The following is a 55,452-nucleotide window of genomic DNA, read 5'->3' on the forward strand; positions in this document are numbered from 1 at the left end:
AGCTGAACGCCGCCGAGAACTTCACCTCGCCCGCCGTGCTGGCCGCCCTCGGCTCCGCCCTCGCCAACAAGTACGCGGAGGGGTATCCGGGCGCCCGGTACCACGGGGGCTGCGAGATCGTCGACGTCGCCGAGCGGCTCGCCGTGGAGCGTGCGAAGGCGCTGTTCGGGGCCGAACACGCCAATGTGCAGGCGCACTCGGGGTCGTCGGCGGTGCTGGCCGCGTACGCGGCACTGTTGCGCCCCGGCGACACCGTCCTCGCCCTGGGCCTGCCCTACGGCGGCCATCTCACCCACGGCTCGCCCGCCAACTTCTCCGGCCGCTGGTTCGACTTCGTGCCGTACGGCGTGGATGCGGAGACCGGGCTCATCGACTACGAGCAGATGCGCCTGCTGGCCCGCACCCATCGGCCCAAGGCGATCGTGTGCGGGTCCATCGCCTACCCACGGCACATCGACTACGCCGCCTTCCGTGAGGCGGCCGACGAGGTGGGCGCGTACCTCATCGCCGACGCCGCGCACCCCATCGGGCTCGTCGCCGGAAAAGCCGCGCCGAATCCGGTGCCGTACGCGGACGTCGTGTGCGCCACCACCCACAAGGTGCTGCGCGGTCCGCGCGGCGGCATGGTGCTGTGCGGGGCGGAGCTCGCCGGGCAGGTGGACCGGGCCGTCTTCCCGTTCACTCAGGGCGGCGCGCAGATGCACACCATCGCCGCCAAGGCCGTCGCGTTCGGCGAGGCGGCGGCTCCGGAGTTCGGCGGGTACGTCCGCCAGGTGGTCGCCAACGCCAGGGTCCTCGCGGCCGCGCTGGCCGCCGAGGGGCTGGCCGTCACCACCGGCGGCACCGACACGCATCTGCTGACCGCCGATCCCGCCCCGCTCGGCGTCGACGGACGCACCGCCCGCGCGCGGCTCGCGGCCGCCGGGATGGTCCTGGACTGCTGCGCGCTGCCGCACGCGGACGCTCGCGGACTGCGCCTGGGCACGGCCGCGGTGACCACACAGGGCATGGGGGAGGAGGAGATGCCGCGTATCGCGTCTCTGATGGCCGGTGTGCTGCGCGACCAGGTCGAGGGCAAGCAGGTCCGCGAGAAGGTGCGGGAACTGGTCACGGCCTTTCCGCCGTATCCGGGGTGAGGGGTGAGGGGTGAGGGGTGAGGGGTGACGGGGTGACGGGGTGACGGGGTAGCGGGGTCAGGGGTTACGGGGTGACGGGGTGTTCCGTGGCAACTCCCCCGGGCCATAAGGGCGTTATTGCTCCGTAAGATCATCGGTCCGAGGTCTTGATCAGCAGCCTGGACGGCCTCATGATCACCGGATGAAGAAGAGACACCTTGCGGCGCCGGTAGCGGCCGCACTCGCCATCATCGGCCTCTCCACCCCGCCCGCCCAGGCGGCGACGTACCAGTGCACCGATGCTTCCCAGGAGAGGCGGGTGTCCCTGCCCAACAAGTCCGACCTCGACCTCTCCGTCAGCCTCTGCGTCTTCCGCACCCAGTACAACGAGGTCTACGCCCAGGTGGTGACCAACTGGTCCGCGACCACCCCCGCCGCGGCGTTCGGAAAGAAGTTCGACGGTTTCAAGGTGAACGCCCGCCTGGAGTACCGCTTCTCCACGGGCGGCGTCGACTACATCAACAAGTCCCACACCTGCGACTTCACGGCGTCGGCCAATGACATGTGGGCGGCCACCGCGCGGTGCAACTCCGGCGACACCCCGTGGGACGCCGACCTGTACTGGTCGGCCGACGGCCAGGTCCAGTGGGACATCGACGGGGACGGCAAGGGCTGGCAGGAGCCGTGGCAGCTGACCGGTTCCCCGCTGCTCAGCTGAGTTCTGCGCCTCAGTTTCGGGCGGGTCCGGTTGCTCCGGGCCCGGCCGGTCCTTTGGCGCCGTATCCGGCGTGAAAGGGGGTAGGCGATCCCTCGTGACAGGGGTAGGCGCTCAGGGGAACGCGCCAGCGTGCACCCACTCTCACCCACGCTCACAGCCACACGTGCAACTATCGTCGCTACCCGGCAGTCCTCACTGGTATGCGTCCGTCGCTAGGGTGTGGGACTGAGATGGCCAGCGAGACCTGTGGGGAAGCCTGTGCGTGAATACCTGCTGACGCTCTGCATCACGGCCGCGGTGACGTATCTGCTGACAGGGCCGGTACGGAAGTTCGCGATCGTGGCCGGAGCGATGCCGGAGATCCGGGCACGCGATGTGCACCGGGAACCCACTCCGCGGCTCGGCGGGATCGCGATGTTCTTCGGCCTGTGCGCGGGCCTGCTGGTCGCCGACCATCTCACCAACCTCAGTACGGTCTTCGCCAACTCCAATGAGCCACGGGCACTGCTCTCCGGAGCGGCGCTCATCTGGCTGATCGGCGTCCTGGACGACAAGTTCGAGATCGACGCCCTGATCAAGCTGGGCGGCCAGATGATCGCCGCCGGCGTCATGGTCATGCAGGGTCTGACGATCCTCTGGCTGCCCGTCCCGAAGGCCGGCACGGTGGCGCTGACTCAGTGGCAGGGCACCCTGCTGACGGTGGCGCTGGTCGTGATCACGATCAACGCGGTGAACTTCGTGGACGGCCTCGACGGCCTCGCGGCCGGCATGGTGTGCATCGCGGCGGCCGCGTTCTTCATGTACGCCTATCGCATGTGGTACTCGTACGGCATCGAGGCCGCTGCCCCCGCGACGCTGTTCGCGGCCATCCTGATGGGCATGTGCCTGGGCTTTCTGCCGCACAACATGCACCCCGCGCGGATCTTCATGGGCGACTCGGGCTCGATGCTGATCGGGCTGGTACTGGCCGCGGGCGCGATCTCCATCACGGGGCAGGTCGACCCGGACAGCTTGTTCGGCGGGTCCGAGCGCGAGGCCGTGCACCAGATGGTGCCGCTCTACATCCCGCTCCTGCTGCCGCTGACGATCATCGCGATCCCGGCCGCCGACCTGGTGCTGGCCATCGTGCGCCGCACCTGGCGCGGGCAGTCGCCGTTCGCCGCCGACCGCGGGCATCTGCATCACCGGCTGCTGGAGATCGGCCACTCGCACAGCCGGGCGGTGCTGATCATGTACTTCTGGTCGGCGCTGATCGCGTTCGGCTCGCTCGCCTACTCCGTGAACTCGGCGTCGATGTGGATCGTGCTCGGTGTCGTGTTCCTCAGCGCGATCGGGCTGGTCCTGCTCCTGCTGCCGCGCTTCACCCCGCGCGCCCCACGCTGGGCCGAGGCCTTCGTCCCGCCGCGCTACCGCCGCGGCCGTCCCGCCGCCCAGCACCCGGCCGAGCCGCTGCGGCCCGCTCCGACCGGGGAGACGCAGGAGGAGGGGCAGAAGGGGCAGGAGGAACCCCGTACACCGGTTGCGGCCGGTGTGGCAGGAGTCAACGGAGCAACCGCGATCGGCCCCCGTTCGCGCTTCCTGGATCGGCGCAATGCGGGATCGTCACGCTGACGACCAAGGTAAGAATCTGACGAGAGCATTGCCCATTCATGGGGGAGCGAAGCAGCCCAATACCAGACAAACTGGCCATGTTGCTGCACAGACGGGCGGCTTCACTCTCATGTGTGACAGCGAGCACACCAACTTGGTAAAGACCGCATCAAATAGTTTGTGATACGGTTCACGAGAACCGGGGATGGAACCAAAGGACCGCAGTGCGACGGTCCATTGGCATGAGGTCTCGACACTCGATCCCGGGACTACGCTCGTCCATGACGACACCCTGCCCACTGTGAAAGCGGAGTTGCCGCCATGCCGTCCAATGACGTTCGGATCCTGCTCCAGGCTGCCGTGCCCACGGCTGCCGTCGGCGCTGTTGCCGCCGTCGTCAGCGCGGTGGTCGCCGGCGGCAAGGGAGCGATCGGGGCGGTCGTCGCGACGCTGGTCGTCATCGTCTTCATGGGGCTCGGCCTCTACGTTCTGCAGCGCACTGCCAAATCGCTTCCGCACCTCTTCCAGGCGATGGGCCTGATGCTCTACGCGGCACAGATCCTGCTGCTGTTCGTCTTCGTCGCGGCCTTCAAGGACACGACGCTGTTCCATCCCAAGTCCTTCGCGCTCACGCTCGTCGCCGCCACCCTCGTGTGGATCGCCGCGCAGACGCGTGCGCACATGAAGTCCAAGATCCTCTACGTCGAACCCGACTCGACGCCCACTTCGACAGCCTCTTCGACGGGTGACAAGCCCGACAAGTCGGGGCACTCGTCGTGAGGGGTAGGGCCGGGATAAGGGCGCTCGACGGATCCTGCTATCGTCCGGTGCCAACTGCGGCATCGCGGGCGCGGGCATCTGAGCTGACGCCTGCTCATTCGCGAGGCGAGATGCCCCACAGCCGCCCCCACATCCGAAACACCAGTCCAGTGCCGAACCGCGGCTGTTCGCCGCGCCGACACAACGAGGTTGCCGTACCTATGCGTCACGCTGAAGGAGCCCGCGGTGAGTGCTGACCCGACGCAGGTGCTCGCCTTCGAGACCGATTGCCACCTGTTCGACGGTTGTGGCTTCGACACTGTCTCCCCGGGCCTGCATTCGTTCCTCTACGAGCCGCTCTGGGGCGACGCAGACGGCAACGGCTTCTACTTCAACAAGCCGATGCTCCTCGCTCTGCTCGGCTCCATCATCGTGGTGGGCTTCTTCTGGGCCGCGTTCCGCAGGCCGAAGGTCGTTCCGGGCAAGCTGCAGATGGTCGCCGAGACCGGCTACGACTTCGTGCGCCGCGGCATCGTCTACGAAACGATCGGCAAGAAGGAGGGTGAGAAGTACGTTCCGCTCATCGTCTCGCTGTTCTTCTTCGTCTGGATGATGAACATCTGGTCGATCATCCCGGTCGCCCAGTTCCCGGTCACCTCGATCATCGCCTACCCGATGGTCCTGGCCCTGATCGTCTACATCCTGTGGGTCTCGCTCACCTTCAAGCGGCACGGTTTCGTCGGCGCCTTCAAGAACTTCACGGGCTACGACAAGTCGCTCGGCGCCGTCCTGCCGCTGGCCATGACGATCGAGTTCTTCTCGAACCTGCTGGTCCGCCCGTTCACGCACGCGGTGCGACTCTTCGCGAACATGTTCGCCGGTCACACGCTGCTGGTGCTCTTCACGGTCGCCACCTGGTACATGCTGAACGGCATCGGCATCGCCTACTCAGGTGTCTCGTTCCTCATGACGATCGTCATGACCGCCTTCGAGCTCTTCATCCAGGCCGTCCAGGCGTATGTCTTCGTCCTGCTGACCTGCTCCTACATCCAGGGCGCGCTCGCCGAGCACCACTGAGCACCCCCGCTTCGATACCCCCATGGTCGTCCGGTGGCCAACCCCCACCGGTCCGTAAAGAGAAGGAAGAACTGGCATGTCCCAGACCCTTGCTGCCGTCGAAGGTTCCCTGAGCTCCGTCGGTTACGGTCTTGCCGCCATTGGCCCCGGCGTCGGCGTCGGCATCATCTTCGGTAACGGCACGCAGGCCCTGGCCCGTCAGCCCGAGGCGGCCGGCCTCATCCGCGCCAACCAGATCCTCGGCTTCGCGTTCTGTGAGGCGCTCGCCCTGATCGGTCTCGTCATGCCGTTCGTCTACTAAGACGAACGCCTCGACGACCGACCCTTTCGACGAAAGGCACTGACGTGAACCTCGCCATGATCCTGGCGCAAGAGGGCGAGAAGGAGAATCCCCTCATTCCGCCGTGGCCCGAGCTCGTCATCGGCCTCATCGCCTTCGTCATCGTCTTCGGCTTCCTCGCCAAGAAGCTCCTCCCGACCATCAACAAGGTTCTGGAAGAGCGTCGCGAGGCCATCGAGGGCGGTATCGAGAAGGCCGAGGCCGCACAGACCGAGGCCCACAGCGTCCTTGAGCAGTACAAGGCCCAGCTCGCCGAGGCCCGCCACGAGGCCGCGCGTCTGCGCCAGGAGGCGCAGGAGCAGGGCGCCACGCTCATCGCCGAGATGCGCGCGGAAGGCCAGCGGCAGCGCGAGGAGATCGTCGCCGCCGGTCACGCCCAGATCGAGGCCGACCGCAAGGCCGCCGCGTCCGCGCTGCGCCAGGACGTCGGCAAGCTCGCCACCGAGCTGGCCGGCAAGCTCGTCGGCGAGTCCCTCGAGGACCACGCCCGGCAGAGCCGTGTCATCGACCGCTTCCTCGACGAGCTCGAGGAGAAGGCCGAGGCCGGCCGATGAACGGAGCGAGCCGCGAGGCACTGGCAGCCGCACGCGAGCGTCTCGACGCGCTGACGGACAACACGTCCGTGGACGCGACGAAGCTCGCCGGCGAGCTGGCCGCCGTCACCGCGCTGCTCGACCGCGAGGTGTCGCTGCGTCGGGTCCTCACCGACCCGGCGCAGGCCGGTGAGGCCAAGGCCGAGCTGGCTCAGCGCCTCCTCGGTTCCCAGGTCGGCGGCGAGGCCGCGGACCTGGTGGCCGGCATGGTGCGCACCCGCTGGTCGCAGTCGCGTGACCTGGTGGACGCGCTGGAGGAGCTGGCGAATGTCGCCGACCTCACCGCGGCGCAGACGTCGGGCCGGCTCGACGACGTCGAGGACGAACTGTTCCGCTTCGGCCGGATCGTCTCCTCGAACACCGAGCTGCGGGCCGCGCTGACCGACCGCAAGGCCTCCACCGCCGCCAAGGTCGAGCTGCTGCACCAGCTGCTCGGCGGCCGTGCCAAGCCGGACACCGAGCGTCTGGTCACGCGCCTTGTGACCGCGCCGCGGGGACGTAGCCTGGAGTCGGGACTGGAGTCCCTGTCCAAGCTCGCCGCCGAGCGCCGGGACCGCATGGTGGCCGTGGTCACCACGGCGGTACCGCTGAGCGACACGCAGAAGCGGCGCCTGGGTGCCGCCCTCGCGAAGCTCTACGGCCACCAGATGCACCTCAACATCGACGTGGACCCCGAGGTTCTCGGCGGGATCCGGGTGCAGGTCGGCGACGAGGTCATCAACGGCTCCCTCGCGGACCGCATCGAGGACGCCGGCCGCCGTCTGGCGGGCTAGCAGCAACTTCATAAGTAAGACGTACCTACGGCCCGGTTGGGCCGTGCAGAGGATTCACCTCGTTCAGGGGGGAGTCCCCATCCCCCCAAGTGAAACTTCGGGCCCAACAAGGAGAGCAGGGAACCCAGATGGCGGAGCTCACGATCCGGCCGGAGGAGATCCGGGACGCGCTGGAGAACTTCGTCCAGTCGTACAAGCCGGACGCGGCCTCGCGCGAGGAGGTCGGTACGGTCACCCTTGCCGGCGACGGCATCGCGAAGGTCGAGGGTCTGCCCTCGGCCATGGCCAACGAACTGCTGAAGTTCGAGGACGGCACCCTCGGCCTCGCCCTCAACCTCGAGGAGCGCGAGATCGGTGCCATCGTCCTCGGTGAGTTCAGCGGCATCGAGGAGGGTCAGCCGGTCACCCGTACCGGTGAGGTGCTCTCCGTGGCTGTCGGCGAGGGCTACCTCGGCCGCGTCGTCGACCCGCTCGGCAACCCGATCGACGGCCTCGGCGAGATCGAGACCAGCGGTCGTCGTGCCCTTGAGCTGCAGGCCCCCACGGTCATGCAGCGCAAGTCGGTGCACGAGCCGATGGAGACCGGCTACAAGGCCGTCGACGCGATGACCCCGATCGGCCGTGGTCAGCGTCAGCTGATCATCGGTGACCGCCAGACCGGCAAGACCGCCCTGGCCGTCGACACGATCATCAACCAGCGTGACAACTGGCGCACCGGCGACCCGAACAAGCAGGTCCGCTGCATCTACGTCGCCATCGGCCAGAAGGGCTCGACCATCGCGTCGGTCCGCCGCGCGCTGGAGGAGAACGGCGCGCTGGAGTACACGACGATCGTCGCCGCCCCGGCGTCCGACCCGGCCGGCTTCAAGTACCTGGCGCCGTACACCGGCTCGGCCATCGGCCAGCAGTGGATGTACGAGGGCAAGCACGTCCTGATCATCTTCGACGACCTGTCGAAGCAGGCCGACGCCTACCGCGCCGTGTCCCTGCTGCTGCGCCGCCCGCCGGGCCGCGAGGCCTACCCCGGTGACGTCTTCTACCTGCACTCCCGTCTGCTGGAGCGCTGCGCGAAGCTCTCCGACGACATGGGCGCCGGCTCGATGACCGGTCTGCCGATCGTCGAGACCAAGGCCAACGACGTCTCGGCGTTCATCCCGACCAACGTCATCTCCATCACCGACGGCCAGTGCTTCCTGGAGTCGGACCTGTTCAACGCCGGTCAGCGCCCCGCGCTGAACGTCGGTATCTCCGTCTCCCGAGTCGGTGGTTCCGCGCAGCACAAGGCGATGCGCCAGGTCTCCGGCCGTCTGCGCGTCGACCTCGCCCAGTTCCGTGAGCTGGAGGCGTTCGCCGCCTTCGGTTCCGACCTGGACGCCGCGTCGAAGGCGCAGCTGGAGCGCGGTCAGCGCATGGTCGAGCTGCTGAAGCAGGCCCAGTACCAGCCGATGGCCACCGAGGACCAGGTCGTCTCCATCTGGGCCGGCACCAACGGCCGTATGGACGAGGTTCCGGTGGGCGACATCCGTCGCTTCGAGAAGGAGCTGCTGGAGTACCTGCACCGCAAGGAGCAGGGCCTCATGACCTCCATCAAGGAGGGCGCGAAGATGTCGGACGACACCATCCAGGCGATCGACGACGCCGTCGCGGAGTTCAAGAAGCAGTTCGAGACCTCGGACGGCAAGCTGCTCGGCGAGGACACGGCCGTCAGCGTCTCCAAGTGACGTAAAGGAAGGGACCTGACTCATGGGAGCCCAGCTCCGGGTCTACAAGCGTCGCATCCGATCCGTCACCGCGACCAAGAAGATCACGAAGGCGATGGAGATGATCGCCGCCTCGCGCGTCGTCAAGGCGCAGCGCAAGGTGGCGGCCTCCACGCCGTACGCGACCGAGCTCACCCGCGCGGTCACGGCGGTCGGTACCGGCTCGAACACCAAGCACCCGCTGACCACGCAGGCCGAGACGGTCACGCGGTCCGCGGTGCTGCTCCTGACGAGCGACCGCGGTCTGGCCGGTGCCTTCAACTCCAACGCCATCAAGGCGGCGGAGCAGCTGACCGAGCGCCTGGAGCGCGAGGGCAAGCAGGTCGACACGTACATCGTCGGCCGGCGCGGTGTCGCCCACTACAACTTCCGTGAGCGCACCATCGCGGAGTCGTGGACCGGCTTCACCGACGAGCCCTCGTACGCGGACGCCAAGAACGTCGCGGCTCCGCTGATCGAGGCCATCGAGACGGCGACGGCCGAGGGCGGCGTGGACGAGCTCCACATCGTCTACACCGAGTTCATCTCGATGATGACGCAGACGGCGGTCGACTCCCGCCTGCTGCCGCTCAGCCTCGAAGAGGTTGCGGAGGAGAAGGCCCCCACGGGCGAGATCCTTCCGCTGTACGACTTCGAGCCGTCGGCGGAGGACGTCCTCGACGCCCTGCTGCCGCGCTACGTGGAGAGCCGGATCTACAACGCGCTGCTCCAGTCGGCCGCTTCGAAGCACGCCGCCACGCGGCGCGCGATGAAGTCGGCGACCGACAACGCCGGAGAGCTCATCGAGACGCTCTCCCGGCTTGCCAACGCGGCCCGCCAGGCCGAAATCACCCAGGAAATCAGCGAGATCGTCGGTGGCGCGAGCGCCCTGGCCGACGCGACCGCGGGGAGTGACAACTAATGACCACCACTGTTGAGACGGCCACGGCGACGGGCCGCGTCGCGCGGGTCATCGGCCCGGTCGTCGACGTGGAGTTCCCCGTCGACGCGATGCCGGACATCTACAACGCCCTCCACGTCGAGGTCTCCGACCCGGCCAACGCGGGCGAGAAGAAGACGCTGACCCTGGAGGTCGCCCAGCACCTCGGCGACGGCCTGGTCCGCACCATCTCCATGCAGCCCACCGACGGTCTGGTCCGCCAGGCCCAGGTCACCGACACCGGCACGGGCATCACCGTCCCGGTCGGCGACTTCACCAAGGGCAAGGTGTTCAACACCCTCGGTGAGGTGCTGAACGTCGACGAGTCCTACGACGGCGAGCGCTGGACCATCCACCGCAAGGCGCCGAACTTCGACGAGCTCGAGTCGAAGACCGAGATGTTCGAGACCGGCGTCAAGGTCATCGACCTCCTCACCCCGTACGTCAAGGGTGGAAAGATCGGCCTGTTCGGTGGCGCCGGCGTCGGCAAGACGGTGCTCATCCAGGAGATGATCTACCGCGTGGCCAACAACCACGACGGTGTCTCCGTGTTCGCCGGTGTCGGCGAGCGCACCCGTGAGGGCAACGACCTGATCGAGGAAATGAGCGACTCGGGCGTCATCGACAAGACCGCCCTGGTCTTCGGTCAGATGGACGAGCCCCCGGGCACCCGTCTGCGCGTCGCGCTGGCCGGCCTGACCATGGCCGAGTACTTCCGTGACGTCCAGAAGCAGGACGTGCTGTTCTTCATCGACAACATCTTCCGCTTCACGCAGGCCGGTTCCGAGGTGTCGACCCTGCTCGGCCGTATGCCCTCCGCGGTGGGCTACCAGCCGAACCTGGCCGACGAGATGGGTCTCCTCCAGGAGCGCATCACCTCGACCCGCGGTCACTCGATCACCTCGATGCAGGCGATCTACGTCCCCGCCGACGACCTGACCGACCCGGCCCCGGCCACCACGTTCGCCCACCTCGACGCGACGACGGTTCTCTCCCGTCCGATCTCCGAGAAGGGCATCTACCCGGCCGTGGACCCGCTGGACTCCACGTCCCGCATCCTGGACCCGCGCTACATCGCGCAGGACCACTACGACGCCGCCATGCGCGTCAAGACGATCCTGCAGAAGTACAAGGACCTCCAGGACATCATCGCGATCCTCGGTATCGACGAGCTCGGCGAGGAGGACAAGCTCGTCGTCCACCGTGCCCGTCGCGTGGAGCGCTTCCTGTCCCAGAACACCCACGTCGCCAAGCAGTTCACCGGCGTGGACGGTTCGGACGTGCCGCTGGACGAGTCGATCACCGCGTTCAACGCGATCTGCGACGGCGAGTTCGACCACTTCCCGGAGCAGGCGTTCTTCATGTGCGGTGGTCTTGAGGACCTCAAGAACAACGCCAAGGAGCTGGGCGTCTCCTGAGCCTCGCGCTCATCTGAGGGGGCGGGCACGTCCCGCCCCCTCTTCCACGCCCATTAGACTTGTACGCAACACCCGGCGCGAGAAGCCGGGTGGTGACCCGAGGAGCCACCCTTGGCTGCTGAGCTGCACGTCGCGCTGGTCGCGGCCGACCGAGAGGTCTGGTCCGGCGAGGCCACCCTGGTCGTTGCGCGCACCACGTCCGGCGACATCGGCGTCATGCCCGGTCACCAGCCGCTGCTCGGTGTGCTGGAGTCGGGCCCGGTGACCATCCGCACGCGTGACGGTGGAACCGTCATCGCCGCGGTGCACGGCGGTTTCATCTCGTTCGCGGACAACAAGCTGTCGCTGCTGGCCGAGATCGCCGAGCTGTCGGACGAGATCGATGTCCAGCGTGCGGAGCGGGCGCTGGAGCGCGCGAAGTCCGATGCGGACGCGCTGGCCGAGCGCCGGGCGGACGTGCGACTGCGTGCTGCGGCGGGGCGCTGAAAGCAGCGCTCCACGCGATGACGTCACTCAGCCGCGGCTGGGACCGGATTCCTCCGGTCCCAGCCGCGGCTGAGGCAAATACGGGTGTTTTTTCCATTCCGTTACCTAGGAGACGAGGAGGTCGGTGTCGATGGTCCTCGCTCTGACTGTGTGCGGTGTGGTCGTGGCCCTCGTGGTGGTGGGGCTGTTCGTGTTCGGTCTGCGCCGCCGGCTCATCCAGCGCTCCGGCGGCACCTTCGACTGCAGTCTGCGCTGGGGTGTCCCGGAGAAATCCGACACCAGCGGCAAGGGCTGGAGCTACGGCGTCGCCCGCTACAACGGCGACCGTATCGAGTGGTACCGCGTCTTCTCCTACGCCTACCGCCCGCGCCGCGTCCTGGAGCGCTCCGCGATCGAGGTGGCCGGCCGCCGCGTCCCCGAGGGCGAGGAGGAGCTGGCGCTGCTGTCCGACGCGGTGATCCTGACCTGTGTGCACCGGGGCACGCGTCTTGAACTCGCGATGAGCGAAGACGCGCTGACCGGTTTCCTCGCGTGGCTCGAGGCAGCCCCGCCCGGTCAGCGCGTCAACGTCGCCTAGCTCTTGCGGTTCTTACGGTTTTCTTGCGGCAATTCCCTTGCTACAGCCCGCTGTTGATGGCGCTCACCAGCTCACCGTTGCCGGTGTCGCCGCTGAACTCCCAGAAGAACGCGCCGCCGAGGCCCTGGGACTTGGCCCAGCTCATCTTTCCGGCGATCGTCGACGGGGTGTCGTACGACCACCAGTTGCTGCCGCAGTGCGCGTACGCCGTCCCCGCGATGGTGCCGGTGGCCGGACAGGACGTCTTGAGGACCTTGTAGTCCTCGATGCCCGCCTCGTAGGTGCCGGTCGCCGGACCCGTGGCGGTGCCGCCGGGGGCGGACTGGGTGACGCCGGTCCAGCCGCGGCCGTAGAAGCCGATGCCGAGCAGCAGCTTGCTCGCCGGGACGCCCTTGGCCTTGAGCTTGGCGATCGCGTCCGCCGAGTTGAAGCCCTCCTTCGGGATGCCGGTGTACGACGTGAGCGGCGAGTGCGGGGCGGTCGGGCCGGTCTTGTCCCAGGCGCCGAAGTAGTCGTACGTCATCACGTTGTACCAGTCGAGGTATTGCGCGGCGCCGCCGTAGTCGGCAGCGTCGATCTTGCCGCCGGACGAGGCGTCGGCGGTGATCGCGGCGGTGATCAGGTAGTTCGAGCCGAACTCGGCACGCAGTGCCTGCGAGAGGTTCTTGAAGGCCGCCGCGCCGGAGGTGTCGCAGGTCAGGCCGCAGGCGTTCGGGTACTCCCAGTCGATGTCGATGCCGTCGAAGACGTCGGCCCAGCGCGGGTCCTCCACGACGGCCTTGCAGGACTTGGCGAACGCGGCGGCGTTGGCCGCGGCCTGGCCGAAGCCGCCGGAGTAGGTCCAGCCGCCGAAGGAGTACAGCACCTTGATGTGCGGGTACTTCGCCTTCAGCTGCCTCAGCTGGTTGAAGTTGCCGCGCAGCGGCTGGTCCCAGGTGTCGGCGGTGCCGCTGACGGACTGGTCGGCGGTGTAGGCCTTGTCGTAGGCGGCGTAGGTGTCGTCGACGGTGCACTGACCGTTCTTGACGTTGCCGAACGCGTAGTTGATGTGGGTGATCTTCGACGCGGAGCCGGACGTCACCAGGTTCTTGACGTGGTAGTTGCGGCCGTAGACGCCCCACTCGGTGAAGTAGCCGAGCTTGACCTTGTCGCCGGTCGGGGGCGGTTCCGTGGCGCCGCCGGTGGTGCGCACCGCGCGGGCGCCGCTGACCGGGCCGGTCTGGTCGGCGGTGTCGCGGGCCTGGACGGCGTAGGAGTAGTCGGTGCCGGCGGTCAGGCCGGTGTCGGTGTACGACGTGGTCGTCACCGTGGCGACCTTGGCGCCGTCGCGCAGGACGTCGTAGTTCTTGACGCCGTTGTCGTCGGTGGCGGCCGACCAGGTCAGCTTCACCGAGGTGTTGGTGATGTCGGAGGCGCTGGGCGTGCCGGGGGCGGACGGTGGGTTGTCGCCGGGGACGCTGCCGCCGTCGCAGCTGCCGCCGTTGAGCTTGCAGTTCGCGGGGGAGCCGGAGCCGGTGCCGTTGAAGCCGAAGGAGACGGAGGCGCCGGGGGCGAGGGTGCCGTTCCAGGACTTGTTCTTGGCGGTCCAGTGGGTGCCGGAGGAGGTGACGTCGGCGTCCCAGGCGGAGGTGACGGAGGTACCGGAGGGGAAGTCCCACTCGACGGTCCAGGAGCCGATGGTCGTCGTGCCGGTGTTCTTCACCGTCCACTTGCCCTCGAAGCCGGAGCCCCAGTCCTGGGTCTTGGTGTAGGTCGCGGTGGCGGACGTCGCGGCCTCGGCGGGGCTCGCCAGGCCGACGAGACCGGCCAGCGGGAGCAACAGGGTCGCGAACCCTGCCGCGGCTCTGTGTCTGAAGCGCATGCTGCGCCTCCTTGTCGGGGAGTCAGGGGCAGGCATGACTGAGCCTCATGCCGCACTCATGGTGCGGTGAGAATAGAGAGGTCTGGACCACGGGTCAATAGGTCTGGACCATTAGTCCCTTGGGGGCGTGTTACGCCCCCGGGATCCCCAGTTCCTGCGCCAGCACCGCCGCTTGGACCCGGCTGCGCAGCTCCAGCTTCCCCAGCAGCCGGCTGACGTGCGTCTTCACGGTGGCCTCCGCCATGTCGAGACGGCCGGCGATACCGGCGTTGGACAGGCCCTCGCCGAGGCACGACAGCACCTCGCGCTCACGACGGGTGAGGGTGTCGAGGACCGCCGGATCGGCCGTCGGCCGCCGTACCGGCTTCGCCGCGAACTCGGCGATCAGACGACGGGTGACGGCGGGCGCGATCAGTCCCTCCCCGCGCGCCACGGTCCGTACGGCGTCGAGCAGATCGCCCGCCTCCGTGTTCTTCAGCAGAAAGCCGGCGGCACCGGCCCGCAGCGCCCCGAACACATACTCGTCGAGGTCGAAGGTGGTGAGCACGAGCACGTCCGCCAGCCCCTCCCCGACCACCTTCCGGGTCGCCGACACCCCGTCCAGACGCGGCATCTGAATGTCCATCAGTACGAGATCGGGCCGCAGCTCACGGGCCAGCGCCACCGCCTGCTCGCCGTCCGCCGCCTCACCCACCACCTCGATGTCGCCCGCACTGCGCAGGATCAGTACCAGCCCGGCCCGGACGGCGGACTGGTCCTCGGCGACGAGGACACGGACGGGGCGGCTCATGCGGAGTCTCCTTCGGTGACGGGGAGGGCGGCGCGTACGGCCCAGTGGTCGCCGTCCGGTCCGGCGTCGAACGTGCCGCCGAGCAGCGCGGCCCGCTCCCGCATCCCGACGAGTCCGGCACCGGAGCCCGGCGCACGCGGGCCGTCCCGGTGGCCGTACGGGCTGTCCACGCGCACGTCGAGCACACCGTCGCGCCGGGCGAGCGTGACGGTGACCCGGCCCGGGCGCGCGTGCTTGAGGGCGTTGGTCAGCGACTCCTGGACGATCCGGTACGCGGCGAGCTCGACCGGGGCCGGCACCTGGCCGTGGTCGGTGTCGAGGGTGACGTCCAGGCCGTTGGCGCGGGCACCGTCGACCAGCGCGCCGAGGCCGTCCAGGGTGGGGGCGGCGGCGGGTTCGGCGTCGCCGCCCGAGTCCCGCAGGATCCCGATCAGCCGCCGCATCTCCGCGAGCCCCTCGACGCTGTTCTCACGGATGACGGACAGGGCGTCCCGCGAGGTCTCCGGCTCGTCGAGGGACAGGGCCGCCGTGGAGTGGATGGCGATCGCGGACAGATGGTTGGCGACCATGTCGTGCAGCTCCCGGGCCATGCGCGCCCGCTCGGCCGTGACCGCCTGGGCGCGGTCCATCTCGGCCAGCAGCGCGGTCTGCTCGGCGCGCAGCCGGGCCGCCTCGGCCGCGTCGCGGTGGTTGCGGACGACCCAGCCCGTGGCCGCGGGCGCGAGGGCCACCACGCCGACGCCGACGCCGATCAGCAGTCCCTGCGGGTCGCGCCAGAGCGCCGCGGGCACCACTGCGCCGATCACCGTCAGCAGTCCCGTGAGCCAGGGGAGGCGGCGGGCCAGGGCGGGGGAGCCGTACAGGACGGCCGCGTACATCAGATCGGTGAACAGCACGACCGTGACCACGCTGCCCCGGGTCACGGTGTCGGCGACCAGCGCGGCCGTACCGATCACCAGGCCCAGCCGGGGCCGGGTGCGGCGCAGCAGTTCGCAGCCGGCCATCACCACCAGCGGCACCAGGACGGCCCAGTACGCCGGCCACAGCACCAGGTCGTCCGAGGCGTCCCGCGGGCTGAGCCCCAGGCCCCACATCAGCAGCCCGCCGAGCAGCCCGCCCACCGCGATGTGCACGTCGTGCGGGTGCGGTCGGGGCAGTCGTACGGCCATGTCCTCCATCCAACCAACCCCGCGCCCCGCCCGCGTGCTCCCCGGGAACGGTCCCCGACTGCATCGTTCGATGTACGGCGACCTCGTCACCGCCGACGACGTATCCGGCCGGGCCCGCCGGGAGGCTTGGGAAGGTGACCGGAAGGAGCGAGTCGTGGTCGTCGCGTTGATCATCGCCTGTGAGGTCGGCTTCTGGGTGCTGCTGGCACTGGGCCTGGCCGTCCGCTACCTGCTGAACTGGCGCCGCACGAGCGTGGCGCTGCTGCTGTGCGAGCCGGCGCTGGAGCTGGTCCTCTTCGCGGCGACCGCGGTGGACCTGAAGAACGGCGCCGAGCCGGGCTGGGAGCACGGGCTGGCGGCGCTGTACATCGGCTACACGGTCGCGTACGGCCACTGCACCGTCCGCTGGCTCGACGGCCACGCCGCCCACCGTCTGGCCGGTGGCCCGCCCCCGCCGAAGCCGCCGCGCCACGGCAGGGCGCGGGCCCGCCACGAGGGCCGCCTGTGGCTGCGCACGCTCCTGGCCGCGGCCGTCGCGTGCGCGCTGCTCCAAGGGGCGGTCTGGTACGTGGGCGACGGCGACACCTCGTCGCTGCGGGCCTTCCAGTGGGCGGCACTCAGGGCCGCGGGAATCCACGGTCTGATCGCCCTGACGTATGTGATCCGGCCGAAGAAGGCCCCCTCGTCAGCGCTCCCGGCAGGGGACCGCGACCACGCCGCGGAGGCCCTCGCCGGCCGTGCGGGCAAGAACGCCCAGCGCCCTGAAGGGGCGCGGGGAACTGCGCGACCAGCCACGACGGCGCCGCAGACGGCCGACGACGCATCGCGCCTATTCCGGCGGAGCGCCTAGCGTTCGCCGCCCGGGACCCAGAGCACGTCCCCGATGTCCTTGTTGGCCGTGCGGGCAAGAATGAACAGCAGGTCCGACAGGCGGTTGAGGTAGGTCGCCGTCAGGGGGTTCATCACCTCGCCGTGGGCCTCCAGCGCGGCCCAGGTAGAGCGCTCGGCCCGGCGTACGACCGTGCAGGCCTGGTGGAGCAGGGCCGCGCCCGGGGTACCGCCGGGCAGGATGAAGGAGCGCAGCTTCTCCAGCCGTTCGTTGAAGCGGTCGCAGTCCGCCTCCAGCTTGTCGATGTAGAACTGCTCGACCCGCAGGGGCGGGAACTCCGGGTTCTCCGACACCGGCGTCGACAGGTCCGCGCCCACGTCGAACAGGTCGTTCTGGACGCGGGTGAGAACCTCGACGATCTCCTCGTCCAGACCGCCCAGCGCGATCGCCGTGCCGATCACCGCGTTCGCCTCGTTGGCGTCCGCGTACGCGGAGATCCGCAGGTCGGTCTTGGCCACCCGGCTCATGTCCCCGAGGGCGGTGGTGCCCTTGTCGCCGGTTCTGGTGTAGATGCGCGTCAGATTGACCATGAGGTCAGCGTAGTTACGTGGCCGGGCCGGGGCCAAGGCGGATCCAGGAGCTCAACTACGCCGTACGAGGCGTCCCCTGACGCCTGCCGGTGTGATGTCCGTCATTTGAGACGTGACGCGCATTACTTCCTGGTCACACAGCCCCTCACGACCGCTAGTGTCCGCCGGAGAGCCATACGTAAGCAGCGTGTAAGCGTTTCAAAGGGGAGTCGCACAGTGGCACGGAAGCTTGCCGTCATCGGCGCCGGACTCATGGGGTCCGGTATCGCCCAGGTCTCCGCGCAGGCGGGCTGGGACGTCGTACTGCGCGACGTCACCGACGAGGCGCTCCAGCGTGGCACCGACGGCATCAAGGCCTCGTACGACAAGTTCGTCAGCAAGGGCAAGCTGGAGGCGCACGACGCCGACGCCGCGCTCGCCCGCATCACCGCGACGACCGACCTGGATGCCGTCGCCGACGCGGACGTCGTCGTCGAGGCGGTCTTCGAGAAGCTGGAGATCAAGCACGAGATCTTCCGTGCGCTGGACAAGATCGTGCGCGACGACGCCGTGCTCGCCTCCAACACCTCCGCCATCCCGATCACCAAGATTGCGGCCGTGACGGAACGTCCGGAGCGCGTGGTCGGCACGCACTTCTTCTCGCCGGTCCCGATGATGCAGCTGTGCGAGCTGGTGCGCGGCTACAAGACGAGCGACGAAACCCTCGCCACCGCGCGGGAGTTCGCCGAGTCCGTCGGCAAGACCTGCATCGTCGTCAACCGTGACGTGGCCGGCTTCGTCACCACCCGGCTCATCTCGGCGCTCATCGTCGAGGCCGCCAAGCTGTACGAGTCGGGCGTCGCCACCGCCGAGGACATCGACCTCGCCTGCAAGCTGGGCTTCGGCCACGCCATGGGCCCGCTGGCCACGGCGGACCTGACCGGCGTCGACATCCTGCTGCACGCCACCAGCAACATCTACACCGAGTCCCAGGACGAGAAGTTCGCGCCGCCGGAGCTGATGCGCCGGATGGTTGACGCCGGTGACATCGGACGCAAGAGCGGGCAGGGCTTCTACAAGCACTGAAACCGCACGTGCCCCGGCTGTATCACTCGCCGGGGTGAATTGGGTATCGGTTCGCTTACAGACGGCAACCTCTGAGGGTCCCACACCGTCAGAGGTTGCATCACCACATCACGGAGAACCAGACGCATCCACGGGGAGCGCATATGTTCATCAGGGGCGACCACGCCGAGCTGGTCGTCGGGGGCCGCCTCGACGTCCGTAGCGCGGCGGACGCCCGTACGGTCCTGCACACGGCCGTCGACGACGGAGTCGGTGACCTGGTGCTCGACCTGTCCGAGCTGGACTCCTGGGACGCCACCGGGCTCGGGGTGATCATGGGGGCACACCGACGGGCCGGCCGCTGCGGGCGGCGACTGGTGCTGCGGGGCGTACCGCCTCAGATGCAGCGCCTGCTGGTGGCCACCAGGCTCCATCGCATTCTGGCGATCGAGGGCGGCATCGGGGTCGACTCCCTGCCCAGGGTGTGACAGATCCCTCGGAAGTGTCGACGCGCGGATTCCTCATGAGACTGTGACCTCTCGTACGGCGCGGTACCCCGGACTGTCGGAGATACTGACCAAAGGTTTAAGGTTCGGTCGCCCGCTGCGTGACAACCCTTGAGCGGGCCCGGACCAGAAGCGACAGCGCGGTGTGCGGCAAGGCCGGGAGGGGCTCGGCACACGACGCTTTTGGGGGGCTTGGACCTATGGACCCGAACAACCGGGAGCCCGAGGAGTACGGCCACGACGGCGAAGGCAGCACGCCCGGCCGACGCCCGCCCAGGGAATCCCTCGCATCGGACTTCGGACAGAGCGCGCCCGCGCTCGCCCGCGCGGTGCAGCTCGTCTCCGGCGACTTCCTTGTCACGGTCAACCCCGTGGACGGCAGCGAGATAGAGGCCTGCCCGCCCGGGAAGCGTTCCGAGCGGCCCCAGAAGTTCACCGCCGCCGAGCGTGCCGACGTCGCCCGCGCCGCCCGCCCGCCCAAGCCGGCCGGGCCGACACCGCCCGAGCTGCCGCTCCTGGCCCGACAGGACGAGCGCGAGCGGCTGGTGCGTCTGCTCGCGCGCGGCCGCTCCGTCCGCCTCACCGGCCCCGCCGGATCCGGCCGCACCCGGCTCGTCGACGTGGTCGCGGGGGACTGCTCGGACCTCGCCCCGGACGGCGTCGTCCGCCTCAGCGGCTTCCACCGCACCACGGACGACCTCCTCCACGACCTCTTCTCCGCCGTCCACAACGCGTCCCTGCACCGCCCCGGCCGGGACGAACTGCGCGCCCACCTCAGGGAGATCGGTGCGGTCGTCGTCCTCGACGACATCGAGTTCGGCGGCGCCGCCCTCGACGCGCTGATCGAGGCGACCCCCGAGTGCGCCTTCCTCATCACCGCGACGCCCGATGTGCCCGCCCCGTCCGCCGACTCCGCCGTCGAGGAGGTCTTCCTCGGCGGCCTCGACCGCGCCGACGGCCTGGACCTCCTGGAGCGCGCGGTCGGCCGCGCCCTCACCGAGGAGGAAACCAACTGGGCCGGCGACCTCTGGTTCGAGTCCGAGGGCCTGCCGCTGCGCTTCGTCCAGGCCGGGGCCCTGCTGCGCCGGCGCGACGAACTGCGGGCCGGCGCCAGCGCCGTCGACGAGTTCGGTGTCTTCGCGGACATCCCCCAGGTCGACGTCCCCGTCGAGGCCGACGCCGCCGACGACACCGAGAGCATCCCGCTGCCCTCCCTCGGCGAGGCCGCCGCGCCCGCCCCTCTGCTCGCCTCCCGGCTCAGCACCTCGGCGCGTGCCGCCCTGGGCTTCGCCGTCGCGCTCCGCGGGGAGGTCCCGCACCAGGCGCACCTGCCCGCGCTCGTCGGCGACACCCACGCCGACGCCGCGCTCGGCGAGCTGGTCGCCTGCGGGCTGGTCTCCCCGGTCGGCGCCCGCTACCGGCTCGCGGCCGGCGTACAGGCCCAGCTGGAGGCCGCCGGATACGGCACCGAGGCCGCGGCCAAGGCCCTCACCGCCGCCCAGCACTACGCCTGGTGGGCCGGACACCCCTCGGTCACCCCGGAGCGGGTGTGCGCCGAGGCGGACGCCCTGCTCGCCGCACTCGACGTCCTCGTGCCGGACACGACCGCCCCCGGCGAGGACGAGGTTGCCGACGAGAGCCCCGTCGTGCAGCTGGCCCGCACGGCGGCGCCCGCGTTCGCGGCGGGCCTGTGCTGGAGCGCCTGGGAGCAGGCGCTGCGGCATGGCGCGGAGGCCTCGCGGCTCGCCGAGGATGCCATCGAACGGGCCTACTTCCACCACGAGCTGGGCATCCTCGCGATCTGCGAGGGACGCTTCGACCAGGCCCTCACCGAACTGGAGGCCGCCGTCGGCCTGCGTGGCACGGACAAGCGGGGCAGCGTCGCCGGCCGTCGCGCCCTCACGCTGGTCGCGGACCTCACCGGCACGCCGGTCAGCATCCTCCTGGGACCCACCGCGGGGGAGGAGGTGCCCGAGGCGCGCACCGAGGAGTCGGCGTCGCCGCCCCGCGGGACACCGACTCCCTTCCCGACCGTTCTGCCCTCGTCCGGCGACACCGCGACCCTGGTCACCCACCGGGCCTCGGCCACTCCTTCGCCTTCGCCCTCGCCCGCGCACAAGGGCCGCCGCCTGAGGAGCTACGCCCGCCGCAATCTCGTGGCGGCCGGTGCGGGCGCGCTGCTCGTGGCCGTGCTCGGCACGGTGGTGACGCTCGGCGCGACCTCCGACAACGAGGGGAACAACCCGTCCGACAACGTCGGCGTCAACCCCTCCGCCGGCCAGGACATCGGCGACGACAGCCTCGGCGCGGACAAGGCGGGCAAGGACAGCGGCGACACCGGCACGGCGACCAGTCGGCCCACCGAGCCGTCCGACGATCCGACGCCGGCGTACACGGGGGAGTCGTCGGACGCTCCGAGCGGGACCAAGGGCACGGGCGGTTCGTCGAGCTCGCCGTCCAGGCCGTCGTCGCGCCCGCCGACGTCCAGGCCGACCTCGACCTCGCCGAAGCCGTCGCAGTCGGGCAAGCCGTCGTCGTCCCCGTCGACGTCTCCGTCGACCTCCCCGTCCACTTCGCCGTCGTCCTCGACATCGACAACACCGTCCACCACGAACTCGGCCAGCGGCCCGGCATCCTCCTCGGCCACGACGGGCAGCGCAACCGGCACGTCGTCGACCACGAGCAGCGGTTCGGGTCCGGTGATCTGACGCGCCGCGCGCTGTTCAGTACAGGAAGGCCGGGTCCGTGTGTCGGACCCGGCCTCTGCGTCGTATGAGGGCGTCGGAGGGTCAGAACAGGCGCAGCTTGTCGTCCTCGATGCCGCGCAGGGCGTCGTAGTCCAGGACCTGGCAGCCGATGCCGCGGTCCGTGGCGAGGACGCGGGCCTGGGGCTTGATCTCCTGTGCCGCGAAGATGCCGCGGACCGGGGCGAGATGGGGGTCGCGGTTCAGCAGTTCGAGATAGCGGGTGAGCTGTTCCACGCCGTCGATCTCGCCGCGCCGCTTGATCTCGACGGCGACGGTCTGCCCCTCGGCGTCCCGGCACAGGATGTCGACCGGCCCGATGGCGGTCATGTACTCGCGGCGGATGAGGGTGTAGCCGTCGCCGAGGGTGTCGATGCGGTCGGCGAGCAGCTCCTGGAGGTGTGCTTCCACGCCGTCCTTGATCAGGCCGGGGTCCACGCCGAGTTCGTGCGAGGAGTCGTGGAGGACCTCCTCCATGGTGATGATGAGCTTCTCGCCCGCCTTGTTGACGACGGTCCAGACGCCCTCCTCCTCGCCCGTCCCCTCCTTCAGCGTGCAGGGCGGCGACATCCAGTTCAAGGGCTTGTAGGCCCGGTCGTCCGCGTGGATCGAGACGCTGCCGTCGGCCTTCACGAGGATCAGGCGGGGAGCAGAGGGGAGGTGGGCGGTGAGCCGGCCCGCGTAGTCGACCGAGCATCGGGCAATGACGAGACGCATGGTCGGCAACGCTACTCGACGGCCCCTGGTGCACGCGATTCGCCCTCCCGTCTCCCGCCACCACCCTCAACCGAGGCCCTGCGGGCCGCACCTCTTGTCCTGGAAAACCCAGGACGCCCCGTGTTCGTTTGTGGCCGATTGTGCGCCCATCGACGCCTCTCTTTGTACGCGTTCTCCTGGTGCCGCCACCTGGGGTTGCTTACCGTATGAACGGGAGGTCGCGAGACGTGTACTCAGCGTGTCCAGCATCGTGAACTCCCCTACCTGTCCGGCAACCCCTGCTGTTCGGGGGTGCGAGAGGAGAACCCATGTCGCTCGACGTCTCACCGGCCCTACTCGAAAAGGCCGAGCGAGGCGAGGTCGACGAAGCAGAATTCGTCGACTGCGTCCGGACCTCCCTGCCCTACGCATGGGAGATGATCAGCTCCCTGGTGGCCCAGCTGAAGGTGGACGGCGGCCAGTTCGCCGACAACCTGACGCCTCCGCCGGACGAGCAGGCACGCGGTCAGCTGCTGCGTGCGCTTGCGAGTGACGCGATACGCGGCGCACTGCAACGGCACTTCGGTGTGCGGCTGGCCTTCCAGAACTGCCACCGGGTGGCGGTGTTCCCGTTGGACTCCTCCGTCGACGAGACGCTGGCCCGCTTCACCTCGGTACGCAGTCAACTGCTGAACCAGTCCCCGGAACTCCGGGACTGCTGACGCAGACAGCCGCTTGCTTGCCGCTCCGTACGCGGGAGGTGCATTCAGTACCGGGGCGGCAAGCTCCCCGCGGGGCGGGCGGGTTCAGCCGAGGTGGACAAGCACCTCGGCGCCCAGCCGCCGTACGTTTTCCTCGGTGGCCGCCAGGTCTCCCGAGCCCTCCACCAGCAGGGCGAAGCGGGAGATGCCGGTCCGCTCGCTCGTCGCCGCGAGCCGGTCCACGCACAGCCTCGGCGTGCCCACCGGGTGCAGTCCGCAGAGCAGTTCGGTGTAGGCCAGCGGGTCGCGCATCGCGCGCCGGCGTCCGTCCACCGTCACATGGGCCTCCAGGCCCTGCTTCAGCCAGCCCGGCATCGCCTTGGTCAGCGTCTCCACCGCGTCCGTGCGCCGGTCCGCGATCTGGCAGACGCCGGCGGAGACATGGGCCGCGCCGAGGATCTGTTCCGCGGGCCGCCCGGCCGCGCGCGCGTGCCGGCGCCACAGGGCGACCATCTCCGCCTTCTCCTCGTCTCCCACGTGCATCCCGAGCAGCATCGGCAGCCCGCGCTCGGCCGCGAGACGGACGCTGGCGGGGGAGGTGCAGGCGACGACGATCTCGGGTCCCGCGGCCTCCGACAGGGACTCCGACGGCCTTGGTACGACCGGGACTTCACGGAAACTGAAGCGGTCGCCGACGGTAGCCACGGAGGGCTCGCGCAGCCAGCGCACCAGCAGATCGAGTGATTCCGGGAACCCCTCCTCGTACGCCTTGAGGCCCATGCCGAAGACCTCCAGGTCGACCCACGGCCCGCCGCGGCCCACGCCCAGCGAGAAGCGCCCGCCGCTCGTCACATGCAGCAGGGCGGCCTGTTCGCCCAGGGCCACGGGGTGGACGGTGGGCAGTACGCTGACCGCGGTGCCCACCCTCAGACGGCGGGTGCGGCCCAGCAATAAGGCGGCCAGGGTGACCGCCGACGGACAGGTGCCGTACGGCACGAAGTGGTGCTCGGCCAGCCAGACCGTGTCGAGACCCGCCTCCTCGGCCACTTCGGCCGAGCGGACCGCGCGGTGCAGCGCCTCCCCCTGGCCCTGCCCCGGGAACTGGGCAGCCAACACGAAACTTCCAACGCGCATTGCTTTTTTCCTGCTTCCTTGGCTCCGACGCGGAGCTCCCCCACCGGGCATAACCGTCTGACACGTGCCGAGGACACGGCCTGGCGGAGAGATTTCCGGATTGTCTGCAGAATGCGTGGCCCCTGCGGGGGACTTGTGGCGGTTGGTGCCCTACGCGTACCCCTGTCCGCGCCGCGTACGCTGGACACGGCCCCCGCAACCTGTACAACCCCGTGAGGTGTTCCGTGTCCCCGCGCCGCAACCGACCCAAGGGTGCCGGCTCGTCCGGCTTGTCCGGCCGGAGCGCCGAGGACGACCGCTCGGGCCGCTACGGCGGTTTCGAGTCCACGGAGAGCTGGCAGGGCGAGGAGTGGAGCGTGCGCCATGTCGCGGGCGCGAGCGCCCAGGGCAAGACCTACCGCTGCCCCGGCTGCGACCAGATGATCCCCTCGGGTGTCCCCCACGTCGTGGCCTGGCCCGCCCATGCGGGCGTCGACGACCGCCGCCACTGGCACAAGGCCTGCTGGAACGCAAAGGACCGCCGCACCACACGGGTGCAGCGGTCCCGGAACGCGCCGAAGTTCTAGAGTCTGCCGGGGGCTGACGCGTGCGGCTTTTCGGGGGGCGCACGCCGACGGTGATCCACAGCGGGTCCCGGCCGGGCGGGCCTGTCCCGGTGGCGGTTCGAGGGGATGACGGTGAGTGGGGTGGTATCTGGAACGCAAGGGACCGCCGCACCCACAGGTGCAGCGGTCCCGGAATGCGCCGAAGTTCTAGGTCCCTCGGCTCAGACGTTGCGCGTCTCGGGGGTTTCCGAGGACTCAGACGTCCCGCTTCTCCAGCAGGGCGTACGCCGCGGCGAAGGCTGCTGCCGTTGCGCCGAGGATGATCCACAGGGGGTCCCAGCCCGACGGGCCCGTCTGGGTCAGGGAGTTCGAGTAGAAGACACTGAGCTGGTTCGGGATCGAGTACTCGAACAGGGCCTGGCGCACGTCCTCCAGCGACTCCGAGAACATGAACAGCGCGATCACCAGCGGAGCCAGCACCGTGCCGATCATGATGGTGATCGCGCCCGCCGAGTGCCGGATGATCGAGCCGACGACGAGCGAGAGCAGCCCGAGCAGCGCGAGGTAGAGCGAGACCCCGACCGTGCCCTTCAGCCATTCCTCGCCCGAGGGGTCCTTCGCGCCGGTGCCTTCCAGCAGCGGGATCTGCACGAGCGCGACGAAGACGGACGCGGTCAGCGTCACCACGAACGCGACCGCGAAGAACACGATCGCCTTCGCCGCGAGCACCCGTCCCCGGGAGGGGCACGCGGTCATCGTGGTGCGGATCATGCCCGTGCCGTACTCCGAGGCCGTGGTCAGCACGCCCAGCGTGATCAGGCACATGGTGCCCAGCAGAAGCCCGAAGAAGCCCATCGCCAGCGGGTTCTCGCCCTGCAGCTCCGAGCCCGAGGAGCCGACCAGGGCGCCGGTCAGCAGCCCGATGCCGACGACGAGCAGCACGAACACACCGAGCGTCCACATGGTGGAGCGCACCGATCTGATCTTCGTCCACTCCGAGGCCAGCGCGTGCCCGAGATGCGTGCGCACCACGGGGATCGGCGAGGTGTAGGTGGGATACGACGATCCGGGCGCCGCCTGCCAGGCGGGACCGGCCTGCGGCATCGGGGGCTGGGGGGTGCTCATCGGGCGTCCTCGGACTTGGTCGGGGCGGCGGCAGGGGCGGAGGGCTGCGCGGGGGCGGCGGTCGGCCGGGCCGGGGCCGCTCCCTGCGGCGCGGGCTGCGCGTACGGGTTCGGCTGTCCGGCGGGCGCCGCACCGGGCCCGGCGGGGGCGCCGTACGGCCCCGCGGGCGGCAGGCCCGGCTGCCCCTGAGGCATCGCGAAGGGCTGCCCGCCCTGCTGGGGCGGCGGCGGGGCGTACCAGCCCGGCTGGCCCTGCCCCGGCACCGGCATCGGCGGCTGCGCCCCCGGCGGCAGCGGCTCCATGAGCCCCGCCTTCTGGTCGATCGTCGAGCGGTAGTCGACGGCGCCCTGCGTCATCCGCATGTACGCCTCTTCCAGTGAGGCCTGATGCGGGGACAGCTCCCACAGCCGTACGTCGGTGTCGTGCGCGATGTCGCTGATGCGGGGCAGCGGCAGCCCCGTGACGCGCAGCGCGCCGTCCTGCTCCGGCAGGACGTGGCCGCCCGCCCCGGTGAGCGCGGACGACAGCTTCTCGCGCAGCTGCGGTTCGGTGTCGGGCGTCCGCACGCGCGCGAAGTCGGCGGAGTTCGCCGAGATGAAGTCCTTCACGCTCATGTCGGACAGCAGCTGTCCGCGGCCGATGACGATCAGATGGTCCGCCGTCAGCGCCATCTCGCTCATGAGGTGGCTGGAGACGAACACGGTCCGTCCCTCCGCCGCAAGGGACTTCATCAGGTTCCGCACCCAGAGGATGCCCTCCGGGTCGAGACCGTTGACCGGCTCGTCGAACAGCAGCACCTGGGGGTCGCCGAGCAGCGCGGCGGCGATGCCGAGCCGCTGGCCCATGCCGAGGGAGAAGCCCTTGGAGCGCTTCTTCGCCACGTCCTGGAGTCCGACCACGCCCAGCACCTCGTCCACGCGCCGGGCCGGGATGCCCGACAGCTGGGCGAGGCTCAGCAGGTGGTTACGGGCGTGCCGCCCGCCGTGCACGGCCTTGGCGTCCAGCAGGGCGCCGACCTGGCGGGGCGCGTTCGGCAGCTTGCGGTACGGATAGCCGCCGATCGTCACCTGCCCCGCGGTGGGATTGTCCAGGCCGAGGATCATCCGCATCGTCGTCGACTTGCCCGAACCGTTGGGCCCGAGGAAGCCGGTGACGGCACCGGGCCGCACCTGGAAGGAAAGGTTGTACACAGCGGTCTTGTCGCCGTAGCGCTTGGTCAGGCCGACTGCTTCGATCATGCTCCGCACCCATCGAAAGGATCAGGACAGCGGGGCACACGCCCCCGTAAGGGTTAGGAGCTTATCCGGGCGCTGACGGTTCCATCCAAGAGGAGGCAAAGCTTTGGCCCACGGCCTGCCGGACGGGCCCTGCGGCGAGTCCTAGGCGTCCCGCCTTTTCAGCACGGCATAACCGCCCACGAGCGCCGCGAGCACCCAGAGCAGCATGATTCCGAGGCCGCCCCAGGGCCCGTACGGTGTGTCGTCGTCGACCGGGGTGACCACCTGCATGATCCGGCTGCCGGCCTGGTCGGGCAGGAACCGGCCGACCTTCCTCGTCGCCGGGACGTTGCCCAGGATGTTGGAGATCAGGAAGAAGAACGGCATCAGGATGCCCAGCGACAGCATCGGCGAGCGCAGCATCGCGGCGACGCCCATCGAGAACACCGCGATGAGGGTCATGTAGAGGCCGCCGCCGATGACCGCCCGCAGCACGCCCTGGTCGCTGATCGACGCCCGGTGCGAGCCGAGCATCGCCTGCCCGAGGACGAACGTGGCGAAGCTGGTGACCATGCCGACGACGAGGGCGAGGCCGGTCGCCACCGCGATCTTGCTGAACAGGAAGGTGCCGCGCTGCGGCACGGCGGCCAGCGAGGTGCGGATCATGCCGGTGCTGTACTCGTTCGACACGACGAGCACCCCGAACACGATCATCGCGAGCTGCCCCAGGGTCATCCCGGCGAAGCTGATGAAGGTCGGGTCGAAGGAGAGCCGTTCGTTGCGGCTCAGGTTGTCGAACTCGCTCTTCGACAGCGCCGAGATCAGCATGCCGAGGGCGAGGGTGACCACCACGGCGATCGAGAGTGTCCACACCGTGGACGCCACTGACCGGATCTTGGTCCACTCGGACCGGACGACCTGGATCGCCGCCATGCTCAGCTCCTCCTCCACTCGGCGCCCCACGGCCCGGCGGGGGGCGTCTCGGAGTGTGCGTGGTACTCCACCGACTCCGCGGTGAGCCGCATGAACGCCTCCTCCAGGGAGGCCTGCTGGGGGCTCAGCTCATGCAGCACGATCTGGTGCCGGGCCGCGAGTTCCCCGATGAGCTCGGCCTTGCCGCCGTCGGCCTCCAGCGTGCCGTTGCCGCGCTCGACCACCGTCGTCCCGGCCCCGTGCAGCACATCGAGCAGCCGTTCCCGCTGGGGCGTGCGGATACGGACGTACGACCGCGAGTTCTGCTCGATGAAGTCGGCCATGGAGGTGTCGGCGAGCAGTCGGCCCTGTCCGATGACGACGAGGTGGTCGGCGGTCAGCGCCATCTCGCTCATGAGGTGACTCGACACGAACACCGTCCGCCCCTGGGCGGCCAGCGACTTCATCAGATTGCGCATCCAGTGGATGCCTTCGGGGTCGAGGCCGTTGACCGGCTCGTCGAACATCAGGATCCGGGGATCGCCGAGCAGCGCCCCCGCGATGCCCAGCCGCTGTCCCATACCGAGCGAGAAGCCCTTGGCCTTCTTCTTCGCGACCGCGGTCAGCCCGACCGTGTCGAGGACCTCGTGCACCCGGCTCTTCGGGATGCCGTTGCTCTGCGCCAGACAGAGCAGATGGTTGAAGGCGCTGCGGCCGCCGTGCATGGCCTTGGCGTCCAGCAGGGCGCCGATGTACTTCAGCGGGTCATGGAGATGGTCGTAGTGCCTGCCGTCGATCCGCACGTCCCCGGCGGTGGGACGGTCGAGCCCGAGCACCATCCGCATGGTCGTCGACTTCCCGGCGCCGTTCGGCCCGAGGAACCCCGTGACGATGCCGCGTCTGACGGTGAAGGTGAGGTTGTTGACCGCCACCTTCTCGCCGTACCGCTTCGTCAGGCCCTCGAGCTCGATCATGCGGACACGCTAGAACGTGGCAAAGCCCCCTGCCACCGGAGTGACAGAGGGCTCCGCCGATGTTCGGCCGTCGGACCGCCGGAGGTTACCGGGTCTGCTGGGCCGGGACGCCGCGGGAGATCGGCTCGTCCTCTGCGGGCGTACCGGCGGCGGCCACCGCTGCACCCGTGAGCGTCGCCAGCATCTCGCGCACGTTCGTCAGCTGGGCGTTGATCGAGTCGCGGCGGTTGGTCAGCGCCGCGAGCTCGCGCTCGGATTCCGAACGGATGCGGTCGGCCTTGGCGTTGGCGTCGGCCACGATGTCCTCGGCCTGGCGCTGCGCCGTCTCGACGGTCTGGCGGGCACGGCGCTCGGCGTCGGTGCGCAGCTTCTCGGCCTCCAGGCGCAGCTGCTCCGCGCGGTGCTCGATCTCCGCGAGGCGCTTCTCGGCCTTGGCCTGGCGGGAGGCCAGGTCACGCTCGGACTGCTCGCGGCGCTTGGCGAGGTTCGTCTCGAAGTCGGCGGCGGCCTGCGCGGCCTTGGCGCGGGTCTCCTCGAAGAGGGCGTCGGCCTCCTCGCGCTTCGACTGGGCGTCCTTCTGGGCGTCGGCGCGCAGCTGAGAGGCCTCGCTCTGGGCCTTCTCGACGATCCGGACAGCGTCGTCCTCGGCTTTGGCCTTGCGCTCCGCAGCGAACGATTCTGCGTCGTTGCGGACCTGCTGCGCCGCGGACTCGGCGAGCTCGCGGTGCTGCTCGGCCGCGCGCCGGGCCTCCTCGCGCAGATCCTTGGCCTCTTCCTCGGCGAGGCGGAGGATCTTCTCGACACGCGCGCCGAGACCGGCGTACGACGGCTCCGCGTCGGTGACCTGGGCCTGGGCGTTCTGCGTCTCGAGGTGGAGCTCCTCGATGCGCTTTTCCAGAGCGGTGATGCGGGCGAGAGCGCTGTCACGGTCGGAGACGAGCTTGGAGATCCGTTCGTCCACCTGAGCGCGGTCGTACCCACGCCGCACAAGCTCGAAGCCGTAGGGGGAAGTGTCGCTCATGGGGTTCCTGTCGAATGAGACCGGTGAGGTGATAGAGGGAATCCTAGGGGCCGAAGCGGTGTGTCATCGAGCGGATACGTGTTTGATCTGGAGAATGACACCCCTTTTGAGTGGCAAGCCGCCGGACGGCTTGCCAAAAACTTGGTCAAAGGCCCCAGACCGCACCGGAACCAGGTCGTCCGACTCGCTGTCGGACGCCTTGCCGCCCAGTGCCCCGGCAGGCACCTAGCCGTCGGACGACTTGCCGCCCGAACGTTGCGCGCCCACCGTCGCGCCCGCCTTGACTCCGCCGTCCTTGCCCGCGCTCGGCGCCTCGAAGGACTCCAGCGCCTCCAGGACGTCCTGGACCCGGGAGATCTCGGCGTTGATGTCCTCGCGGCGCCGCACCAGGGTCTCCAGCTCGCGCTTGCCTTCCTCGACGGTGCGCTTGGCCTCGCGGATCGCCTCGGCCTTCAGCTCCTCGGCCTCCTTGACCAGCGTGGCCTTCTTCTGCTCGGCCTCCTTGAGCAGCCCCTCGGCCTTCTTCACGGCGGCGATACGCACCTTGCCGGCCTCGGAATTGGCCTCCGACACCAGCTCCTTGGCCTTCCCGTGCGCCTTCGCCAGCTGCTCCTCGGCGGCCTTGATGAGCGCGTCGCAGCGGTCGCCCGTCGACTTCATCGTCTCGGCCGCCTCGCGGCGGGCCCGCTCGTGCAGTGACTCGATCTCGCTCGTGATCCGCTCGCGCAGTTCCTCCGCACGCTCCCTGATCGCGGTGGCGTCCCGGCGGGCGCCGACGAGCAGCTCGTCCGCGTCCGTACGGGCCTTCTCCACCATTGCGTTGCCCTCGACCGTCGCCTCGGACACCAGACGCTCGGCCTCGGCGCGGGCCGCGCCGACCATGGTGTCGGCCTGGGCCTCCGCGTCCGCGGTCGCCTTGTGGGCCTGCTGCTGCGCCTCGCTGAGCAGCTTGTCGGCCTCGGCCGTGGTCTCGGTGATGAGCGTGTCGACCTGCTCGGCCGCCTCGGAGCGCCGCTTGTTGGCGTCCTTGCGGGCCTCGTCGAGGGTGCGCTCGGCCTCCTCGCGCGCGGAGCCCACCAGACGCTCCGCCTCCGCCTCCGCGGCCGCCCTCACCCGCTCCGACTCGCTGCGGATCCGCTCCGCGTGCTGCTGCGCCGACCCGATCGTCTCGGCGGCCTCGGCGCGCAGCCGCTCCGCGTCCCCGGTGGCGTCCGCGATCAGGCTCTCGGCGCCCGCGACCGCCTCGGCCCGTACCCGGTCGGCCTCGGCGGTCGTCTCCGACTGGAGCCGCTCCGCCTCGGCGCGGGCCTCGGTGATGAGGGTGTCCGCCTGCGCCGCAGCGTCCGACCGGATCCGGTTGGCGTCGTCGCGGGCGTCCGCCCGGGTGCGTGCCGCGGCCTGGTCGGCCTCCGCGATCGCGTCCGACGCCTCGGTACGGACCCGCTGGGCGTGGTCGGACGCATCCGACCGCAGCCGCTCCGCCTCCGCGATCGCCTCCGAAACCGTGCGCTCGGCAAGCGACTTGGCGGCGTCGGTCTCCTCGCTCGCCTCGCGCCTGAGACGGGTCGCGTCCTCCGATGCACGCTCCCGCTCGGCGTAGGCGTCGGCGCGGACCCGGTCCGCCTCCTCCTCGGCCTCGCGCCTGGTACGGTCCGCCGCGTGCTCGGCGGCGCTGCGCAGCCCGGTGATCTCGTCCTGGGCCTGCTCGTGCAGCCCCGTGACCGAGTCCCGTACCTGCTGGGCGTGCTGCTCGGCGGCCGACACCATCTCCGTGGCGCGGCGGTCGGCCTCCTCGACCAGCCGTACGGCCTCGGTCTGCGCGTCGTCCACGCGCCGGCGCGCCGAGGCCAGCAGTTCCTCGCTCTGCTCGCGGGCCCGCTCGCGCTCCTGGCCGGCCTCCTCGCGGGCGGAGCCGAGAAGTTCCTCGGCCTCGCGGCGGCGCCGGGTTGCCTCCTCCTGCGCGGCGGTCAGCGTCTCCGTCGCCTCGGTGGCCAGCCGCTCGGCGGCGGCCTGCGCCTCCGCCCGGACCCGGTCGGCGCTGTCCTGGGCCTCCGACTTCAGCCGCTCGGCCTCGGCCGCGGCCTCCGAACGCAGGCGTACGGCAACGGTCTCGCCCTCCGCACGGGAGGCGGACGCGTCCGCGGCGGCCTCGGTGCGCAGCCGGTCGGCCTCCGTCTCGGCCTGCGCCTGCAGCGAACGGATCCGCTCGGCGGCCTCGGTGCGCAGCCGCTCCGACTCCTCGGCGGCCTCGCGGCGGATGCGCGTGGCCTCCTCGCGGGCGTCGGTCAGCGCCTGTTCGGCGGCGGCGAGGCGCTCCTCGGCCTCGGTGTGCAGGCGCGTGAGCTCCTCGGCGGCCTCCGCGCGACGGGCCTCGACGCCCCGCTCGGTCTCCTCGCGCAGTTCACGCGCGGCACGCTCGGCGTCGTCGCGGATGCCCTCGGCCTGCTCGACGGCCTCGTCGCGGTGCCGCTCGGCCTCCTTGCGGGTACGGTCCAGCGTCTCCTCGGCCTGACGGCGCAGCGTGGTGGCCCGCTCGATGGCCTCGGTACGGACCTTCTCGCTGTCCGTCGTCGCCTTCAGGCGCAGCTCGTCCGCGTCGGCCTTCGCCTTGGAGAGCAGTTCCTCGGCGGTCTTGGCCGCCTCCTCGATCTGCTGGACGGCCTCCCTGCGCGCCTCGGAGCGGATCCTCTCGCCCTCGGCGACCGCCTCGGAGCGCAGGTGCTCGGCCTCGCCGCGCAGCCGGCGGGCCTCCTCCTGCAGCTTGACCGTCTTGGCGCGGTACTCCTTGGTGTCGTCCTTCGCCGTGCCCTTGAGCTGCTCGGCGATGTCGTGCGCCTCGGCGCGCAGCCGGTCCGCCTCGGCCTCGGCCTCCCGGCGGATCCGCTCGGCCTCCTCGGCGGCGTCCTTCGTGGTCTGCCGCGCGTCGTCCTGGGCCCTGTTGAGGACGTCCTCGGCGGTCTTGGCCGTCTTGGCGAGCTGGGAGGCACTCTCCTCGGCGGTGAGGCTGCGGGCCTTCTCGGAGGCTTCGGCGAGCAGCTGCTCGGCCTTTGCGCGGGCGTCCGCGACGACCTGCTCGGCGTCCGCCTTGACGGTCTCGGCCTCCTTGGTGGCCTCGCTGACCAGCCGGGCGACCTGCTCCTTCGCCGTACGGGTGCGCTGCTCGTTGGTCGACTCGGCGCCGGCGAGCGCCTTGGCGGCGGCCTCCTTGGCCTCGGTGAGGAGCTTCTCCGCCTCGGTGCGCGCCTCGCGCAGCGCCGCGTCGGCCTGCGCGATGCGCTGCTCGGCGGTCCGGCCCAGCTCCTGGGCGTCGCGGCGGGCCGCGTCCGACTGGGACACGGTGGACGTACGCAGCTGCTCGGCGTGGTCGGTGGCCTCCTGGGCCTGCGTCGACGCGGCGTTCAGCAGCCGTTCGGCGTCCGTACGGGCCCGGCGCAGCAGCTGCTCGGCCTCCGCGCGGGCCGCCTCGGCGTCGCCCTGCAGCCGCTGCCGGGCCTCGGCGGCGACCCGCTCGGCCTCCGCGCGGGCGGCGGCCAGTGCCTGGTCGGCCTCGGCACGCGACTCGTCGAGAAGCCGGCGCGCCTGCTGCTCGGTACGGGCACGCAGCTGCTCCGCCCACGACACGTTCTCGTTGACGTGCGACTCGACCGTCTGCCGCCGCTCGGCGAGCTCCTGGTCCAGCTGCTGGCGGCGGGTGATCGCCTCCTGGTGCAGCTCCGCCTGGAGCCGGGCCGCGTTCTCGGCGTGCTCCTGGAGGATGCGCTGGGTCTGCGCCCGCGCCTGGCTGAGCTCGCGCTCGGCTTCCTGGCGCAGCTGGTCGGCCTGCATCTGCGCGTTACGGAGCAACTGTTCGGCCTGGTAGCCGATGTCACCGCCGTCATAGGCCGGTCGGGACATGAGGGTGCGCCGCGCCTCGTGCAGCTTGGCGCGCAGCACCTCGACCTGGTAGCCGAGGTCCTCGGCGTGCTGGATCGCCTTTTCCCGCTCGGTCTTCAGCCGATCCATCTCGGCCTCGAACCGAGAGAGGTGGTCGACGTCAGCCGCCGGCTCTCGCTCCTGGCGTTCGTAGCCCCGCACTGCGCGGTCCAATCCGTCCCCTGGTCGCATGTCTGGCCAAACGAGCTCCGTCCATCCGCCGAACGGGGCCCCCGGGGAATGGTGTCAGATCAACGACGGAGAATGGGCTGCTGCCCCGACGCCAGTCCCCCGAAACCCGGACCCCGGACCGCGGTCGCCCCTCCGGGAGGGGCGACCGACCCCAACCCTACCGGCCCATATGTACGAGGGTCAGTGCTCAGGCGACTCAACAGGTGCCGATGTGACCAGTTCTGTCAGTACTCCATGGCAATCCTTGGGGTGCAGGAAGGTGATCCGCGACCCCATGGAGCCGCGCCGTGGCTCCTCGTACAGAACGCGTACGCCCTTGTCCTTGATGTCTGCGGCGTCCCCGTCGACATCCGCCGTACCGAAAGCGATGTGGTGCACACCCTCGCCGTTCTTGGCGAGCCACTTCGCGACGGTGGAGTCCTCGCGGGTGGGCTCGAGGAGCTGGAGATAGGAAGCCCCGCCGTCGGACGTATCGTTGATCTTGAGCATGGCCTCGCGCACGCCCTGCTCCTCGTTGACCTCGGAGTGGAACACCTCGAAGCCGTAGGTGGCCCGGTAGAACTCGACGGTCTTGTCGAGGTCGAAACAGGCGATCCCGATGTGGTCGATTCGCGTCAGCATGGATTCAGTGCAGCGCTCCGGAGGTGGTTACGCAACGTGCGCGCGATCACACCGACGGCCCGATGACGGCACGGAGTGCCACTCAGTACATTCGAAGTAAACCCTCGTTCACTCCTCGGCTGTGCAAGCTGGAAGGGGATCGCACCTCATGTCTGGAACGAACAGCAGCACCTCGGTGATCGTCGCGGGCGCCCGGACGCCCATGGGACGACTGCTGGGCTCGCTGAAGTCCTTCTCGGGAGCCGACCTCGGCGGCTTCGCGATCAAGGCCGCCCTCGACCGTGCGGGGATCGGCGGCGATCAGGTTCAGTACGTGATCATGGGTCAGGTGCTGCAGGCCGGGGCCGGGCAGATCCCGGCGCGCCAGGCCGCGGTCAAGGCCGGCATTCCCATGAACGTCCCGGCGCTCACGATCAACAAGGTGTGCCTGTCCGGCCTCGACGCCATCGCGCTCGCCGACCAGCTCATCCGCGCCGGCGAGTTCGACATCGTCGTCGCCGGTGGTCAGGAGTCCATGACCAACGCCCCCCACCTGCTCCCGAAGTCCCGTGAGGGCTTCAAGTACGGCGCCATCGAGATGATCGACGCGATGGCGCACGACGGCCTGACCGACTCCTTCGAGGGCATCGCCATGGGCGAGTCGACGGAGAAGCACAACACGCGCCTCGGCATCCAGCGCCCGGAGCAGGACGAGATCGCCGCGCTCAGCCACCAGCGCGCGGCCGCCGCCCAGAAGAACGGCATCTTCGAGGCCGAGATCACCCCCATCGAGATCCCGCAGCGCAAGGGCGAGCCCGTCGTCTTCAGCAAGGACGAGGGCATCCGCGGCGACACCACCGCGGAGTCGCTGGGCAAGCTGCGCCCGGCGTTCACCCGCGAGGGCACCATCACCGCCGGCACCGCCTCGCAGATCTCCGACGGTGCCGCCGCGGTCGTCGTGATGAGCAAGGCCAAGGCGCAGGAGCTCGGGCTTGACTGGATCGCCGAGATCGGCGCGCACGGCAACGTGGCCGGACCGGACAACTCCCTCCAGTCCCAGCCGTCCAACGCCATCCTGCACGCGCTGAAGAAGGAGGGCCTGGAGGTCTCGGACCTCGACCTGATCGAGATCAACGAGGCGTTCGCGGCGGTCGCGGTCCAGTCGATGAAGGACCTCGGGGTGTCCACCGAAAAGGTGAACGTCAATGGTGGCGCCATCGCCCTGGGGCACCCGATCGGTATGTCCGGTGCCCGTCTCGTCCTCCACCTGGCGCTGGAGCTCAAGCGCCGTGGCGGCGGCGTGGGCGCGGCCGCGCTGTGCGGCGGCGGCGGCCAGGGCGACGCGCTGATCGTGCGGGTGCCCAAGGCCTGAGGCATCTGGTAGGCCTCGCCAACAGAACACGGTGCAGATCGGAGCTGTGATGCAGGACGTCTCCACACTGGTTGCCCAGGCAAGGGAGGGCCGGCCGCGGGCAGTCGCCCGGCTGATCTCCCTGGTGGAGGGGGCGTCCCCGCAGCTCCGGGAGGTCATGGCGGCGCTCGCCCCGCTGACGGGCAACGCCTACGTGGTCGGCCTCACGGGGTCGCCGGGCGTCGGCAAGTCGACGTCGACCTCGGCGCTGGTGACCGCGTACCGCAAACAGGGCAAGCGGGTCGGCGTCCTGGCCGTCGACCCGTCCTCGCCGTTCTCCGGCGGCGCGCTGCTCGGCGACCGGGTGCGCATGTCGGAGCACGCGTCGGACCCCGGGGTCTACATCAGGTCCATGGCGACCCGCGGTCACCTGGGCGGCCTCGCCTGGGCCGCACCGCAGGCGATCCGCGTCCTGGACGCCGCGGGCTGCGATGTGATCCTGGTCGAGACGGTCGGCGTCGGGCAGTCGGAGGTCGAGATCGCGTCGCAGGCCGACACGTCCGTCGTCCTCCTGGCCCCCGGCATGGGCGACGGCATCCAGGCGGCCAAGGCCGGAATCCTGGAGATCGGCGATGTGTACGTCGTCAACAAGGCGGACCGGGACGGCGCGGACGCCACGGCCCGCGAGCTGAACCACATGCTCGGCCTCGGGGAGGCCCGCCGCCCCGGGGACTGGCGTCCGCCCATCGTGAAGACGGTCGCCGCCCGCGCCGAGGGCATCGACGAGGTGCTCGAGGCGCTGGAGAAGCACCGGGCGTGGATGGAGGAGCGGGGCGTCCTCGCCGAGCGCCGACTGGCCCGCGCGGCCCACGAGGTCGAAACCATCGCCGTCACGGCCCTGCGCGAACGCATCGGCGACCTGCACGGAGACCGCCGCCTGAGCGCGCTGGCCGAACGCATCGTGTCGGGCGACCTGGACCCGTACCGCGCATCGGACGAACTGGTGGCGGGCCTGACGGAGAGCTGAACACTCCGGCGGGTGCAGGTAGCGGGTGCGGGCGCCTTCGCCCTGCGCGGGGCGCGCCGGGACCATCGCGTTCGCCCGGTCCCCGGGCGCGCTGGGCTCGCGGTGGCTGCCGCACGGCCGGCGTGTTCCAGAGTCCGGCGCGTGCGGGGGTGCGCCGAGAGTGTCTGGCCCCCCCGTGACCGCTGGCGTTGGCGTGTCCGCGGGCGCGTGTCCGCGGGCGGATCCGGCTCCCGGCCGCCTGCCGCACGGCCGACGCGGGTCGGCGCCCATGGCGCGGGCCGGGACGGGACCAGCCCCCGTCGTGGCCGCTGCCCCGGCTTGTCCGCGGGCGTACTCGGCCTCGGGCCGACTGGGTCCCCGGGTGGGGGCGTGTCCGGCGCTCCGGCCGGCCGTGACTCTTGCCGCGTCCGGCGTTCCGGCTGACCGTGTCCTCGGGTACGTCGGGTCTTTGGCCGGCGCGTCTCGCCGACGGCGACGTCCGACCACGGCGTGTCCGGCGCTCCGGCCGGCCGTGACTCTTGCCGCGTCCGGCGCTCCGGCCGGCCGTGACTCTTGCCGCGTCCGGCGTTCCGGCTGACCGTGTCCTCGGGTACGTCGGGGCTTTGGCCGGCGCGTCTCGCCGACGGCGACGTCCGACCAGGTGCGCTGGTGCCGACCTGGGTGACCACGGTGCGCTGTGTGGTGTCGCCCAGTCCCAGTTGGCCGTAGCCGTTCAGTCCGGTGCACCACAACGAGTCGCCGCGCAGGCCGCATGAGTGGCCGGGGCCCACCGCCACGTGCTGCCAGTCCGTGTAAGAGCCCACCTGTGTGGGCCGCAGGCGATCCGTCCTGTCCCCGAGCCCCAGTTGCCCGGAGGCGTTGTCTCCCCAGGCCCACAGCCTGCGGACGCCGTAGTGCGGGGTGGCTCCCAGGGCCACGGGCGTGGAGACGGTTGCCGACCATTGGGCGGAGGCGCCCGGAAGGAGGGCCGGCAGGGAAAGGGCGACGGCCGCCGTCAGCAGTTCCCGGACCCGTGGCGGACCGCTCACCCCCGGTGCATCCGCGGCGCAGTGCAGCACCGCTTGAGAAAACCCGCTTGCCGTGCGTTCGTTCGGCCTGCGGCCGTGCAGCCGTATCGCCTCGTGAGCCGGTGCCCGGCGTGTGCAGGCGGAGCGCCGTGCGCGCTCCGCCCGCCGTTCGCCTCGGTGGCCGGGCCGGGTTACGGCCGGCCGCGCTGTCCGCGCAGGTGCTCCGCGATGGGCTTGAGGCCCCTGTCGAGTTCCGCCAGGGCCTCGGGGGTCAGCAGGTCGATGAAATGCCTCCGCACAGACGCCACATGATGGGGCGCGACCTTCTTCATCGTCTCCATGCCGTGCTCGGTGAGGACCGCGTACAGTCCACGGCGGTCGGACTCGCAGTTCTCACGCCGCACCAGGTCCGCGTTCTCCATGCGGGTGATCTGGTGCGAGAGGCGGCTCTTGGACTGGAGGGTGGCGGAGGCGAGGTCGCTCATCCGCATCCGTACGCCCTCCGACTCGGAGAGATTGACCAGGATCTCGTAGTCGTTCATGGTCAGGCCGAACGGCTGCAGGTCCTTTTCAAGCTGGTACGTCAACAGCCTGTTGACCTCCAGGTGGGTGCGCCAGGCGCACTGCTCCGCATCGGTCAGCCAGGGGGTGGCCGTCTCGGTCTCCATAAATGAAGTCTACCTAAAATGTTGAAAGGCGAACTAGCGAGGGTCGCGTGACGGCGCGCACACGTTCGACGTCACACTCCGCAGACTACCGCTCACAGCCCGAAGCGACGCTGGAGGTCCCCCAGCTGTCCGGGAAGGCGCGGTGTGCCGGCTTGCTGTGAGGGCCCCGTGAAGCCCCCGCCGCCGCCCGGTACCCCCGCCTGTTGCGGAACCGCCCCCGCGGCCTGCTCGGCCATCAGCGTCTCGCTCGACTGGAGCAGGACCGTGCCGGCGCCCACGAACTCGAACTGGTGCTCCTCCCCGGAGGCTCCGCCGAGGCCCGTCAGTGCACGTAGACCGCCCATTACGCCCGTCATGTAGCCGTGGTCGTAGTGGTGGCAGGGCGACGGGCAGTCGGCCCAGCCGACGAGCGCCTGCGGGTCCACCCGGATCGGGGGTTCCATGAACACCACCGGTCCGTTGGACGCGGCCACGAACTTCCCGGTTCCGATGAGGGTCAGAAAGCCCGGCACGATCGATTGCTTGAGCGCGAGAGTTGGCTGAAAAGCAAGCAGGTTGCCGGAGCGAATGGTCAGATTGCCGTCGTCGAGGTCGTAGGAGTTCACGTCGAAGGCCCGGTCGGCGAGCAGCATCTTGCCCGAGCCCTCCGCCACGACCCAGTCGCTCGCGTGCAATGGCGAATGGAAGGACGTACGGACAAGTCGGTCCAGCCGGCCGTGTCCGATGCCGTTGAACTCGATCGAGCCGTAATAGGCGACCATCTTTCCCTTCTGCAGGAACCACTGGCTGCCCTTGAGCTCCACGCAGAAGGTGTAGTTGTTGACGTTGTCGTCGGCCGGCAGGGTCATCGGGTCGTGGACCGTCGGGCCGCCGCCCGGTGCCCCGTACATGCTCACAGCTTCTCCTCCGAGGCCTGGACGTACACCGCGCCGTTGCCGCTGAGCTCCAGCTGGAAGGCCTCGCCGGAGCCGCGGCCCACCATGTCGCGCCAGCCCAGCGCGGTCGACAGCTTGTTGCGTACGTCGCCGTGGTGGGCGACGTACGCCTGCGGGTCGACATGGACGGGGCGCTGCGGGGTGATCGGGATCTCGAAGACACCGCCGTGTGCCATCACGGCGACCGAGCCGTGTCCCTGGAGCGTGGTCGTGAACAGCCCCTGCCCCGTGACCTGGCCCCGCACCATGCCCATGACGCCGCCCTGCGAGCCCATGAACATCGTGCCCTGCTGGAGTGTGCCCTCGAAGGCGAGCAGACGGTCCGCCTCCACATAGAGGGTGTCACCGGTGAGGTTGATCACCTGGATGTGGTGGCCGCCGTGCCCGAACAGGACCGTGCCGCTGCCCTCCACGCTCATCAGGGGCGTGGCCTCGCCCGCGACCCGGCGGCCGAGCATCGACATGATCCCGCCCTGGCCGCCCTGCGTATTGGGCGTGAAGGAGACCTCGCCCTTGTAGGCGAGCATCGCGCCGCGCTGGCTGAACAGCCGCTGGCCGGGCAGGACGGTCGCCTCGACCATCTTGGAGTTGATCTCGCGGAAGGGCATGTCACACATCCCCCGCGATCGTGTTGCGCTCGCTCGGCTGCACGTACACCAGCCCGTCCCCCTCGAAGCGGATCTGGAAGGCCTCCCCGCCGCCCTCTCCCATCAGCGTGCGGAAGGTCACGCCGGACTGGAAGGACTGGCGCAGATTCCCCTGGTGCGCGACGTAGGCACCCGGGTCGACGATCAGCGGGTACTGCTGGCTCACCCGCAGCACCACCGCCGGCCCGTCCGAGGTGATGGCCGCCTGGCCGTGGCCCTCGACGGTCGTCGTGAACAGTCCGTTGCCCTGGGTGGCACCGCGCAGTCCTGTGAAGGTCGTGCCGGTGCGCAGCCCGCCGTCGGTCGCGAGGAGGTTGCTCGACTCCACGTACAGCTTCTCCCCCTGGAGGCTGACGAGGTTGATCTCCGAGGCCCGGTCCGCGAACCAGCACGTCCCCTGCCCCTTCACCTCCATCACCGTCATCTGCTCGCCGGTGAGCCTCCGGGTGACCATCCCCCGGAGGCCCTCACCGCCACCGCTCATCTTTTTGAAGGCCATCTGCCCGTCGTACGCGACCATCGAGCCGTTCTTCGCCTTCACGGCGTCCCCGGTCATGTCGACGGCGAGTACCTTGCTGCCTTGAAGTCGGAACATCGCCACGCAGCGAAAGGTATCCGTCGGACGGCCCCGCCAACAGATCCCTGGGGTGGAGCGGGACCCTGACCGAACCCCTAGGGGCATCGTTTGCCACAATGGACCGACGCTTGTGCGTTCGTTCACAAACAGTCGACGCCCCTCACACTCCCCACCGAAGGTGACCCGTGGACCTCAAGACAGCCACCGCCCTCCGCCGCCTCCGCCTGGTCTCGGCCCCCGAAGCCGTCTCCTTCCTTGTCCTCCTCGTCTGCTCGGTGCTGAAGCGGACCACGGACTTCAACGCGGTGCCGGTGATGGGCGGGGTCCACGGCGTCCTCTTCATCCTGTACGTGATCTTCTGGGCGGACGCCTGGAACCGCGCGAAGTGGGACCTGAAGACCGCGGCGCTGTACTTCGTCCTCTCCGTCCTGCCCGCCGGCGGCTTCATCGCCGAGCGCAAGCTGCGCCGCGAGGCCGAGGACGCGGTCATCGCCTCCCGCGCCCGCCGCGAGGACGCGGTGAAGACGTCGTGATCGTCGCCTTCTCGGTGACGCCCCTGGGCGTCGGCGACGAGGTGGGGGAGTACGTCGCCGACGCCGTCCGTGTCGTCCGCGAGTCGGGCCTGCCGCACCGCACCGACGCGATGTTCACCTCGATCGAGGGCGACTGGGACGAGGTCATGGACGTCGTCAAACGCGCCGTCGCCGCGGTCGAGGAGCGCGCCCCGCGTGTGTCCCTGGTCCTCAAGGCGGACATCCGGCCCGGTGTGACGGACGGGCTCACCTCCAAGGTGGAGACGGTGGAGCGCTACCTGGCCGAGTAAGTCGGCCGCCTCGCAGAACCCCGGCCCCCTGGGCGCCTCCTGGGGCCGGGGTTTTCTCGTTCCCAGTGTTTGAGCGATCGCTCAAAAGGGTGTACGTTCCTGCCAAGCTGTTTGAGCAGTCGCTCAAAACCAAGCTGACCTGGGGGATGCACATGGGGCTCTACATCGAGGCACGCATACGTGCCGACCTCGACGACCTCTGGACCCGTACACAGGAACCCGACCACCACCAGCGCTGGGACCTGCGCTTCACCGAGATCGACTACCTCCCGCGCGCGGAGGGCGAGCCACAGCGCTTCCGGTACGCCACCCGACTGCTGCCCCTCCTCACCGTCGCCGGCACCGGAGTCTCCGCGGGCGAGCGGGAACGGCCCGACGGCACCCGCACCTCCGCCCTCCGCTTCTGCTGCCCGCACCCGCTTTCCCTGCTCGCCGAGGGCAGCGGCTACTGGCGCTACATCCCCGACGGGGACGGCGTCCGCTTCCTCACCGGCTACGACTACCGCCCCCGCTGGGGCGCCTTCGGCGCGCTCGCCGACCGGCTCGTGTTCCGCCCCGTCATGGGCTGGGCGACGGCCTGGTCCTTCGACCGCCTGCGACTGTGGCTGGAGCGCGGCATCACCCCGGAGCGGGCGCGCGCGAACTGGCTCACGGAACTGGCCGTCCGTGCCCTCGTCGTCACCGCTGCCGCCACCGGGCTCGTCGTGGACTCCAGCCTCCGTCTGTTCGGGCCCCTTGCCGCGTCCGTGGCCTTTCTGTGTCCGCTGCTGCTGACCGTCGCCCTCTGCCTGGCCCTGGTCAAGGAACCCCTGTCCGGCACCCCGGCCGCCCGCCGCTGTCTGCGCCAGTCGCCCACGCGCGTGTGTACGCCCCGAGTGCTGCGCGCACTGGAGAACCCGCGATGACCTCGATCTTCCGCACCGTGATGGGCACTGACTTCGACCGTCTCCACCCTCAGTTGCAGCGCCGGTTCTCCGTCGGCCTGGCGAGCGGTGAGGCATGCACCGGGCGGGGCGTGATGGACCGCGTCTGGCACGGCGGCGCCTTCGTCAAGCCGTTTCTCGCGCTCGGCGGCACCCGCAACATCCTGGTCCCCAGGGCGGGCCGCCGGATCCCCTTCACCATCGAGAACGTCCCGTACGCCGACACCTTCGGCCGTGAGACGGTGACCTTCGTGCGCACCTTCGACCTGCCCGGCCGCTCGCGACGCTTCGACGCCCAGATGGTGCTCGGCCCCGAGGGCGACCGCATCGTCGACTACCTCGGCACCCACCAGCACCTCGCCAGCGACCTGTACTTCCGCGCCGAGTCCGACGGCTCGCTGCTGATCCGCTCCGGCGAACACCGGTTCCGGGAAGGCGTGGTGGATGTGCGCGTGCCCGAACTGATCGGCGCGACGGCGGAGGTCCGGGAGTCGTACGACGAGACGGCCGGCCGCTTCCGTGTCCGGGTCCGGGTCGTGAACCGGTACTTCGGGCCTCTCTTCGGCTACGAGGGTTGCTTCACGGCGACGTACACGGACATCGCGAGCTGCGGTCTACGACCCGGACTGCGGCCCGTGCGGGAGGAGTCGCGCGCATGAGCCCCGAGACCGCGAAGTCCCAGGAGACCAAGACCAAACTCCTCGAGGGGGCGCTGCGGACACTCACCGAGCAGGGGATCGCGAAGACGTCCGCCCGTACGATCGCGGCGGCCGCCGGGGTCAACCAGGGGCTCGTCTTCTACCACTTCGGCTCGGTGGACGAACTCCTCGCGGCGGCCTGCCGGTACGGGGCGGAGCGGACGGTGTCGCGTTACCGCGCCCGCTTCGACTCGGTGGCCTCGCTGTCCGAACTCCTCGCCGTCGGGCGGGAGATCCATGAGCAGCAGCGGGCGGGAGGGCATGTCGCGCTGCTCGGCCAGCTGCTGGCCGGCGCGCAGACGCACGAGACGCTCGGGCCCGCGACGGCGGCGGGGCTCGATCTGTGGATCGTGGAGATCGAGAAGGTGCTCAGGAGGGTGCTGGCGGGGACGCCGTTGGAGGAGTTCGTGGATCCGAAGGGGCTGGCGCGGGCGGTCGCTGCGTCGTTCGTGGGGATCGAGTTGTATGAGGGCGTGGACGCGGCGGGGGCGAGTGCGGCGCTGGGTGCGCTGGAGCAACTGGGTTTCTTGGTCGGGGCGTTGGAGGAGCTCGGGCCTGTGGGGCAGCGGGCGGTGCGGATGCATGTGCGGCGGTCCGGTCGGCGGTGACTGTGCGGGTGCGCCGCGCTGGCCTGCCGGTGGATGGGTCACGCGGCCCGGCGCGCACGGGGTGCCGCCCGCGCCCGCGCGGGTACGGGGTTGCCGTCCGCGCCCACCCGTGCCGCCCCAGCGGCACGACTGCCCGCGGGCTGGCGGGTTCAGGTCGGGGGAACTCCCCCCAGCGCGATTCCCAGGGGTGTCCTTTCGTACAGGACCTGGTGGCCGTAGCGTCGGGCCGTGAGCAGGCCCGCGTTGCGCAGGATCGTCAGGTGGGTCGAGATCGTGGACGGGGCCAGGCCCAGCCGGTGGGCGAGGGAGGTCGTCGTGGCCGGCTCGTCCAGGGAGGTCAGGACCGTCGCCCGGCCGCGGCCCAGAAGGCGTACCAGCGCGTCGGACGTGTGGTCGGCGGGCCGAGACCACAGCGCGCCGATGCCGCGCGCCGGATAGACCACCGTGGGCTGCCAGGGCGGTTCGAAGCCGCTGATCACGTCCGGCCACGAGAAGACGCTCGGCATCAGCACGAGGCCCCGGCCGTCGAGGGTCCGTATGTGCTCGCCCCGCCACTCGATGGTCAGCGTGCGGCCGTTCCAGGCCAGGCGTGGATTCAGCTCCGGCAGCAGCGCACCCAGGCCCACCTCGGCGAGGCGGCGTGAGTGGAAGGCGACGTCTGCCTCCAGGAGGGCGCGCAGCCGGGGCCAGTCGGGTTCGACCAGCATGTGCCAGGCGGTCTCCATCAGGTCGGCCAGTTCCCGCACCGTACGGGCCGGATCGGCCAGCAGGGCACGGCCGCGGGGGGACTCCAGGGCGCCCGGTGTGTCGGCGAGCGACCGGGCCATGTCGTCCCGCGCCTCCTCGGGGTCGGCCGCCCGTACCGCGGCGATCTCCTCCTCGAACGTGGCCGCCGGGCCGATCGGCGGCGGGCCCAGCCAGTCCGGGCTGTGACCCCGCCGGGGCATCAGCAGCCAGAGCGGGGTGAGGTCCAGCGCACGGGCCGCTTCCCGGATACGGCGCAGCCAGTGCGGGTGATAGCCCTGCCGGTCCGGCCTGGCCAGCGTGCGCACCGCCTCCTGGGTCTCCCACAGCGGGGACACCGCGAACCGGCAGCGCAGCAGGTCGTCGTCGCCGAAGTGCATGACGTAGGGCATGCGGGCCTCCAGGGTGGAGTGGATCACCGGCGGGCCGGGGCGGGACATTCGGCTGACACCGAAACTCTACGGCGGCCGCCGCACGCGCGTGCACGCTGCCGCCATGCCTGAAGAGACCGAGGGCACCACGAGGATGCCCCCACGCCCGGCTTCACCCGAGCCCACGACCCAGCCAGACCTCCCACCACACCCCGAACCCCGCCCCGAACCCACCAGCTATGCCCGTGTCTTCGCCGTCCGTGAGTTCCGGGCCGTCTTCCTCGCGCACGCGCTCTCCCTGCTCGGTGTCGTCGTCAGCGAGATCGCATTGACCGTGCTCGTGTACGGGCTGACCGGCTCGCCCCTGCTGAGTGCGCTGGCCTTCGCGCTCGGGTTTCTGCCCTACCTCGTGGGCGGCACGCTGCTGGCCGGGGTCGCCGACCGGTTCCCCGCGCGGCGGGTGCTCGTGGTGTGCGATCTGGTGTGCGCCGGCTGCGCGGCGGGGATGGCGCTGCCCGTCACCCCCGTCGCCGCGCTGCTCGCGCTGCGGTGCCTGATCGCCGCCGTGTCGCCGGTGTTCACCGGCACCCGGACCGCCACGCTCGTCGACGTCCTGGGCGAGGGCGACCTCTTCGTGCTCGGACGGTCGCTGCTGCGGATCGTCTCGCAGAGTGCCGTCCTCGTGGGGTTCGGGCTCGGCGGCGTCCTGCTGACCGTCGTACCGCCGCGCGGGGCGCTCGTGATCACCGTGTGCACGTTCGCGAGCTCCGCGCTGCTGCTGCGCTTCGGCACACGGCGCAGGCCCGCCCGGGCCGGCGGCGGCTCACTGATGGGGTACTCGCTCGCCGGCACCCGGCAGGTGCTCGGCGACCGCAGGATCCGGGCGCTGCTCCTGCTGCTGTGGGCACCGCCGATGTTCGTCGTCGCCCCCGAGGCGCTGGCGGCGGCGTACGCGGACGAGATCGGGGTGGGCACGAGCGGCGTGGGACTGCTGATGTGCGCGATGCCCGTCGGGACGATCGCGGGCGAGCTGTACGCCGGCTCCGTCCTCACGCCCGCCGCCCGCTCCCGGATCGTCCTGCCGCTCGCGGCCTGTGGGCTGCTGCCGCTGCTGGCCTACCCGGCGGCCCCGGGCCTCGGCTGGATCCTGCTCGCGCTGCTGGTCACCGGGCTCACGGGGGCGTACACCCTGGGTCTCGACCGCTGGTTCGTGGACGCCGTGCCCGAGGAACTGCGGGGCCGGGCCATGACGGTGCACACCGCCGGTCTGATGACGATCCAGGGCGTGGGCATGGCGCTCGCCGGAGTGGCCGCGGAGTTCGTGCCGGTCGCCGCCGTCGTCGGCGGGGTCGGGGTGCTGGGCACGGTGTGCTGTGCGCTGCTCGCGTGGGAGGTGGCGCGGACCCGACGACCGAAGGGCGAGACGGGGCTGACCACCATATGACCGGCCGGTAAGGTCGGTGCCGTGCCGAAGCCGCTCAGTCTTCCGTTCGATCCCATCGCCCGAGCCGACGAGCTCTGGAAGCAGCGGTGGGGAAATGCGCCGTCGATGGCCGCGATCACCTCGATCATGCGCGCCCACCAGATCCTGCTCGCCGAGGTCGACGCCGTCGTCAAGCCGTACGGGCTCACCTTCGCGCGCTACGAGGCGCTGGTGCTGCTCACCTTCTCCAAGGCCGGCCAGCTCACGATGTCGAAGATCGGCGAGCGTCTCATGGTGCACCCCACGTCCGTGACGAACACCGTGGACCGGCTGGTGAAGTCGGGTCTGGTGGCGAAGCGGCCCAATCCGAACGACGGGCGGGGCACGCTCGCCGTCATCACCGACAAGGGCCGCGAGGTGGTCGAGGCGGCCACCCGCGAGCTGATGGCGATGGACTTCGGGCTCGGGGCGTACGACGCCGAGGAGTGCGCGGAGATCTTCGCGATGCTCAGGCCGCTCAGGGTGGCCGCGCGCGACTTCGAGGAGAGCTGACCCCCGGGAGAGCCGACCCGGGGGCCCGTGGCAAGATCTCCCGGAACGGGTGGTTACGCTCTTACGCATGAAGAAGAGCGTCCTGACCCGCTACCGGGTGATGGCCTACGTCACCGCCGTCATGCTGCTCGTGCTGTGCACCTGCATGGTGTTCAAGTACGGCTTCGGCAAGGGCGAGGACGTCACCTTCGCCGTCTCCCAGATTCACGGCTTCCTCTACATCGTCTATCTGATCTTCGCCTTCGACCTCGGCTCCAAGGCCAAGTGGCCGTTCGGCAAGCTGCTGTGGGTGCTGCTCTCCGGGACGATCCCCCTGGCCGCCTTCTTCGTCGAGCGCAAGGTCACCCGCTCCGTCGAACCACTGATCGGCGAACCGGCTCCGGCTGTCGCCAAGGCCTGACGAAACCGCCGTACTCACGCGTACGGCGGTTTTCCGTCGACAGTTACTAGGACGTCCTAGTAACTTCGATGGTATGGACGCTGACGCCATCGAGGAGGGCCGCCGGCGCTGGCAGGCCCGGTACGACGCCTCGCGCAGGCGCGAGGGCGACTTCACCACGCTCTCCGGTGATCCCGTGGAACCGGTGTACGGACCGCGGCCGGGGGACACGTACGACGGTTTCGAGCGCATCGGCTGGCCCGGGGACTACCCCTTCACCCGCGGCCTCTACTCCACCGGCTACCGCGGGCGGACCTGGACCATCCGCCAGTTCGCCGGGTTCGGGAACGCCGAGCAGACCAACGAGCGCTACAAGATGATCCTCGCCCACGGCGGCGGCGGACTGTCCGTGGCCTTCGACATGCCCACGCTGATGGGCCGGGACTCCGACGACGCCCGCGCATGCGGTGAGGTCGGGCACTGCGGCGTCGCCGTCGACTCCGCGGCCGACATGGAGATCCTGTTCCAGGACATCCCGCTGGCCGATGTGACGACGTCCATGACCATCAGCGGCCCGGCCGTCCCCGTCTTCTGCATGTACCTCGTCGCCGCCGAGCGGCAGGGCGTCGACCCGTCCGTGCTCAACGGCACGCTGCAGACGGACATCTTCAAGGAGTACATCGCGCAGAAGGAGTGGCTCTTCCAGCCGGAGCCCCATCTGCGGCTGATCGGCGACCTGATGGAGTACTGCGCGGCCGGCATCCCCGCCTACAAGCCGCTGTCCGTCTCCGGCTACCACATCCGCGAGGCCGGGGCCACGGCCGCGCAGGAGCTGGCGTACACCCTCGCGGACGGCTTCGGCTACGTGGAGCTCGGGCTCTCCCGCGGACTCGACGTGGACGTGTTCGCACCGGGACTGTCCTTCTTCTTCGACGCCCACGTCGATTTCTTCGAGGAGATCGCCAAGTTCCGTGCGGCGCGCAGGATCTGGGCCCGCTGGATGCGGGACCTCTACGGCGCGAAGAGCGAGAAGGCCCAGTGGCTGCGGTTCCACACGCAGACCGCCGGCGTCTCGCTGACCGCCCAGCAGCCGTACAACAACGTGGTGCGTACGGCCGTGGAGGCGCTGGCGGCCGTGCTGGGCGGCACCAACTCGCTGCACACCAACGCCCTGGACGAGACGCTGGCGCTGCCGAGCGAGCAGGCCGCGGAGATCGCCCTGCGGACACAGCAGGTGCTCATGGAGGAGACCGGGGTTGCCAATGTGGCCGATCCGCTGGGCGGTTCGTGGTACGTCGAGCAGCTGACGGACCGGATCGAGGCGGACGCCGAGCGGATCTTCGAGCAGATCAAGGAGCGGGGCCTGCGGGCGCATCCCGACGGGCGGCACCCGATCGGACCGGTCACCTCCGGGATCCTGCGCGGGATCGAGGACGGCTGGTTCACGGGCGAGATCGCCGAGTCCGCGTTCCGGTACCAGCAGGCGCTGGAGAAGGGCGACAAGAAGGTGGTGGGCGTCAACGTCCACACCGGGTCGGTCACCGGAGATCTGGAGATCCTGCGGGTCAGCCACGAGGTGGAGCGGGAGCAGATCCGGGTGCTGGCCTCGCGCAGGGGTGCGCGGGACGACGCGGCGGTGCGCGACGCGCTGGAGATGATGCTCTCCGCGGCGCGGGGCGGGGGCAACATGATCGAGCCGATGCTGGAGGCCGTACGGGCCGAGGCGACGCTGGGGGAGATCTGCGGGGTGCTGCGGGAGGAGTGGGGGGTGTACACGGAGCCCCCCGGATTCTGACCCTGCGGCCCCCGCTCGGGCCGGAAGGCCTCGTCCTCACATGCCTGGACGGGCTGACCCGCTCAGCCCCAGCAGCAGCACCCGGGTGAAATCGCGCACCCAGTCCTCGTCCGCCGGCTCCGCGCTGACGAGGGTTCGGTGCACCACCGCTCCGGCCACGATGTCGAAGATGAGGTCGACCGTGCGGGCGGCGTCCTCGGGTCCCGTCTCCGGCGGTAGCTCGCCGCGTTCCTGGGCCCGGGCCCGGCCCGTGTGGACCAGACGTTTCTGGCGGTCGACGATGGACGCGCGGATACGTTCGCGCAGCGCCTCGTCCCGGGTCGATTCGGCGACCACCGCCATCAGACCGCTCTTCGCCTCCGGGCGGGCCAGGATCGCCGCGAACCGGAGGACCACGCCCTCGATGTCGGCGGCGAGGGTGCCGCGGTCGGGGAGTTCGAGCTCGTCGAAGAGCTCGGCGACCGCGTCCACGACGAGTTCGTTCTTGCCGGCCCAGCGGCGGTAGAGGGTCGTCTTCGCGACCCCGGCGCGGGTCGCCACGTCTCCCAGAGTGAGCTTGGACCAGCCCAGTTCCACCAGAGCCTCCCGTGTCGCGGCCAGGATCGCGGCGTCCGCGGCGGCGCTGCGCGGACGTCCGGTACGGCTGGCGGGGGTGCGGCTCTGCATCCCACGACCATAACCGGCCGTTTCTGTGCTGCCGTGAGGGAGATCACCGGGGATCGGTGGTCCGGAGGCATCCTGTGCCATTACGCTACGACTCGTAGCGAAAGCGAGCGACGACCACAGCGGACCATGGCGTGGGGTGGGGACCCGGCGCCGAAACGAGTACCGAACGGGTGTACGACGTATACCCGGCTTTCACCACGCTTTTCACTCACGCGCGGGAACGGGGGAGGATAGACGCATGCAGCCACGGAACATGTCCATGAGCGGAGTCGTCGACCTCGCCGCGGTGAAGGCGGCCCAGGAGGCCAAGACGAAGGCGGAGCAGGCACGCGCCGAAGCCGCCCGGCAGGGCGGGGGAGGGGCCGTCTCCCCGGCCGACCTCGTCATCGACGTCGATGAGGCCGGGTTCGAGCGTGACGTTCTTCAGCGGTCCACCGAGGTGCCCGTCGTCATCGACTTCTGGGCCGAGTGGTGCGAGCCGTGCAAGCAGCTGAGCCCCGTCCTGGAGCGGCTGGCCCTCGAGTACAACGGGCGCTTCGTCCTCGCCAAGGTCGACGTCGACGCCAATCAGATGCTGATGCAGCAGTTCGGGATCCAGGGGATCCCGGCCGTCTTCGCGGTGGTGGCCGGCCAGGCCCTGCCGCTCTTCCAGGGGGCCGCCGGCGAGGCCCAGATCCGGCAGACCCTCGACCAGTTGGTGCAGGTCGCCGAGCAGCGCTTCGGGCTGACCGGTCTGACGGTCGACCCGGACGCCGAGGCGGGCGCCGCCCCGGCCGCCGCGCCGGCACCGGCCGGTCCGTACGACGCGCTCCTGGAGGCTGCCGTACAGGCCCTGGACGCGGGGGACTTCGGGGGTGCCGTCCAGGCGTACAAGAACGTGCTGAGCGACGACCCCGGCAACTCCGAGGCCAGACTGGGTCTTGTCCAGGCCGAGTTGCTCCAGCGCGTGCAGGGCCTGGACCCGCAGCAGGTGCGCAAGGACGCGGCCGAGAAGCCGGGCGACGCACAGGCGCAGATCGCCGCGGCCGACCTGGATCTGGTGGGCGGCCATGTGGAGGACGCGTTCGGTCGGCTCATCGACACCGTGCGGCGCACGGTGGGTGACGACCGGGACACCGTACGCCTGCGGCTGCTGGAGCTCTTCGACGTGGTCGGGGCGGAGGATCCGCGGGTGACGACGGCGCGGCGGGCGCTGGCTCGGGCACTGTTCTGAGCGGGGCGGGAGCCCTGTTCTGAGCGGTTCCTCAACGCCAGGGCGTGTGGTGCCCGAGTGAAAGATTCGCCGAGAGTGGCTGACAGCGGTCGCGCTTTACCAAATCTTGGTAAACGCGGCCGCTGTTACTGCGAGTAAATCACGGGCGCTGATCTGTCGGATTACGTCCATTGATCAACAGTTTTGTGCCGCCCCTATCTGCCACCCAGCGTTGCCGACCGAGACCGGCGGGTCGTGCTTCGGTTATCCGGCCGTTACTAGCGAGTAACGAACCCCCTTGTGCGGGCGGCGAGAATGCACCACGATCGGCGACGCTCGGTCCATTCCCGTACCCCGACAGCCGGTTGGGTCCACGGGAGTCCCTGGGTCCCCACCGAGCAGAGCCGGCGGCAGTGGCGCCGGCTCTTGGACAGGGGGGTCTTCGCCGTCCGGCGAAGCCTGTCCGGAAAGGTTGTGCGTGATGCGTGTCAGGCGCGACCAGTGGTTGTCGCTCGGGGGTGATCGCCGGTGATTCGGGCGCGTTTCGCGCCACCGAGCGCGGGCGCTCTCCTTCCCGAGGACGTAGCACTTCTCCCATCCCTGCCCGGCTGAGCCGTCCAGATCGACAGGGCAGTCGGGGTCAGGAGATGTACGTCCGAGAAGGAGGAAATATGGAGTCCCAGGTGCGTGGCGGGACCAGATGGAAGCGGTTCGCTGTGGTCATGGTGCCCACGGCGGCCGCCACGGCAGCGATAGGTGTCGCCCTCGCGCAGGGCGCCCTGGCCGCGTCGTTCAGTGTGTCGGGCCAGTCGTTCAAGGTGACGGCCAAGGAGCTCAACGGCACGGGCTTCTCGCAGTATGGGGCCCTTGACTCCGGGTACACCCTCGACGGCAAGAAGACGCTTCACCCCGTCGCGGTGTCGGCGTTCGAGACGGCTCGCATCGAGAAGATGTGCCAGTCGGTCGTCACGCCGAACATCCCGCTGCTGGGTTCCGTCAGCCTCAAGCTGACGGCTGGTGACAGCACTGAAGAGGCAAAGCAGGTCCAGGCCAAGGACCTCTACATCGACGTCGAGGACCTTGGCGCGAACGCCGAGTTCACCAACATCGACATCGGTGTGGCGGCCAAGGACCTCAAGGGCGCGAAGATGAAGGGCGGCGGCGAAGCCGCCAACCCCTTCGGTTTCGCCCAGCAGGCCGAGAAGGTCAAGCTGACCGACGTGGAGCAGACGGCGTGGGCGACCACCGCCGGAACCTTCAAGCTCCCGGGCCTGCACATGTCGCTGCACGCGGGTGTCAAGGAGTGCTACTAAGCACTCTTTGACGGGCGGGGGAGCCGGTGGCGCCCCCGCCCGTCCCCTCTGAAGGCCTCACCTTCACAAGCAGTACAACTCTCCACCACAGCAACGCCGCACCAGGGAGCTGTTTTCCATGAGCGCCGAGACCTCTGCCGCACCCGGTCAGTTCACCCGCCGGAGGCTGCAGTTCCGTGCCTGGCGGGGCACTCGCCCGTTCTGGGCCGGTCTGTTCGTCCTGCTCGGCGGCTTTCCGATCATGTACTTCCCGTATGCGCACATCAAGCTCGGTCATCTGACGCTGGCCATGTCGACCACCGCGGGCGCGGGATCCCTGATCATCGGGGTGCTGCTGGTCGTCCTGGGCATCAGCCTGTGGTTTCAGATGCACATCCGGACCTTCGCGGGTGTCGCGGCGATCCTGCTGGCGCTGGTGTCCCTCCCCGTCTCCAATTTCGGCGGCTTCATCATCGGCTTCCTGTTCTCGATGATCGGCGGCGCGATGGCCGTGTCGTGGGCGCCGGGTGTGGAGCCGGAGCCGCAGCCGGCGCAGGAGGACAACACGGTGGCGGGCGGCGCCCCCGAGGGCGCGGTCACCGAGGGCGAGGGTGACAGCCCTGCCGACGGTGACCCCCAGAGCGAGGGTCCGCTGCTCGGCAAGGACAACGAAGGCCCGCTGCTCCGCAAGGACATCGACCCGGTGGGCGCGTCGAACGATCTGTCAGGAACGAGCCCGGCGAACGGGGCGAACGGGAGGCACAGTGCCGGCTGACGAGGTGACCCACGGGACTGGCGTGGATGCGTCCCGTGTGAGAACCGGGCCGCGCCATGCGGCACCCAAGAAGCCGCTGTTCACCAGGTTCCACATGCCGGCCGGCAAGGCGATAGCCCTGGCGGCGATGCCGACCGCGGTCCTCATGGGAATGGGGTTCACACCGACGCTCGCCAACGCCGAGGACCAGCCGTCGCAGAGCGAACTGGCCGACGAGTACAAGGAATGCGTCGCGGTCCTGGAGGACGACGCGTCCGCCTCGGCCTCACCGTCGCCCTCGGCGTCGGCGAGTGACGACGCGTCGGAGTCGGCGGAGCCGACCCCGTCGGCGACGGCCACGTCGAACTCCTCCGACTCGGGCGGCAGTTCGTCGTCGGATTCGGGTTCCGGCGATGCCAAGCCCGAGCCGACGCCCTCCGCGTCCGAGAGCACGTCGACGTCGAGCGGGGAGACGGCGACGCCGGCCCCCTCGGCGTCCGAGAGCAGCGGCAATGTGCTGGAGACCATCGGCGACGCGATCGAGGACATCTTCACCGGCGGCGACGACTCCACGGCGAGCGCGAGCCCGACGCCGTCGGCCTCCGCGTCCGCGTCCGAGAGCGCCGACGACCCGAGCACGTCGACGGACTCGTCCGACGCCGTCAAGGAGACCACCGAGAAGGTCACCGACACGGTCCAGGACACCGTCGAGGAAACGACCGACACGGCGTCCGAGGCGGCCGCCGACGCGACCGAGGCGGCGGAGGACGCGGCTGCCGACGCCACGTCCTCCCCGAGCCCGTCCGCGAGCCCGACGAAGGACGCCAAGGACTGCGCGGTCGCCACGGACGAGGAGGGCGGCGTCGACAACAAGGTCGACCTGCCCGACAACCCCTGGTTCCTGAACGCCAGTTCGCTGACGCTCAAGGGTGCCGACTACCAGGGCATCGTCAAGGTGCGGACCGCGAGCGGCAAGATCAAGAAGGTCCTGAAGTTCGTCATCTCCGACGGGACCGTGATCGGGGACCTGCACCAGACGGTGAAGGACGAGCAGGCCGGCAAGACCTACCACGTGCAGGCGGGCAAGGGCACGGAGTCGACGATCACCAACGGCGACACGCTCATGTACACGGAGAGCATCTCCGGCAACCTGTTCGGTCTGATACCGGTCACCTTCAGCCCGGACAACCCGCCACCGCTGAACATCCCGTACATCTACTTCACCAACGTGAAGGTCCAGCAGGCAGGCCAGTTCGGCGGCACGCTGACGGTCCCGGGCCTGCACCAGTACGTCACGGACTGACCACCCCACAAAGCCATTTCGGGAGCCGCTCACAAGCCTGTGGCCCGGTTCCTCCGCATATGCGGAGGAACCGGGCCACAGGTGTGCATCGGCGCACGCGAGGACCCGCCGCCCACCAGAGACCACAGCACCGCTTCGCCACCGGCCCGCCGAGCAGTAGCCCGGGGAAAGAGAGACAGGTGAGAACACAGGTGAAACTTGCCCGCGAGGGCGACGGTCTCCTCGCCACGCTGGCGCCTTCCCAGGCGTCGGCGATGTACGAGGCGCTGAGCCATCTCCGGGAGCGGGACTTCAGTGACGCGGAGCTGACCCTGCTGGTCGGCGCGCGCCGGGAGGCGGTCGATGTCCTCCTGGACCGCCTGGCCGGACCCCACACGGAGTCACGGGACTTTCGGTTCGCCCCGGAGGAACTGCACATGGTCCACAGCGCGCTGACGGCCGTTCCCACGATGTTCCTCGTCCGGGGCGGGGCGTTCACGGAGGAGCCCTTCCACATCCGTGTGGGCTTCTACCGGGAGAACTTCGACGCACTGGCCAACGCCATCGTGCAGGCCGCGGCCGGGGTGTGACAGCCGCCCCGGCAAACAGCGAGGGCGCCCCCGTCGCGGGGAGCGCCCTCACCGTCGTACAGGAAAGGGATCAGTCCCGGCCGCCCTCGCCCAGGTGGTGGACCCGGACCATGTTGGTCGTGCCGGGGACGCCGGGGGGTGAGCCGGCTGTCATCACCACGATGTCGCCCTCGTTGAAGCGGTTGAGTTTGACGAGTTCCTGGTCGACCAGGTCGACCATCTCGTCCGTGCTGTTCACGAACGGCACGATGTGCGACTCGACGCCCCAGCTGAGCGTCAGCTGGTTGCGGGTGCCCTCGTCCGTGGTGAACGCGAGGATCGGCTGGGTGGCGCGGTAGCGGCACAGGCGGCGGGCGGTGTCACCGGACTTGGTGAAGGCGACCAGGCCCTTGCCGCCGAGGAAGTCGGCGATCTCGCACGCGGCGCGGGCCACCGAACCACCCTGCGTCCGCGGCTTCTTG

Annotated in this window: 54 protein-coding genes and 2 pseudogenes (2 of these 56 cut by a window edge); 35 read left to right on the plus strand and 21 right to left on the minus strand. The window is 70.1% G+C overall.

Going from position 1 to position 55,452, the window contains the following annotated elements; translation table 11 throughout:
* The 13 genes from F7R91_RS21975 to F7R91_RS22035 form a co-directional block, all read left to right on the plus strand.
* Positions 1-1,136 carry the 3' portion of a serine hydroxymethyltransferase gene (locus F7R91_RS21975; RefSeq protein ID WP_150950802.1) on the plus strand. Its footprint begins 103 nt before the window's first position, so only the last 1,136 of its 1,239 coding nucleotides appear in the window; its start codon lies beyond the left edge, outside the window; it ends in the stop codon at positions 1,134-1,136.
* A 181-nt stretch (positions 1,137-1,317) separates the two neighbouring features.
* Entirely contained in the window at positions 1,318-1,833 is a 516-nt protein-coding gene (locus F7R91_RS21980) for a hypothetical protein (protein ID WP_150950803.1), read from the plus strand.
* 258 nt (positions 1,834-2,091) lie between these two features.
* Positions 2,092-3,444 (plus strand): MraY family glycosyltransferase, encoded by a 1,353-nt coding sequence (locus F7R91_RS21985; protein ID WP_150950804.1) that lies wholly within the window; start codon positions 2,092-2,094, stop codon positions 3,442-3,444.
* A 300-nt stretch (positions 3,445-3,744) separates the two neighbouring features.
* On the plus strand, positions 3,745-4,203 hold the full coding sequence (locus F7R91_RS21990; RefSeq protein WP_150950805.1) for a hypothetical protein: 459 nt from the start codon (positions 3,745-3,747) through the stop codon (positions 4,201-4,203).
* Between the two features lie 225 nt (positions 4,204-4,428).
* On the plus strand, positions 4,429-5,259 hold the full coding sequence (gene atpB / locus F7R91_RS21995) for a F0F1 ATP synthase subunit A (protein ID WP_150950806.1): 831 nt from the start codon (positions 4,429-4,431) through the stop codon (positions 5,257-5,259).
* A 76-nt stretch (positions 5,260-5,335) separates the two neighbouring features.
* The gene (gene atpE / locus F7R91_RS22000; protein ID WP_030545783.1) at positions 5,336-5,560 is read left to right on the plus strand and encodes an ATP synthase F0 subunit C; all 225 of its coding nucleotides are present in this window, start codon (positions 5,336-5,338) and stop codon (positions 5,558-5,560) included.
* 56 nt (positions 5,561-5,616) lie between these two features.
* Complete coding sequence (locus tag F7R91_RS22005; protein ID WP_150950868.1) at positions 5,617-6,153, plus strand: F0F1 ATP synthase subunit B; 537 nt, start codon at positions 5,617-5,619, stop codon at positions 6,151-6,153.
* Complete coding sequence (locus F7R91_RS22010; protein WP_150950807.1) at positions 6,150-6,965, plus strand: F0F1 ATP synthase subunit delta; 816 nt, start codon at positions 6,150-6,152, stop codon at positions 6,963-6,965. The genes F7R91_RS22005 and F7R91_RS22010 overlap by 4 nt, the downstream gene beginning before the upstream one ends.
* 128 nt (positions 6,966-7,093) lie before the next feature.
* Positions 7,094-8,686 carry a F0F1 ATP synthase subunit alpha gene (atpA, locus tag F7R91_RS22015; RefSeq protein WP_150950808.1) on the plus strand — a complete coding sequence of 531 codons (1,593 nt, stop codon included), beginning with the start codon at positions 7,094-7,096 and terminating at the stop codon, positions 8,684-8,686.
* 22 nt (positions 8,687-8,708) lie between these two features.
* Positions 8,709-9,626 (plus strand): F0F1 ATP synthase subunit gamma, encoded by a 918-nt coding sequence (locus tag F7R91_RS22020; protein WP_150950809.1) that lies wholly within the window; start codon positions 8,709-8,711, stop codon positions 9,624-9,626.
* Entirely contained in the window at positions 9,626-11,062 is a 1,437-nt protein-coding gene (atpD, locus tag F7R91_RS22025) for a F0F1 ATP synthase subunit beta (RefSeq protein ID WP_150950810.1), read from the plus strand. Before F7R91_RS22020 ends, atpD begins: the two co-directional genes overlap by 1 nt.
* Positions 11,063-11,173: 111 nt before the next feature.
* Positions 11,174-11,548: a F0F1 ATP synthase subunit epsilon gene (locus F7R91_RS22030; RefSeq protein WP_150950811.1), complete on the plus strand. Its 375-nt coding sequence runs from the start codon at positions 11,174-11,176 to the stop codon at positions 11,546-11,548.
* Positions 11,549-11,678: 130 nt separating this feature from the next.
* Positions 11,679-12,125: a DUF2550 domain-containing protein gene (locus tag F7R91_RS22035; RefSeq protein WP_150950812.1), complete on the plus strand. Its 447-nt coding sequence runs from the start codon at positions 11,679-11,681 to the stop codon at positions 12,123-12,125.
* A 40-nt stretch (positions 12,126-12,165) separates the two neighbouring features.
* Here F7R91_RS22035 and F7R91_RS22040 read toward each other — a convergent pair whose 3' ends face one another.
* From F7R91_RS22040 to F7R91_RS22050, 3 genes are all read right to left on the minus strand, one after another.
* Positions 12,166-13,986 carry a glycoside hydrolase family 18 chitinase gene (locus tag F7R91_RS22040; RefSeq protein ID WP_150950813.1) on the minus strand — a complete coding sequence of 607 codons (1,821 nt, stop codon included), beginning with the start codon at positions 13,984-13,986 and terminating at the stop codon, positions 12,166-12,168.
* Between the two features lie 130 nt (positions 13,987-14,116).
* Complete coding sequence (locus F7R91_RS22045) at positions 14,117-14,776, minus strand: response regulator (RefSeq protein WP_150950814.1); 660 nt, start codon at positions 14,774-14,776, stop codon at positions 14,117-14,119.
* Entirely contained in the window at positions 14,773-15,945 is a 1,173-nt protein-coding gene (locus tag F7R91_RS22050; protein ID WP_150950815.1) for a histidine kinase, read from the minus strand. Before F7R91_RS22050 ends, F7R91_RS22045 begins: the two co-directional genes overlap by 4 nt.
* A gap of 154 nt (positions 15,946-16,099) precedes the next feature.
* On the opposite strand from F7R91_RS22050, the pseudogene F7R91_RS22055 reads away from it, so the two are divergent.
* Positions 16,100-16,669, plus strand: a pseudogene (locus F7R91_RS22055) (hypothetical protein); the annotation flags it as partial.
* 122 nt (positions 16,670-16,791) lie between these two features.
* Here F7R91_RS22055 and F7R91_RS22060 read toward each other — a convergent pair.
* A complete protein-coding gene (locus tag F7R91_RS22060) occupies positions 16,792-17,364 on the minus strand; it encodes a cob(I)yrinic acid a,c-diamide adenosyltransferase (protein ID WP_150950816.1) in 573 nt (190 codons plus the stop codon).
* A gap of 216 nt (positions 17,365-17,580) precedes the next feature.
* Here F7R91_RS22060 and F7R91_RS22065 point away from each other — a divergent pair, with 216 nt between their 5' ends.
* From F7R91_RS22065 to F7R91_RS22080, 3 genes are all read left to right on the plus strand, one after another.
* Positions 17,581-18,429 carry a 3-hydroxyacyl-CoA dehydrogenase family protein gene (locus F7R91_RS22065; protein WP_150950817.1) on the plus strand — a complete coding sequence of 283 codons (849 nt, stop codon included), beginning with the start codon at positions 17,581-17,583 and terminating at the stop codon, positions 18,427-18,429.
* Between the two features lie 143 nt (positions 18,430-18,572).
* Positions 18,573-18,896 (plus strand): STAS domain-containing protein, encoded by a 324-nt coding sequence (locus F7R91_RS22070; RefSeq protein WP_150950818.1) that lies wholly within the window; start codon positions 18,573-18,575, stop codon positions 18,894-18,896.
* 218 nt (positions 18,897-19,114) lie between these two features.
* On the plus strand, positions 19,115-21,622 hold the full coding sequence (locus F7R91_RS22080) for an ATP-binding protein (RefSeq protein ID WP_150950820.1): 2,508 nt from the start codon (positions 19,115-19,117) through the stop codon (positions 21,620-21,622).
* Between the two features lie 81 nt (positions 21,623-21,703).
* On the opposite strand, the gene nucS is transcribed toward F7R91_RS22080, so the two are convergent.
* The gene (gene nucS / locus F7R91_RS22085) at positions 21,704-22,375 is read right to left on the minus strand and encodes an endonuclease NucS (protein WP_150950821.1); all 672 of its coding nucleotides are present in this window, start codon (positions 22,373-22,375) and stop codon (positions 21,704-21,706) included.
* 308 nt (positions 22,376-22,683) lie between these two features.
* Here nucS and F7R91_RS22090 point away from each other — a divergent pair, with 308 nt between their 5' ends.
* Complete coding sequence (locus F7R91_RS22090) at positions 22,684-23,076, plus strand: SCO5389 family protein (protein ID WP_150950822.1); 393 nt, start codon at positions 22,684-22,686, stop codon at positions 23,074-23,076.
* Positions 23,077-23,160: 84 nt separating this feature from the next.
* Here F7R91_RS22090 and F7R91_RS22095 read toward each other — a convergent pair whose 3' ends face one another.
* Positions 23,161-24,189: an LLM class flavin-dependent oxidoreductase gene (locus F7R91_RS22095; protein ID WP_150950823.1), complete on the minus strand. Its 1,029-nt coding sequence runs from the start codon at positions 24,187-24,189 to the stop codon at positions 23,161-23,163.
* 224 nt (positions 24,190-24,413) lie between these two features.
* On the opposite strand from F7R91_RS22095, the gene F7R91_RS22100 reads away from it, so the two are divergent.
* Positions 24,414-24,755: an ATP/GTP-binding protein gene (locus tag F7R91_RS22100; protein WP_150950824.1), complete on the plus strand. Its 342-nt coding sequence runs from the start codon at positions 24,414-24,416 to the stop codon at positions 24,753-24,755.
* Between the two features lie 234 nt (positions 24,756-24,989).
* On the opposite strand, the gene F7R91_RS22105 is transcribed toward F7R91_RS22100, so the two are convergent.
* The 7 genes from F7R91_RS22105 to mce form a co-directional block, all read right to left on the minus strand.
* Entirely contained in the window at positions 24,990-25,859 is an 870-nt protein-coding gene (locus tag F7R91_RS22105) for an ABC transporter permease subunit (RefSeq protein ID WP_150950825.1), read from the minus strand.
* Positions 25,856-27,097 (minus strand): ABC transporter ATP-binding protein, encoded by a 1,242-nt coding sequence (locus tag F7R91_RS22110; RefSeq protein WP_150950826.1) that lies wholly within the window; start codon positions 27,095-27,097, stop codon positions 25,856-25,858. Before F7R91_RS22110 ends, F7R91_RS22105 begins: the two co-directional genes overlap by 4 nt.
* 141 nt (positions 27,098-27,238) lie before the next feature.
* Positions 27,239-28,015: an ABC transporter permease gene (locus F7R91_RS22115; RefSeq protein ID WP_150950869.1), complete on the minus strand. Its 777-nt coding sequence runs from the start codon at positions 28,013-28,015 to the stop codon at positions 27,239-27,241.
* The gene (locus F7R91_RS22120) at positions 28,012-28,962 is read right to left on the minus strand and encodes an ABC transporter ATP-binding protein (RefSeq protein ID WP_150950827.1); all 951 of its coding nucleotides are present in this window, start codon (positions 28,960-28,962) and stop codon (positions 28,012-28,014) included. The genes F7R91_RS22115 and F7R91_RS22120 overlap by 4 nt, the downstream gene beginning before the upstream one ends.
* An 85-nt stretch (positions 28,963-29,047) precedes the next feature.
* On the minus strand, positions 29,048-29,983 hold the full coding sequence (locus F7R91_RS22125; RefSeq protein WP_150950828.1) for a coiled-coil domain-containing protein: 936 nt from the start codon (positions 29,981-29,983) through the stop codon (positions 29,048-29,050).
* 225 nt (positions 29,984-30,208) lie between these two features.
* Entirely contained in the window at positions 30,209-34,057 is a 3,849-nt protein-coding gene (gene scy / locus F7R91_RS22130) for a polarized growth protein Scy (protein WP_150950870.1), read from the minus strand.
* A 210-nt stretch (positions 34,058-34,267) separates the two neighbouring features.
* Positions 34,268-34,708, minus strand: coding sequence for a methylmalonyl-CoA epimerase (gene mce, locus F7R91_RS22135; protein WP_150950829.1), 441 nt, complete (start codon positions 34,706-34,708; stop codon positions 34,268-34,270).
* Between the two features lie 148 nt (positions 34,709-34,856).
* Between mce and F7R91_RS22140 the strand changes: the two genes are divergently transcribed.
* Together F7R91_RS22140 and meaB are read left to right on the plus strand one after the other, a co-directional pair.
* Positions 34,857-36,059 carry an acetyl-CoA C-acetyltransferase gene (locus tag F7R91_RS22140; RefSeq protein WP_150950830.1) on the plus strand — a complete coding sequence of 401 codons (1,203 nt, stop codon included), beginning with the start codon at positions 34,857-34,859 and terminating at the stop codon, positions 36,057-36,059.
* A gap of 49 nt (positions 36,060-36,108) precedes the next feature.
* A complete protein-coding gene (gene meaB / locus F7R91_RS22145; protein ID WP_150950871.1) occupies positions 36,109-37,065 on the plus strand; it encodes a methylmalonyl Co-A mutase-associated GTPase MeaB in 957 nt (318 codons plus the stop codon).
* 758 nt (positions 37,066-37,823) lie between these two features.
* Here meaB and F7R91_RS44290 read toward each other — a convergent pair.
* From F7R91_RS44290 to F7R91_RS22170, 5 genes and pseudogenes are all read right to left on the minus strand, one after another.
* Positions 37,824-38,123, minus strand: a pseudogene (locus F7R91_RS44290) (hypothetical protein); the annotation flags it as partial.
* Between the two features lie 140 nt (positions 38,124-38,263).
* On the minus strand, positions 38,264-38,740 hold the full coding sequence (locus tag F7R91_RS22155; RefSeq protein WP_150950831.1) for a MarR family winged helix-turn-helix transcriptional regulator: 477 nt from the start codon (positions 38,738-38,740) through the stop codon (positions 38,264-38,266).
* A 92-nt stretch (positions 38,741-38,832) separates the two neighbouring features.
* The gene (locus F7R91_RS22160) at positions 38,833-39,630 is read right to left on the minus strand and encodes an AIM24 family protein (protein WP_150950873.1); all 798 of its coding nucleotides are present in this window, start codon (positions 39,628-39,630) and stop codon (positions 38,833-38,835) included.
* 2 nt (positions 39,631-39,632) lie between these two features.
* Complete coding sequence (locus F7R91_RS22165) at positions 39,633-40,283, minus strand: AIM24 family protein (protein ID WP_150950872.1); 651 nt, start codon at positions 40,281-40,283, stop codon at positions 39,633-39,635.
* 1 nt (position 40,284) lies between these two features.
* Positions 40,285-40,917 (minus strand): AIM24 family protein, encoded by a 633-nt coding sequence (locus tag F7R91_RS22170; protein ID WP_150950874.1) that lies wholly within the window; start codon positions 40,915-40,917, stop codon positions 40,285-40,287.
* Positions 40,918-41,084: 167 nt separating this feature from the next.
* Here F7R91_RS22170 and F7R91_RS22175 point away from each other — a divergent pair, with 167 nt between their 5' ends.
* The 5 genes from F7R91_RS22175 to F7R91_RS22195 all read left to right on the plus strand — a co-directional run bounded on the left by F7R91_RS22175 (position 41,085) and on the right by F7R91_RS22195 (position 43,951).
* A complete protein-coding gene (locus tag F7R91_RS22175) occupies positions 41,085-41,432 on the plus strand; it encodes a DUF3817 domain-containing protein (protein ID WP_150950832.1) in 348 nt (115 codons plus the stop codon).
* Entirely contained in the window at positions 41,429-41,722 is a 294-nt protein-coding gene (locus F7R91_RS22180) for an MTH1187 family thiamine-binding protein (protein WP_150950833.1), read from the plus strand. The genes F7R91_RS22175 and F7R91_RS22180 overlap by 4 nt, the downstream gene beginning before the upstream one ends.
* Before the next feature lie 152 nt (positions 41,723-41,874).
* Entirely contained in the window at positions 41,875-42,627 is a 753-nt protein-coding gene (locus tag F7R91_RS22185) for a hypothetical protein (protein ID WP_150950875.1), read from the plus strand.
* Complete coding sequence (locus tag F7R91_RS22190) at positions 42,624-43,304, plus strand: DUF4166 domain-containing protein (RefSeq protein WP_150950834.1); 681 nt, start codon at positions 42,624-42,626, stop codon at positions 43,302-43,304. Before F7R91_RS22185 ends, F7R91_RS22190 begins: the two co-directional genes overlap by 4 nt.
* A complete protein-coding gene (locus F7R91_RS22195; RefSeq protein ID WP_150950835.1) occupies positions 43,301-43,951 on the plus strand; it encodes a TetR/AcrR family transcriptional regulator in 651 nt (216 codons plus the stop codon). The genes F7R91_RS22190 and F7R91_RS22195 overlap by 4 nt, the downstream gene beginning before the upstream one ends.
* Before the next feature lie 149 nt (positions 43,952-44,100).
* Here the strand turns inward: F7R91_RS22195 and F7R91_RS22200 are convergent, their stop codons facing one another.
* Positions 44,101-45,087: an ArsR/SmtB family transcription factor gene (locus tag F7R91_RS22200; RefSeq protein ID WP_150950876.1), complete on the minus strand. Its 987-nt coding sequence runs from the start codon at positions 45,085-45,087 to the stop codon at positions 44,101-44,103.
* A gap of 103 nt (positions 45,088-45,190) precedes the next feature.
* Here F7R91_RS22200 and F7R91_RS22205 point away from each other — a divergent pair, with 103 nt between their 5' ends.
* From F7R91_RS22205 to F7R91_RS22220, 4 genes are all read left to right on the plus strand, one after another.
* Positions 45,191-46,510 (plus strand): MFS transporter, encoded by a 1,320-nt coding sequence (locus F7R91_RS22205; RefSeq protein WP_225320739.1) that lies wholly within the window; start codon positions 45,191-45,193, stop codon positions 46,508-46,510.
* Between the two features lie 21 nt (positions 46,511-46,531).
* Positions 46,532-47,041 carry a MarR family winged helix-turn-helix transcriptional regulator gene (locus F7R91_RS22210; protein WP_150950836.1) on the plus strand — a complete coding sequence of 170 codons (510 nt, stop codon included), beginning with the start codon at positions 46,532-46,534 and terminating at the stop codon, positions 47,039-47,041.
* 67 nt (positions 47,042-47,108) lie between these two features.
* On the plus strand, positions 47,109-47,441 hold the full coding sequence (locus tag F7R91_RS22215) for a DUF3817 domain-containing protein (protein WP_150950837.1): 333 nt from the start codon (positions 47,109-47,111) through the stop codon (positions 47,439-47,441).
* A gap of 73 nt (positions 47,442-47,514) precedes the next feature.
* Positions 47,515-49,215, plus strand: coding sequence for an acyl-CoA mutase large subunit family protein (locus tag F7R91_RS22220; RefSeq protein ID WP_150950838.1), 1,701 nt, complete (start codon positions 47,515-47,517; stop codon positions 49,213-49,215).
* 36 nt (positions 49,216-49,251) lie between these two features.
* On the opposite strand, the gene F7R91_RS22225 is transcribed toward F7R91_RS22220, so the two are convergent.
* On the minus strand, positions 49,252-49,881 hold the full coding sequence (locus F7R91_RS22225; protein ID WP_150950839.1) for a TetR/AcrR family transcriptional regulator: 630 nt from the start codon (positions 49,879-49,881) through the stop codon (positions 49,252-49,254).
* 238 nt (positions 49,882-50,119) lie between these two features.
* Here F7R91_RS22225 and F7R91_RS22230 point away from each other — a divergent pair, with 238 nt between their 5' ends.
* The 5 genes from F7R91_RS22230 to F7R91_RS22255 all read left to right on the plus strand — a co-directional run bounded on the left by F7R91_RS22230 (position 50,120) and on the right by F7R91_RS22255 (position 54,991).
* On the plus strand, positions 50,120-51,094 hold the full coding sequence (locus F7R91_RS22230) for a tetratricopeptide repeat protein (protein WP_150950840.1): 975 nt from the start codon (positions 50,120-50,122) through the stop codon (positions 51,092-51,094).
* Between the two features lie 650 nt (positions 51,095-51,744).
* Positions 51,745-52,386, plus strand: a complete 642-nt coding sequence (locus F7R91_RS22240) for a DUF6230 family protein (protein ID WP_150950841.1) — start codon at positions 51,745-51,747, stop codon at positions 52,384-52,386.
* 118 nt (positions 52,387-52,504) lie between these two features.
* Complete coding sequence (locus F7R91_RS22245; protein WP_150950842.1) at positions 52,505-53,140, plus strand: DUF6114 domain-containing protein; 636 nt, start codon at positions 52,505-52,507, stop codon at positions 53,138-53,140.
* A complete protein-coding gene (locus tag F7R91_RS22250; RefSeq protein ID WP_150950843.1) occupies positions 53,130-54,422 on the plus strand; it encodes a hypothetical protein in 1,293 nt (430 codons plus the stop codon). The genes F7R91_RS22245 and F7R91_RS22250 overlap by 11 nt, the downstream gene beginning before the upstream one ends.
* Before the next feature lie 179 nt (positions 54,423-54,601).
* Positions 54,602-54,991, plus strand: coding sequence for a hypothetical protein (locus F7R91_RS22255; protein ID WP_191971588.1), 390 nt, complete (start codon positions 54,602-54,604; stop codon positions 54,989-54,991).
* A 70-nt stretch (positions 54,992-55,061) separates the two neighbouring features.
* Here F7R91_RS22255 and pyk read toward each other — a convergent pair whose 3' ends face one another.
* Positions 55,062-55,452: the final stretch of a pyruvate kinase gene (gene pyk, locus F7R91_RS22260; RefSeq protein WP_150950845.1), read on the minus strand. It continues 1,040 nt past the right edge of the window; the window shows 391 of its 1,431 coding nt (coding positions 1,041-1,431); the start codon falls outside the window, past its right edge; it ends in the stop codon at positions 55,062-55,064.

The sequence above is a fragment of the Streptomyces luteolifulvus genome (genome assembly GCF_008806595.1).
Lineage (GTDB): Bacteria > Actinomycetota > Actinomycetes > Streptomycetales > Streptomycetaceae > Streptomyces > Streptomyces luteolifulvus.

Excerpts from the sequence above, each read along its gene's own strand:
- F7R91_RS22120 (WP_150950827.1), bottom strand. The coding sequence starts at position 28,962 with ATGATCGAGCTCGAGGGCCTGACGAAGCGGTACGGCGAGAAGGTGGCG.
- mce (WP_150950829.1), bottom strand. The coding sequence starts at position 34,708 with ATGCTGACGCGAATCGACCACATCGGGATCGCCTGTTTCGACCTCGAC.
- F7R91_RS22160 (WP_150950873.1), bottom strand. The coding sequence starts at position 39,630 with ATGTACGGGGCACCGGGCGGCGGCCCGACGGTCCACGACCCGATGACC.
- F7R91_RS22190 (WP_150950834.1), top strand. The coding sequence starts at position 42,624 with ATGACCTCGATCTTCCGCACCGTGATGGGCACTGACTTCGACCGTCTC.
- F7R91_RS22080 (WP_150950820.1), top strand. The coding sequence starts at position 19,115 with ATGGACCCGAACAACCGGGAGCCCGAGGAGTACGGCCACGACGGCGAA.
- atpD (WP_150950810.1), top strand. The coding sequence starts at position 9,626 with ATGACCACCACTGTTGAGACGGCCACGGCGACGGGCCGCGTCGCGCGG.
- F7R91_RS21980 (WP_150950803.1), top strand. The coding sequence starts at position 1,318 with ATGAAGAAGAGACACCTTGCGGCGCCGGTAGCGGCCGCACTCGCCATC.
- F7R91_RS22240 (WP_150950841.1), top strand. The coding sequence starts at position 51,745 with ATGGAGTCCCAGGTGCGTGGCGGGACCAGATGGAAGCGGTTCGCTGTG.
- F7R91_RS22040 (WP_150950813.1), bottom strand. The coding sequence starts at position 13,986 with ATGCGCTTCAGACACAGAGCCGCGGCAGGGTTCGCGACCCTGTTGCTC.
- F7R91_RS22170 (WP_150950874.1), bottom strand. The coding sequence starts at position 40,917 with ATGTTCCGACTTCAAGGCAGCAAGGTACTCGCCGTCGACATGACCGGG.
- F7R91_RS22050 (WP_150950815.1), bottom strand. The coding sequence starts at position 15,945 with ATGGCCGTACGACTGCCCCGACCGCACCCGCACGACGTGCACATCGCG.
- F7R91_RS22215 (WP_150950837.1), top strand. The coding sequence starts at position 47,109 with ATGAAGAAGAGCGTCCTGACCCGCTACCGGGTGATGGCCTACGTCACC.
- F7R91_RS22220 (WP_150950838.1), top strand. The coding sequence starts at position 47,515 with ATGGACGCTGACGCCATCGAGGAGGGCCGCCGGCGCTGGCAGGCCCGG.
- F7R91_RS22090 (WP_150950822.1), top strand. The coding sequence starts at position 22,684 with ATGTCGCTCGACGTCTCACCGGCCCTACTCGAAAAGGCCGAGCGAGGC.
- F7R91_RS22010 (WP_150950807.1), top strand. The coding sequence starts at position 6,150 with ATGAACGGAGCGAGCCGCGAGGCACTGGCAGCCGCACGCGAGCGTCTC.
- F7R91_RS22185 (WP_150950875.1), top strand. The coding sequence starts at position 41,875 with ATGGGGCTCTACATCGAGGCACGCATACGTGCCGACCTCGACGACCTC.
- F7R91_RS22195 (WP_150950835.1), top strand. The coding sequence starts at position 43,301 with ATGAGCCCCGAGACCGCGAAGTCCCAGGAGACCAAGACCAAACTCCTC.
- F7R91_RS22245 (WP_150950842.1), top strand. The coding sequence starts at position 52,505 with ATGAGCGCCGAGACCTCTGCCGCACCCGGTCAGTTCACCCGCCGGAGG.
- F7R91_RS22165 (WP_150950872.1), bottom strand. The coding sequence starts at position 40,283 with ATGCCCTTCCGCGAGATCAACTCCAAGATGGTCGAGGCGACCGTCCTG.
- F7R91_RS22005 (WP_150950868.1), top strand. The coding sequence starts at position 5,617 with ATGATCCTGGCGCAAGAGGGCGAGAAGGAGAATCCCCTCATTCCGCCG.
- F7R91_RS22230 (WP_150950840.1), top strand. The coding sequence starts at position 50,120 with ATGCAGCCACGGAACATGTCCATGAGCGGAGTCGTCGACCTCGCCGCG.
- F7R91_RS22125 (WP_150950828.1), bottom strand. The coding sequence starts at position 29,983 with ATGAGCGACACTTCCCCCTACGGCTTCGAGCTTGTGCGGCGTGGGTAC.
- F7R91_RS22045 (WP_150950814.1), bottom strand. The coding sequence starts at position 14,776 with ATGAGCCGCCCCGTCCGTGTCCTCGTCGCCGAGGACCAGTCCGCCGTC.
- nucS (WP_150950821.1), bottom strand. The coding sequence starts at position 22,375 with ATGCGTCTCGTCATTGCCCGATGCTCGGTCGACTACGCGGGCCGGCTC.
- F7R91_RS22200 (WP_150950876.1), bottom strand. The coding sequence starts at position 45,087 with ATGCCCTACGTCATGCACTTCGGCGACGACGACCTGCTGCGCTGCCGG.
- F7R91_RS22155 (WP_150950831.1), bottom strand. The coding sequence starts at position 38,740 with ATGGAGACCGAGACGGCCACCCCCTGGCTGACCGATGCGGAGCAGTGC.
- F7R91_RS22060 (WP_150950816.1), bottom strand. The coding sequence starts at position 17,364 with ATGGTCAATCTGACGCGCATCTACACCAGAACCGGCGACAAGGGCACC.
- F7R91_RS22140 (WP_150950830.1), top strand. The coding sequence starts at position 34,857 with ATGTCTGGAACGAACAGCAGCACCTCGGTGATCGTCGCGGGCGCCCGG.
- F7R91_RS22105 (WP_150950825.1), bottom strand. The coding sequence starts at position 25,859 with ATGAGCACCCCCCAGCCCCCGATGCCGCAGGCCGGTCCCGCCTGGCAG.
- F7R91_RS22205 (WP_225320739.1), top strand. The coding sequence starts at position 45,191 with ATGCCTGAAGAGACCGAGGGCACCACGAGGATGCCCCCACGCCCGGCT.
- F7R91_RS22020 (WP_150950809.1), top strand. The coding sequence starts at position 8,709 with ATGGGAGCCCAGCTCCGGGTCTACAAGCGTCGCATCCGATCCGTCACC.
- F7R91_RS22095 (WP_150950823.1), bottom strand. The coding sequence starts at position 24,189 with ATGCGCGTTGGAAGTTTCGTGTTGGCTGCCCAGTTCCCGGGGCAGGGC.
- atpA (WP_150950808.1), top strand. The coding sequence starts at position 7,094 with ATGGCGGAGCTCACGATCCGGCCGGAGGAGATCCGGGACGCGCTGGAG.
- F7R91_RS22110 (WP_150950826.1), bottom strand. The coding sequence starts at position 27,097 with ATGATCGAAGCAGTCGGCCTGACCAAGCGCTACGGCGACAAGACCGCT.
- F7R91_RS22035 (WP_150950812.1), top strand. The coding sequence starts at position 11,679 with ATGGTCCTCGCTCTGACTGTGTGCGGTGTGGTCGTGGCCCTCGTGGTG.
- F7R91_RS22225 (WP_150950839.1), bottom strand. The coding sequence starts at position 49,881 with ATGCAGAGCCGCACCCCCGCCAGCCGTACCGGACGTCCGCGCAGCGCC.
- atpE (WP_030545783.1), top strand. The coding sequence starts at position 5,336 with ATGTCCCAGACCCTTGCTGCCGTCGAAGGTTCCCTGAGCTCCGTCGGT.
- F7R91_RS22070 (WP_150950818.1), top strand. The coding sequence starts at position 18,573 with ATGTTCATCAGGGGCGACCACGCCGAGCTGGTCGTCGGGGGCCGCCTC.
- meaB (WP_150950871.1), top strand. The coding sequence starts at position 36,109 with ATGCAGGACGTCTCCACACTGGTTGCCCAGGCAAGGGAGGGCCGGCCG.
- F7R91_RS21990 (WP_150950805.1), top strand. The coding sequence starts at position 3,745 with ATGCCGTCCAATGACGTTCGGATCCTGCTCCAGGCTGCCGTGCCCACG.